The following is a 56,843-nucleotide window of genomic DNA, read 5'->3' as shown; positions in this document are numbered from 1 at the left end:
CGCGGTCGGTCCCGTGGTCGCCCTCGTCGTGCCGCGTGGCTACGGTCTGCTGCGGCCGCTCGGGCTCCTCTTCCGCGACACGTTGCCGCCGCTCGGCAGCCTGCGGGCCGCCTGCCGAGTGCCCCACCCGGCCGCGGGCTGCGTGCGGGACATCGCGTTCGCGCGACTGAACGGACCGGGCGCCGTGCTGCTCACCGTGCTCCCTCTGGTGGTGCTGCTCATGGCGTCGTTCGCGATGTGGCGGGGCAGGCGGATCGCCGCTCTCGTCGCCGTCGGCGTCAACGGGCTGCTCGCCGTGCTCGCGGGCATCTACTTCGGATTCCTGCCCGCGGTGCTCGACCCGGACGAGCTCATCTCGCGAAGCGGTGCCGCGGGGCCGAACCTGCAGACGATCCTCGCCGTCGGGGTGCCCGCGGGCGTCGCGATCGCCGTGCTCACGATGCTCCGGCACTTCGACGTGAGGCCGTCGCGGCGCGCGGCCATCGGGTTCGCCGTCGCCGTCACGGGCGGCCTGCTCGCGACGGCAGTGCTCTACGTGGGGATCGGCCTGCTGCTGCGGCAGCAGTTCACCCCGCACGTCGGCCTGCCCGACCTGCTCGGCGATCTCCCGGAGCGATACGTGCCGGTGGGCTTCCTGCGGTTCCGGCGCCTCGACTTCGTGCCGGCGACCGACGCCGCCGAGCGCGTCTTCGACCTGCCGGGACCTCTCGCCTGGCTCGTGCTCCTCGGCGCGCTGGCGGTGGCGGCGCTGTCCCGCCGGTCGGCGCCCGCCGCCGGTGAGCTCGACCGGCTTCGGGCGATCCTTCGGCGAGGATCCGCCGGGTCCCTCGGGCACATGGCGCTGTGGCGGGGCAACCGCCTGTGGTTCGCCGCCGACGGCACCCACGCGGTCGCCTATCGGGAGGTGAACGGTGTCGCGATCACCGTCGGTGAGCCGGTGGGACCCGAGGACGGCCGCGGACGGGCGGCCGGCGAGTTCGCCCTGTTCTGCGACGACGCCGGTCTCACCCCCGTCTTCTACGCCGTACGACCCGAGTTCGCCGCTGACCTGGGCGGCGGCCCGTCGTGGCCGTGGATCCGTATCGGCGAGGACACGGTCATCGATCCGCAGGCCTTCTCGATGAAGGGCAAGCGCTGGCAGGACGTGCGCTCCTCGATCAACCGGGCCGAGCGCGCCGGTGTCAGGGCGATGCGGATGAGCTGGGACCAGTGCTCCCTGGGGCTCCGGTCGCAGATCACGGCCATCTCGGAGGAGTGGGTCGCCGACCGCAGGCTGCCCGAGCTCGAGTTCACGCTCGGCGGCATCGACGAGCTGAAGGATCCGGAGGTCCGACTGCTCCTCGCGGTCGGGCCCGGTGAGCGCGTCGAGGGCGTCACCAGCTGGCTGCCGACGTACCACGAAAGCGCGCTGATCGGCTGGACGCTCGACTTCATGCGACGCCGCACCGACGGCATGAACGGCGTCATGGAGTTCCTCATCGCGTCGATGGCGCTGCAGGCGAGGGAGGAGGGCGTGGAGTTCCTCAGCCTTTCGGTCGCGCCCCTCGCCGCGTCGAGCGAGGGGGAGGACGAGCTGCCGCGGGCGCTCGAGGCCCTCGCCCGAGTCCTCGAGCCCGCCTACGGGTTCCGGTCCCTCGCCGCATTCAAGGAGAAGTTCCAGCCGGCGGTGCGACCGGTGGTGCTCGCGTTCCCCGACCCCCTTGCGCTCCCCGGGATCGGGATCGCGATCGCCCGCGCCTACCTCCCCGACATGTCCTTGCCCGACGTCGCCCGGCTGGCGGGCTCCCTGCGCTGATCCGGACCGCGTGTGCTCCTGCGCTGCTCGCGCTCCACGGAGTTCCTCGGACGGGTCGGTCAGCGGCCGACGGCGTGGAGCGTCCAGGTGCCTGCGTGCGCGAGCACACGACCGGCCCGGACGAGGCGACTCGAGTCGGGGTCGAGGTCGGTCGCCGCGCGATGCACGACGACCGCATCTCCGGAGAGCAGGTAGCGGGTGACGTCCTGCTGCCACACCTCGTCCTCACGTCGCGGCAGGGGCGTGCCGCGCACACGGACCGCGTCGCGGTCCATGGTGTAGCCCGTGACATCGGGCCAGAGTCGGCAGCCGCGGGCGAGGTCGCGGCTCAGCACGTCCAGCGCGGCGAGGATCTGCTGGTCGTCGGCCATCACGCAGCCCGGCACCCGCAGCGCCGCGGGCCGGAGCACCGAGACGGGGATGGGCGCGCTCGGCTGCGCGATGCCGACGGCGCGCAGGTTCAGCGCTGCGACGGCGACGAGCAGCAGCCCGGCGAGCAGCCCGCGCAGGGGTACCGAGCGCAGGCGGGCGAGGATCCGCGCGGACCCGATCGCGACCGTGAGGACGATCCAGGGTGCGGTGAGCGCGCCGTAGTGCAGGAAGTAGGAGGGGCTCGCGAGCAGCACGGCGATCCCGGCGAGTGCTGCGAGGGGGTGGAGGCGAGCGCCGCGGACGCCGAGCGTGACGATGCAGCACGCGAGCAGGCCGATCAGCAGCAGGGGGCCGACCTTGGTCGGGCTGAGCAGCGCCGACCACGGTTGGGACAGGTGCAGCGGCATCGCGCCGAGCAGCGTCGAGAGCCGTTCCTGCACCGGAACGGTCGTCGTCCGCTGCCGCCCCAGCTGGTCGAGGACGACCTGCTGCAGAAGGGCCGCCGGGCTCACGAGCAGGAACGGGCCGTAGATCGCGGCTGCGGCGGTTCCCGCGCCGATCACGAACCGGGCGGCGGATCGCCAGTGGACCGCGGCGATCAACGCAGCCGGGACGACGTACCAGATCCGCATGCCGATGGCCGCGCCCGCGGCGGCGCCCGCGAGCAGCATGCCGGTGCGCGGGTGGCGCGCCGCCCGGTCGGCGAGCAGCACCGCGAGCAGCAGTCCGCAGGTGCCGAGCGGTTCGAGCAGGGTGCTGCGTTCGCTGTAGGCCGCGGGGAAGAAGACCGCGTAGCCGACGCCGGCGGTGAGGGCCGCGACGACGCCGAACCGGTGCGCGATGCGCATGATGAGCGCCGCGTTCACCCCTCCGACGGCGATGAAGGCGAGCCTGGCGGCGATGACGCCGTAGGGGTCGTGCGTGAGCGAGCCGAACCAGGCGAACGGAGCGAGCGCGAGGATCGTTCCCGGCGGCTGGAGCAGCAGGACGTCGCGGTAGGGGAGGCGGCCGTGCACGAGCGCGTCCGCCGCCGCGTAGTAGACGCCGTCGTCGTAGCCGTCCGAGCCGTCGAATCCACCGGACTGGACGAGGAGGCGCACACGAACGACGACCGCCAGCAGGCCGATCGCGAGCAGCACGAGGCCCCACACCCACCCGGGCGGGGACGTCGCCGCCCGGTCCGCGGCACGCGCCGGGCGAACGGTGGCACGGTCGGCGGACAGCGTGGTCACGCTCTCAACGTCCGCGGCCGGGACTGAGACGGCCCTGATGCCACGCCGATCGGGTCACCCGCCGCCGAGACGGTCATGTTCTGCGCAGCCCGGCGCCGCTCCCCGGCGGATTCTCCGTGCCGGCTCAGTGCCGGGAGGGGTAGCCAGGACGGATGCATCACCTGCTCGCGCTCGGTCCTGCCGTCCTGGTGCCGGCATGCGGTCTGCTGTGGCTCGGTGGCGCCGGGGCCGTCGCCATGGCGGTGGGGCGCACCATCCGGCTGGCCGACCGCCGATCGACGCGTCCGGCATCGCGATCACGGGAGTCGCGCGGCCGGCCCATCGGGTTCGACTGACCGACTGCGGCGCCGCATCGAGGCGCCGCGCCGGGGACGGGTAGGGTCGAGGCGCGCTCCTGCGCGCGTGTCGTCGGGTTCGACCTGGTCCCGTCCGGCGCACGGGCTCGGCGCATGACCGGTGCAGGAGAAGTCAGGTGCGTTACGCCCAGTCCGTCGTCGAACTGATCGGCGACACCCCGCTCGTCCGGCTCAACCGTGTCGCGGCAGGCACCGCGGCCACCGTGCTCGCGAAGGTCGAGTACCTGAACCCGGGCGGATCCGTGAAGGACCGCATCGCTGTTCGGATCATCGACGAGGCCGAGCGCGCCGGCCTGCTGCGGCCCGGCGGCACGATCGTCGAGCCCACGAGCGGCAACACCGGCGTGGGTCTGGCGCTCGTCGCCCAGCAGCGGGGCTACCGCTGCCTGTTCGTGCTGCCCGACAAGGTCGGCGAGGACAAGCGGGCGGTGCTCACCGCCTACGGCGCCGAGATCGTCGTCACGCCGACCGCGGTGGCACCCGACGACCCGGAGTCGTACTACAGCGTGTCGGACCGCCTCGCGAGGGAGATCCCCGGCGCCTACAAGCCGAACCAGTACGCCAACCCCAACGGCCCGCTGAGCCACTACGCCACGACGGGGCCCGAGATCTGGCGCGACACCGACGGCCGCCTGACGCACTTCGTGACGGGCGTGGGCACCGGCGGCACGATCAGCGGCACCGGCCGGTACCTGAAGGACGCCTCGTCCGGCCGGGTCCGGGTCATCGGCGCCGACCCGGAGGGATCCGTCTACTCGGGCGGTACCGGGCGGCCCTATCTGCTCGAGGGGGTCGGCGAGGACTTCTGGCCCGCCGCGTACGACCAGGAGGTCGCCGACGAGGTCATCGCCGTGTCCGACGCGGACGCCTTCCGGATGACGCTGCGTCTCGCCAGGGAGGAGGGCCTGCTCGTGGGCGGCTCCAGCGGCATGGCGGTGGTCGCCGCGCTCCGCGTCGCGGAGGGGCTCGGGCCGGAGGACGTGGTCGTCGTGCTGCTGCCCGACGGCGGTCGTGGCTACCTCGGCAAGATCTTCAACGACGGGTGGATGCGCTCCTACGGGTTCGAGGAGCCCAGCGAGGGCACCACCGTCGAGCAGGTGCTCCGCTCGAAGCACGACGGCCTGCCCGACCTCCTCGCCGTCCGGCCCACCGACACGGTGCGCGACGCGATCGTCACGATGCGCCGCTACGACGTCTCGCAGCTCCTCGTCCTCACGGCCGACCCGCCCCTGGCGATGGGCGAGGTCGTCGGCGCGGTCGACGAGCGCCGGCTGCTCGACCACATCTACTCCGAGACGGGCGACCTCCGCGACCCGATCGAGTCCCTCGTCGGGCCGCCGCCGCCCCTGATCGGCGCGCACGACTCCATCGCCGCCGCCCGGGCGTCGCTCGTCCACGCGGATGCCCTCCTCGTGACCGCCGGCGGCCGCCCCATGGGCCTGCTCACCCGATCCGACCTGCTCGCGTTCGTCAGCGAGTGACCAGAAGGAGCCCGATGCCCGACCAGCGCCTCCCCGGCTTCGCCACCCGCGCCGTGCATGCCGGCCAGGAGCCCGACCGCACCACCGGATCCATCACCCCGGCGATCCATCAGACGTCGACCTTCGTCCAGGACGGCATCGGCGGACTCCGGGAGGGCTACGAGTACGGCCGAAGCGGCAACCCCACCCGCACCGCGTTCGAGCAGCAGGTCGCCGCGCTCGAGCAGGGGACGAACGCCGTCGCGTTCGCGTCCGGGCTCGCCGCCGAGGACGGGCTGCTGCGGGCGGTGCTCGCTGCGGGGGATCGTGTGCTGCTCGGCGACGACGCGTACGGCGGCACGTACCGCCTGCTGAAGCGGATCCATGAGCCGGCCGGGGTGCGGCTCGAGACGGTCGACCTCACCGATGCGGCTGCCGTCGAGGCCGCGTTCGCGGAGCCCGTCCGGGTGCTCTGGATCGAGACGCCGACCAATCCGCTGATGAAGGTGGTCGACATCGTCGCGCTCGCGGCGGCGGGGCACGCCAACGGGGCGCTCGTGGTCGTCGACAACACCTTCGCGTCGCCCGCGCTCCAGCAGCCCCTCGCGCTCGGCGCCGACGTCGTCGTGCACTCCGCCACGAAGTACCTCGGCGGCCACTCCGACGCCCTCGGCGGCGTGGTCGTCACCTCCGACGAGGCCCTCGCCGAGCGGGTGCGCTTCCTGCAGTTCGCGGCAGGGGCCGTGCTCGCGCCGTTCGAGGCGTGGCTGCTCACCCGCGGGATCAAGACCCTCGACCTCCGCATGCGGCGCCACACGGAGAGCGCCGGCGCGATCGCGGCGCAGCTCGCGGCGCACCCGGCGGTCGAGCGGGTCTACTACCCGGGCCTCCCGGATCATCCGGGTCACGACATCGCGGCGCGGCAGATGAGCGGATCCGGCGGGATGCTCTCGGTGGCGCTCGCCGGCGGTGAGGCGGCCGCGCGGAGTCTCGCGGAGCGCACCCGCCTCTTCGCGCTCGCCGAGTCGCTCGGCGGCGTGGAGTCCCTCATCGGATACCCGAGCCTGATGACGCACGCGTCAGTTCGCGGGACCCCGCTCGCGGTGCCGGAGAACGTCGTGCGGCTCTCGGTCGGCGTCGAGGACCTGGCCGACCTGCAGCAGGACCTCGAGGACGCGCTCCGCACCCACTGATCCCCGCGGCTCCGACGGGAGCCGCCAGGCGGCGCCTCCCGGAGCTGCGGCGGTCCCGGCGGGAGGCCCCTCCCGAAGCGGGATCACCGAGCGCTGGACGCGGATCGAGCCCTCGCCGGGGGCGGTCCCGTTGACAGGATGGCGCGCTGTCCAGTAGTTTCCCCTTGTGGCAATTGCGACAGCAGGAAAGTCCGACGGCATGGACGCCGTCTTCCTCGCGCTCGCCGACGGCACCCGCCGGCGCCTCGTGGACGAGCTGCTGGCCGGGGACGCGACCGTCGGCCAGCTCGCGGAACGCCTCGGCGTCGCCACCCCGTCGGTCTCGAAGCACCTCACCGTGCTCGAGCGGGCCGGCCTGGTCTCGCGGCAGCGCGAGGCGCAGTGGCGCCGCTGCCGGCTCGAGGGCGCCGCGTTCGCCCGGCTGCGCGACTGGGTCGACCACTACGAGTCGCTCTGGACCGGGAGCCTCGACCGCCTCGAGGCCCGCCTGCGGGACGAGCGGCCGTGAGCGCCGCCCAGGTCACGCGCCTCCGCCACGGGCTGGACGTCGTGCGGACGCTGCCCGCACCGGTGCCGCGGGTCTTCCGCGCCCTCTCCGAGCCCGAGGAGCTCGCCCTCTGGTGGGGGCCGCCCGACTACCCGGTCGCCTGGTGCACCGTCGACTTCCGCCCCGGCGGCGTGTGGCACTACCTCCTCCGCGGCGTCCGCACGGGCGAGGAGTTCTGGGCCAGGGCCGTGTACGGCGAGATCACGCCGCCCACCGCGCTCACCTACCTCGAGACCTCGTCGGATGCGACCGGCGCGGTCACCGAGGCGCGACCGGCCGCCAACGTCCGCATCGAGCTGCTCCCGGCCGGCGAGGCCGATGCGACCGAGCTCGTGATCCGCATCCGCCACCAGTCCACCCTCGACCGGGACCGTGCCATCGGCTTCGGGATCGAGTCCGGTCTCGGCCGCGCCCTCGACACCCTCGAGGCCCTGCTGCGCCGCGACCTCCACCAGAAGGAGCACCAGTGACCGAGTTCGTCCAGTCCGCCGACGGCACCGCGATCGCCTACGAGGTGCACGGCACCGGGCCGACCGTCGTGCTCGTCGACGGCGCCATGTGCTTCCGCGGCAGCGGCCCCATGCGCGGCATCGCGGATGCGATCGGCGACGCGCTGCGGGTCGTGCTGTACGACCGCCGGGGGCGTGGAGCCTCGGGCGACACCGCGCCCTTCGCGGTCGAGCGCGAGGTCGAGGACCTCGCCGCGATCGCGGCCGCGGCCGGCGGACCGGTGGCGCTCTTCGGCATGTCCTCCGGGGGAGCACTCGCTCTCCGGGCCGCTGCCGCCCTGGACGCGGTGAACCGCGTCGCCGTCTACGAGCCGCCGTTCATGCCTGAGCCGGCGCTCCCGGGCGCCCTCGCCTACACCGCCGAGCTGGGTGAGACGCTCGACCGGGGCGACAGGGGTGCGGCCGTCGAGGCGTTCCTGCGCCGCGTCGGCATGCCGCCCGAGGCCGTCGCGGGCATGCGCCACTCGCCCGGCTGGGCAGGCATGGAGGCGCTCGCGCCGACCCTCGCCTACGACGACGCGGCCATGGGCGACAGCAGGGTGCCGGCGCTCGACGGGCTCGACGCCGAGGTGCTCGCCCTCGCGGGCGGCGCGTCGCCCGGCTTCCTGCAGTACGGTGCCCGGGCGGTGGCGGAGGCGTCGGGCGGTCGCTTCGAGCAGCTCGCGGGCCAGACCCACGACATCGCGCCGGGTCCCGCTGCCGAGGCCCTCGTCGCGTTCGTGCGCTGAGGGTCGGGCGCCCGGCACCGAGCGGAGCGCCTGGTGGCTGATCATCCGCGCAGGAACAGCCACCCGGCGAGGACGACGCCGCACGCTGCGATGAGCCACCGCATGGCGCGCGCGGGCACGCGCCTCGCGACGGAGGGCCCGATCAGGCCACCGATCGCCGCGCCGGCGCCCAAGGGGACCGCCGCCGACCACACGACGGTGCCGACGGCGGCGAACAGCACGGCGGGCAGGAGATCGGATGCGATCAGGATCACGTTCTTCATGGCGTTCGCGCGGTGCAGCACCGGCTCCCTGGTGAGCAGCAGCAGGGCGATCAGCAGGATCCCCGAGCCGGCGCCGAAGTAGCCGTTGTAGAGCGTGATGCCTCCGAGGCCCGCGGCGATCGCGGTGCGGCTCCAGCGGCGCTGCCTGCGGTGCTGCCACCGGGTGATCGCGGGCTGCAGGAGGAGGATCGCCGCTCCCGCGAGCACCAGGAACGGCACGACCCGGTCGAACACCCGCCCGGGCGTGACGACGAGCAGGACCGCGCCGGCCGACGAGCACAGCGCGCCGACCGCAGCCCATCGGCGGATCGTCGCCCCGTGCCCGGCGACGTCGGGCGCCGCTCTGCTCGCGGAACCGATCCCGCTGCCCAGCAGTGCGACCGAGTTGGTGATGTTCGCGGCGAGCGGGGGGATGCCGGTGGCGAGCAGTGCCGGATAGGCGACGAGGCTCGTGATGCCGCCCGCGGTGCCGACGATGCCGGCAGCGACGCCTGCGAGGAGCAGGACCGACGCGATCAGGACGGCGTGGGGCACAGCCCGATGATCGCAGCGACGGGGCGGACGCGGATCCGGGTGACCCGGAGGATCCCGGCGCCGTCGCGGAGTCGGCCGGCGGTGTCAGGATGCGGGCATGCGCATGCTGCTCACGTCCAACGGGGTGCGACCCGGTCCGGTTCACGACGCGTTGGTCGACCTGCTGGACAAGCCGCTGTCGGAAGCGCGGATGGTCGTCGTGCTCGATGCGATGCTCCCCTTCCCGGGCGACAAGTCGAAGATGCTCGAGCACCTGCAGCAGCATCGCTCGCTCGGGTGGGCGGAGTTCGACGTCATGTCCCTGTTCTCCGGACCGCCCTCACTGGTCGAGTCCCGGCTCCGGTCGGCCGATGCCGTCTTCGGCTACGGCGGCAGCAACCACTGGCTCGCGCACGCCTGGACGGCGACGGGGCTCGCGCCGGTGCTTCGAGACCTGCTCGACGAGAAGGTCTATGTCGGGCAGAGCGCCGGCTCGATGATCTTCTCCCGGCTGCAGGCTGCCGCGGTCGAGGCGTTCGACGATCAGGAGGAGGTCGAGCTGTTCCAGCTCGGGTCCGTCGCCCCGGCGGTGCCGCTCTTCGACTGGTTCCTGCTGCCGCACCTCGGCGCCCCGTTCTTCCCGCACACGACGGACGAATGGGCGGCGGGGAGCGCGGCCCGGCTCGGCGGCCCGATCTGGTTCCTCGACGACGCGTCCGCGCTGATCGTGCGCGACCCTGCGGCCGATCCGGAGGTCGTCTCGAGCGGCCACTGGCTCCGCTTCGACGGCAGCGCACGGCTCGTCGACTCGCGGTGATCCGAGGGGCCGCGCGGATCGATCGGAGCCGCGGCGAGGGCTCCGCTGCGCTCGGCACCGGAAACCGGCTGAGCGCAGCGGAGCGCCTGCGAGGGCCTCTCCGTGACGGGGTCAGCGGTAGACGGTCGTGATCGCGCCCGTCGAGACGCCACGGAACTCGGCCTCGAGCGACTCGAGGGAGCGCTTGTTGGTCTCCGGCACCGCCCGGGACACGAACAGGATCGAGACGAGGTTGATCAGCACGAAGATCGCGAACGTGCCGGTGGATCCGAGCGCTCCGTTCACGATCGGGAACAGGAACGAGATCAGCGCGTTCACGAGCCACAGCACGAACACCGAGACGCCCATCGCGAAGCCGCGGATCGCCAGCGGGAAGATCTCCGACAGCAGCAGCCAGACGCCCGTGCCGATGAAGCACTGCACGAACGCGACGAAGAGCAGCATCGCCGCGAGGATCAGCACGACCCGGAACCCCGACTCGGGGAGCAGGAACGCCAGTGCGAGCACCGCCTGGGACGATGCGACCCCGGTGAACCCGATGACCATCATCTTCTTGCGGCCGACGAAGCCGAGCAGCCAGATGCCGAGGAGGGTCATCGTGACGCTCGTCACGCCGACGGCGATGGTGTCGACCAGGGCCGCGTTGGTGCCGAGGCCCGCGCTCTCGAGGATGGTCGGTGCGTAGTAGTTGACGGTGTTGATGCCGGTCGCCTGCTGCACGGCGGCGAGACCCATGCCGATGAACAGGAGTCGACGCATCCACGGGTTGTCGACGAGGTCCCGGATCGTGTGACCCTTCTCACGGCTGGCGATCTCCGCGGTGTACGAGATCTCGTTCAGCTCGGCCTCCACCTCCGACTGGGGGCGGCCCAGTGCGAGCACCGCCCTCGCCTTGTCGACGTCGCCGCGGACGGCGTGCCAGCGCGGCGACTCGGGGAGCAGGAAGAGACCGATGAGCAGGGCGACCGCCGGGACTGCGGCGACGCCGAGCATGACGCGCCAGACCTCGTCCGAATGGATGGTCGCGGACAGGATCGCGTTGATGACGAAGGCGAGCAGCTGGCCGGACACGATCATGAGCTCGTTGATCGTGACCATGCGGCCGCGGCGGCCGGCGGGTGCCATCTCCGCGAGATAGACGGGGCAGATGACCGACGCGGCGCCGACGCCCAGGCCGAGCAGCACACGCGCGACGACCATGAAGGCGAACGTGGGGGCGAGGGCGCTACCCGCTGCACCGACCAGGAACAGCACGGCGCAGACGAACAGCGCCGCCCTGCGACCGAGCCGGTCGGCGACGGGCCCCCCGCCGAGCGCGCCGAGCGCGGCGCCGGGGAAGAGCAGCACGCTGACGACCGTTCCCTGCTCCGCCGCGGTGAGGTGCAGCGAGGACTGGTGCAGGTAGAGCAGCGCGCCCGAGATGACGCCCGTGTCGTACCCGAAGAGCAGGCCGCCCAGGGTGGCGATGACGGTCAGCAGCGCGAAGAAGCCGCTGCGGGGAACCGGCGCGACCCCGGCGCCGGGGCGGGTCGGTGCGGGCGAATTGGACATCGATGTCTCCCTCGGTTCTGCGCGGGCCGCGCTCGGCTCTTCCTCAAGCCGGATACGGCGCCCCTCTCGCTCGTGGGACGTCGATCGGCGCGGTGAGCGTATCGCAGGTGGTCCGAATGTCCTAACAAAGTTCGGGGCGGGGTTGTCGGGTTGCCTGGGCGTGGGGCAGTCGTCCTACGACGACCTCCACGGTCCTGCGCCGCGGCCGTGTCGGCCACGATCCGGGTCGACCGGAACTCTCGGGTGACTCGCTCAGACGGCCGGCAGCAGGATGTCCCGGACGAGGGCGTCGAGCTGCGCGTCGGCCTCGAGGAACTGCCGCAGCGTGCGCACCGTTGCGCCGAATCGCTCGAACTCGTCGATGCGCATGCCGCCCTCGTCGTACGCGCGGACGAACTCCGGGACCTTCGACCGAAGGGTGGCGATGATCTCCGGGTCGACCGGCTCGTCGATCGCGTGCGGCCGGACCGGGATGCGGTTCTCATTGATCCGTGCCTGCCAGTCGAACGGCGGTGACACGACGAGGTCGCCCCCGATCAGCTCGCTCCACTGCATGGAGTTCCGGAAGGCCGCCGAGAGGATGCGGACGCGATAGCCGCGGTCCTTGTAGAGCCGGTACGCCTTCTTCAAGGCTGCGACGCCCGCCCACTCGAGGTGGCCGGGATCGACCAGGACCCGGTGCTGCGCGGTCCAGGCCCTCAACCAGTCGTCGAGCCGGCCGCCCATGATGGTGCAGACGGAGCCGAAGTGCTCCGTGGGCAGCCCCTCCGCCTCCCGGCGGCTGAATCCCCGCTCGATCGCCTCCGCGACCGCGATCGCCTGAGGGACCGTGAACGACACCGTCGCGTTGATGCTGACGCCTCGATAGGTCGCGTCCTCGATCGCCTCGATTCCGGTCCTCGTCGCCGGGATCTTCACGATGATGTTCCGGGCGAGCTGCGAGAACTCGACCGCCTGGTCGGCGAGCGCCTTCGCGTCGCGATGCAGGCGCGGGTCGGTCTGGATCGACAGTCGCCCGTTGACGCCGTCGGACGCGTCGAACGCCGGCTCGAGCAGCTTCGCTGCGTCGACGGACAGCTCCTTGACGACCATCCACCCCAGCTCGGATTCGCCGGCGGTCGGGTGCTCCTCCGCCATCGCCGTGATCCTCGGAGCCCATTCTGCGAGGTGCGACTTGATGACCGTGTACGCGATCACCGGGTTGCAGGTGGCGCCGACCGCGCCGAACTCGATCGAGCGGGCGAGCTCGATCGGGTCCGCCGAGTCGTTCCAGAGGGCGGTGGGCGTCGTGTCCGCCGCCAGGCGGAGCGGGAGCGGTGATCCCGCTCCCGCCGGCTGTGGCGTCTGAGCAGTGATCGTCATGATTCCTCCGGTCGATCGGCGCGCGAGCCGTGGCGGTGAGCGGCCCGGCCCAGGGTAATCACCCCCGCTGACAATGTCAGTACAAAGTTTGCGGCGCGAGGCATCCCGGGCGTACGCTTCCGGATATGTCAGGACAAATGGGCGGGTGGCGTCGCGGCCTCCCGGCTCGTCCCGCTCCGACGGCAGTCCACGACCGGAAGCGCATCGCCGCATGACCGGACGCGCCGGCTCGCGGTTCGACCTGGTCACCATCGGCCGGGTCGGCGTCGACATGTATCCCCTCCAGGCCGGCGTGGGCCTGGAGGACGTCGAGACGTTCGGGAAGTACCTCGGCGGCAGCGCGACCAACGTCGCGATCGCCGGCGCTCGACACGGCCTGCGGACCGCGGTCATCACGCGCACCGGCGCCGACCCGTTCGGCCGGTTCGTGCACAAGGAGCTCCAGCGCCTGGGGGTGGACGACCGCTTCGTCAGCGCGGTCGACCGCTTGCACACGCCCGTCACGTTCTGCGAGATCTTCCCGCCGGACGACTTCCCGCTGTACTTCTACCGCGACCCGATCGCGCCCGACCTGGCGATCAGCGCGTCGGAGCTCGACCTCGACGCCATCACCCGAGCCCGCATCTACTGGTCGACCGTCACCGGGCTCAGCCACGAACCGAGCCGCACCGCGCACCACACCGCTTGGGAGGCCCGGGGGCGCAGCCCGCTGACGATCCTGGACCTCGACTACCGGCCGATGTTCTGGCGCAGCCCCGACCATGCCCGGCGCGCGGTCGGCGCCGCCCTCGACCATGTGACCGTCGCCGTCGGCAACCGGGAGGAGTGCGCGATCGCCGTCGGCGAGACCGATCCCGACCGCGCGGCCGACGCGCTGCTCGAACGGGGAGTGGAGCTGGCCGTGGTCAAGCAGGGACCGCGTGGCGTGCTCGCGAAGACGCGGACCGAACGCGTGGAGGTGGCGGCCTACCTGATCGATGTCGTCAACGGCCTCGGGGCCGGCGACGGATTCGGCGGGGCGCTCTGCTACGGGCTGCTGCAGGACTGGCCGCTTGAGCGCGTGCTCCGGTTCGCCAACATCGCCGGTGCCATCGTCGCCGGTCGCCTCGAATGCTCGACCGCCATGCCGACCACGGACGAGGTCGAAGCGGTGCTGCAGGAGCCGGTCGATGTCCTCTGACGCGATCGACTTCGACCGGCTGCGCCGGCTCCGCGCCGAGCAGCCCGCCCTCGTCGGCGAGCTGCTCCGGGCACGACCCCGCCGAGACCTGCTGACGGGCGACGGCCGGCTCTTCATCGTCGCCGCCGACCACCCGGCCCGCGGTGCACTGGCCGCCGGCGGTCGGGAGACCGCGATGGCGGATCGCTACGACCTCCTGGTGCGACTCGTGACCGCGCTCCGCCGACCGGGCGTCGACGGCGTCCTCGGCACGCCCGACATCATCGAGGATCTCGCGATCCTGGGCGCGCTCGACGGGCGCGTGGTCGTCGGCTCCATGAACCGAGGCGGCCTGCGCGGTGCGGCCTTCGAGATGGACGACCGCTTCACCGGGTACGACGTGCCGACCATGGTCCGCGACGGGATCGACTTCGCGAAGCTGCTGATCCGCATCAACCTCGAGGACCTGGGCACCGCCGCCACCCTCGAAGCGACCGCTCGTGCCGTGACGGCCGCAGCCGAGGCGCACCTGCCGATCATGCTCGAACCGTTCCTCACCGGATGGCACGACGGCCGTATCGTGAACGACCTGTCGACGGACGCCGTCGTGCGATCCGTCGCGATCGCCTCCGGCCTCGGGGCCAGCTCGGCCTACTCCTGGCTGAAGCTGCCGGTGGTCGACAGGATGGAGGAGGTCATGGCCGCGACGACCCTGCCCACCCTCCTGCTCGGCGGCGACTCCGCGACGGAGCAGGAACAGCTCTTCGGGGCGTGGGCCGACGCCCTCGCCCTTCCCGGCGTCCGCGGCATCGTCGCGGGCCGCACCCTGCTCTACCCGGACGACGACGACGTGGCCGCCGCCGTCGACACGGCCGCGTCGCTCGTCCACTCGACCTCGCCCGTCCGCTGACCGGACGGCATCCCTCCACCACATCGATCGAGGACCCGCATGACCACCACCGCCCCCACCACCGATCGCGCCGAGTCCGACACCGTGCCGGTCGTCCCGCACTGGATCGCCGGCGCCGAGGTGCCCGGCACCGGCACCCGCAGGGCGCCGGTGTTCGATCCCGCACTCGGCATCGCCACGAAGCAGGTCGCCCTCGCCGACGAGGCGGACGTGGACGCGGCCGTCGCCGCGGCGAAGGCCGCCTATCCGGCGTGGCGGGACCTCTCCCTCGCCCGGAAGCAGGCCATCCTCTTCGCCTTCCGCGAGCTGCTCAACGCCCGCAAGGGCGAGCTCGCCGAGATCATCACGAGCGAGCACGGCAAGGTGCTGTCCGACGCGCTCGGCGAGATCAGCCGCGGGCAGGAGGTCGTGGAGTTCGCGACCGGGATGGCGCACCACCTGAAGGGTGAGTTCTCGGAGCAGGTCTCCACGGGCGTCGACGTCTACTCCCTGCGGCAGCCGCTGGGCGTCGTCGGGATCATCTCCCCGTTCAACTTCCCGGCCATGGTCCCGATGTGGTTCTTCCCCATCGCGATCGCGGCGGGGAACACGGTGGTGATCAAGCCGAGCGAGAAGGACCCGTCCGCGTCGCTGTGGATCGCGAAGCTGTGGCAGGAGGCCGGGCTGCCCGACGGGGTCTACAACGTGCTGAACGGGGACAAGGTCGCGGTCGACGGCCTTCTCACCCACGACGACGTGCGGTCGATCTCGTTCGTGGGTTCGACGCCGATCGCCCAGTACGTGTACGAGACCGGCACGAAGCACGGCAAGCGGGTGCAGGCCCTCGGCGGGGCGAAGAACCACATGCTCGTGCTGCCCGACGCGGATCTCGACCTCGTCGCCGATTCGGCGATCAACGCGGGCTTCGGTTCCGCGGGGGAGCGGTGCATGGCCATCTCCGTCGTCGTCGCGGTGGAGCCGGTGGCGGACGACCTCATCTCGAAGATCACCGACCGGATGTCCGGCCTGAAGATCGGCGACGGCCGCCGCAACTGCGACATGGGCCCGCTCGTCACCGAGGCGCATCGTGACAAGGTCGCGTCCTACATCGACATCGCGGCCGAGGACGGCGCGGAGGTCGTCGTCGACGGCCGCGGCGTCCAGGTCGACGGCGACAGCAACGGGTTCTGGCTGGGACCGACCCTGCTCGACAAGGTGCCGACGACGTCGAAGGCCTACACGGAGGAGATCTTCGGCCCGGTGCTCTCGGTCGTCCGCGTCGCCACCTACGAGGACGGCGTCGAGCTCATCAACTCGGGGGCGTTCGGCAACGGCACCGCGATCTTCACCAACGACGGGGGAGCCGCTCGCCGGTTCCAGAACGAGATCGAGGTCGGCATGATCGGCATCAACGTGCCGATCCCCGTCCCCGTCGCCACGTTCTCGTTCGGCGGCTGGAAGCAATCCCTGTTCGGCGACACCAAGGCGCACGGCGTCGAAGGCGTGAAGTTCTTCACCCAGCAGAAGGCGGTGACGTCCCGCTGGCTGGACCCGAGCCACGGCGGGGTCGACCTGGGCTTCCCGCAGAACTGACCGCCCCGGCGTCCCGCACCCGTCCGGGCCTGCGGGACGCCCCTGCATGAGGAACACGACGACGTGACGATGAACGACTGGTTCTTCCCGAGGCACCGCCTCGCCCAGGAGGACTGGGAGACGGTGGTGGGGCCGGATCTCGACGGCTGGCAGCACACGGGTCTCCGCGTGGCGAGCCTCGACGGCGGGACGGTCGAGCTGCCGGCCGATGAGGTCGAGCGGATGGTCGTGCCGCTCAGCGGCGCCTTCCGGGTCGCCACCCCGCTGCGCGTCTTCGAGCTCACCGGCAGGGCCGGGGTGTTCGACGGCCCCACGGACGTCGTCTACCTCGGAGCCGGCTCCGCCGCGACGATCTCCGGCTCCGGCCGGGTCGCCGTCGCCGAGGCGCCGACCGACCAGGTGCTGCCGGACGCCCACCTGCCCGCGGCCGAGGTGCCGCTCGAGATCCGCGGCGCCGGCCGCTCCACCCGGCAGGTCCACAACTTCGGCACGCCCGACGGGCTCGACGCGGCGAAGCTCATCGTGTGCGAGGTGATCACGCCCGCGGAGAACTGGTCCTCGTATCCGCCCCACAAGCACGACGAGGCGGGACCGACGGAGAGCCGGCTCGAGGAGATCTACTACTTCGAGGCCGCCCCTACCCGCGGCTCCACCGCGCCGGAGGGAGGCGATCCGTTCGGCTTCTTCGCCACCTACTCCTCGCCGGCGGGCGCGATCGACACCGCCGCGATGGTGCGGACGGGGGACGTCGCACTGGTGCCGTACGGCTACCACGGGCCGGCCGCCGCGGCTCCCGGCTACGACCTCTACTACCTGAACGTCATGGCGGGTCCCGGGCCCGACCGGGCCTGGCGCATCAGCGACGACCCCGCGCACGCTTGGATCCGCTCGACCTGGGACGGCCGGTTCCCTGATCCCCGACTGCCCTACGCCCCATGAGGAGGGACCACCGATGAGCATCGACGTCGAGCCCGAGACCCGCACCGTCCACACGCCTCGGCGCTCCCGCACCATGACGGTCGCGCAGGCGCTCGTGGAGTTCCTCGCGAACCAGTGGACGGTCGACGGCGACGTGCGCGAGCGCACGATCGCCGGCACCTTCGGCATCTTCGGCCACGGCAACGTGGCCGGGATCGGCCAGGCCCTCCAGCAGCTGCACCACGACCGCCCGGGGCTCATGCCCTACCACCAGGCCCGCAACGAGCAGGCGATGGTGCACCAGGCGGTGGGCTACGCCCGCATGCGCCGGCGCCGCGCCACCTATGCAGCGGCGGCCTCCGTGGGTCCGGGCGCCGCGAACATGCTGACCGGCGCGGCGCTCGCGACCGCGAACCGGCTGCCCGCCCTGCTGCTGCCGAGCGACACGTTCGCGACCCGCGTCTCGGACCCCGTGCTGCAGCAGCTCGAGCACCCGCACGACCCCGGCATCCAGGTCACCGACGCCTTCCGGCCCGTGTCTCGGTTCTTCGACCGGGTGCAGCGGCCCGAGCAGCTCTTCTCGATCGCCCTCGCCGCACTCCGCGTGCTGACGGACCCCGCCGAGACCGGTGCGGTGACGATCGCGCTCCCGGAGGACGTCCAGGCGGAGACCATCGAGGTGCCGGTCGAGTTCCTCGCGCCCCGCGACTGGCACATCCGGCGACCGCTGCCCGAGCGGGGCCCGCTGGACCGTGCCGCGGCCGCGATCCGTCGTGCCGACCGGCCGATGATCATCGCGGGCGGGGGCGTGCTCTACTCCGAGGCGGAAGCAGCGCTCGCCGCATTCGTCGAGGCGACCGGCATCCCCGTCGGCACTTCGCAGGCCGGCGGCGGAGCGCTGCCCTGGGACTCCGCCCAGTACCTCGGCGGGGTGGGCGCGACAGGAACCGCGGCCGCGAACCGCGTCGCCGAGACCGCCGACGTGGTGATCGGCATCGGCACCCGGTACAGCGACTTCACCACCGCGAGCCGGACCGTGTTCCAGCGCGACGGCGTGATCTTCGTGAACATCAACATCGCGGGGTTCGACGCCTACAAGCACGGCACCCAGCTCCCGGTGATCGCCGACGCCCGGGAGGCCGTCACCGCGCTCGCAGCAGCACTCGACGGCCACCGGGTCGCTCCGGCGTACGCGGAGGAGATCGCGGCCGGCAAGGCGGAGTGGGATCGGCTGGTCGATGCGGCTTTCGAGCCGTCCGGTCGCACCCTGCCCGGCCAGCCGGAGATCATCGGTGCGGTGCAGTCCGTCTCCGATCCGCGCGACGTCGTCGTGCAGGCCGCCGGGTCGCTGCCCGGCGACCTGCACAAGTTGTGGCGGGTGCGGGATCCGCTCGGGTACCACGTCGAGTACGCCTTCTCCTGCATGGGGTACGAGATCGCGGGCGGCCTGGGGGTGCGCAGGGCCGCGCCGGACCGGGACGTGCTCGTGATGGTCGGCGACGGCTCGTACCTGATGCTGCACACCGAGCTCGTCACCGCCGTCGCGGAAGGCCTCAAGATCATCGTCGTCCTGATCCAGAACCACGGCTACGCCTCGATCGGGCACCTGTCCGAGACGGTCGGGTCCGAGCGCTACGGAACGCAGTACCGGTTCCAGGATCCCGACTCGCTCGACTTCCAGGGGGAGCAGCGGCTGCCCGTCGACCTCGCCGCCAACGCGCGCAGCTACGGCGTCGACGTGATCGAGGTCGAGCCGGGCCCCGACGCGATCGACGACCTGAAGACGGCGGTGCTCGCGGCCAAGGCCTCGGCCCGCACGACCGTCGTGCACATCAACAGCGATCCGCTGCTCTACGCCCCCGACGGCGGCGGCTGGTGGGACGTGCCCGTGGCCGGCGTCTCCACGCTCGACACGACCATCCGCGCGAGGGCCGAGTACGAGGAGCAGCGGGCCGCCCAGAAGCCGCTGCTCGGCTGAGAAGAACCGGGCCGACCATGAGGGGAACGACGCTGTGACCGATCCGACCGCGACCGAACGAGCCGCGGAGCCCGCGCTCCGCATCGGCACCGCTCCCGACTCCTGGGGTGTCTGGTTCCCGAGCGACCCGCGCCAGATCCCGTGGGCCCGCTTCCTCGACGAGGTGCAGGCCGCCGGATACACCTGGATCGAGCTCGGCCCGTACGGCTACCTGCCGACGGACCCCCACCACCTGGAGGACGAGCTCGGCGCGCGAGGACTCCGGCTCTCGGCCGGAACCGTCTTCACCGGGTTCCACAAGGGGGACGACCAGTGGCAGCGGGCATGGGACCAGGCGCTCGACGTCGCCGGTCTCGCCTCGAAGCTCGGCGCCGACCACCTCGTGGTCATCCCCGACCTGTGGCGCAGCGACGCGACCGCGGAGGTCCTGGAGTCCCGCACCCTGACCGACGAGCAGTGGAGCCGCCTCGCGGCCGGTCACGACCGGCTCGGCAAGGCCCTCCTCGACGAGTTCGGCGTCCGTCAGCAGTTCCACTCCCACGCGGACAGCCACGTCGGCACCTACCGGGAGGTGACGCGCCTCCTCGACGAGACGGACGTGCGGTACACGAACCTCTGCCTCGACACCGGACACTTCGCCTACTACGGCGGCGACAACCTGCGCCTCATCCGGGAGCGGCCGGATCGGATCGGGTACCTGCACCTCAAGCAGGTGGACCCGGAGCTGCTGTTCGAGGTGCTGAAGAACGACGTCCCGTTCGCCGAGGCCGTCCCGCAGGGGATCATGGTCGAGCCCCCCGCCGGCGTGCCCGCGCTCGGCCCGATCATCGACGCGGTCAGCGCGATCGATCCGGAGATCTTCGCGATCGTCGAGCAGGACATGTACCCGGTCGCACGTCTCGATCAGCCGCTACCGATCGCGACCCGTACCCGGGAGCACATCTTCTCGTGCACCCGTCACGCGCGGATCGCGTGACCGACACCTCCCCGACGAACACGAGGACCTCGACATGAGCAGCACCACCGTGACGCCCGCCGGCGCCGCCCGCCGTGACGCGGACGCCCGCGACCTCCGGGTCGCCGTCGTCGGCGCCGGGATGATGGGCGCCGACCACATCAACCGGATCACGAACCGCATCCGGGGCGCAGCGGTCGTCGCGGTCGTCGAGCCCGACGAGGGCCGAGCGGCTGCCGGGGTCGCCGCCGCGCCCGGATCCGTCGCGCGGACGCGGATCGAGGAGGCCATCGACCGGGACGACCTCGATGCCGTGCTGATCGCCACACCGGGCTTCCTGCACGAGCCGGTCCTGCTCCCCGCACTCGAGGCGGGCCTCGAGATCCTCTGCGAGAAGCCCCTGACGCAGGACAGCGACTCGTCCGCCCGCATCCTCGAGGTGGAGCAGCGGCTCGATCGGCCGCACATCCAGGTGGGCTTCATGCGCCGCTTCGACCCGCAGTACCGGGAGCTCCGGAACCTCGTCGAGACGTCCGATCTCGGCGCGCTCCTCGGGCTGCACTGCGTCCACCGCAACCCGTCGGTCGCGTCGTCGTACACGGAGGCCATGCTGATCACCGACTCGGTGGTGCACGAGTTCGACGTCGTCCCCTGGCTCGCCGGGTCGGACATCGCGTCCGTCGAGGTGAAGCCGCTGCGTCGCAACTCGGTGTCGGCCTTCGCCGATCCGGCGCTCGTGCTGCTGCAGCTCGAGAACGGGGTGCTCGCCGACGTCGAGATCAACGTGAACGTGGGGTTCGGCTACCAGGTGAAGACCGAGGCGGTGTTCGAACACGGCATCGCCGAGATCGGCCGCACGGCCGGCTTGACCGCCTGGCGCGACGGCCATGTCGTCACCGCCGAGCACATGTCCTTCACGACGCGATTCGCCCCCGCGTACGACGAGCAGATCCAGCGCTGGGTCGACGCGGCCGCGCGGGGCACGATCGACGGGCCCTCGGCCTGGGACGGCTACCGCGTCGCGCTCGCCTGCGAGGCGGGCGTCGCGGCTCAGCACACCACCGGCCCGGTCGACGTCGCCACCGCCGCCAAGCCCGACTTCTACGCCTGAGGCACGCATGGTCAGGATCGCGCTCGACCCCACCCCGTACCACGCGACCCACGGGCTGCTCGACTTCGCGGACAAGGCGGCGGAGCTCGGGTACGAGTGGTACCAGCTCACACCGCACGTGGACTTCCTGCCGTTCTTCCGCCATCCGCGCGTCGACGACGAGCTCCTCGCGGCGGTGAAGAAGCGGGCGAAGGACGCCGGGATCGGCATCTCCTCCCTGCTGCCGGTGCAGCGCTGGTCATGGCCCGACGAGGAGCCGCGGCTCGCCGCCGTGCGGAACTGGACGCGCATCATCGAGATCGCCGTGGAGCTCGAGGTGCCGGTGATCAACACGGAGTTCTCCGGCCGGCCGGAGCGATCGGAGGAGTCCGAGCGGGCCTTCTACCGCTCGATGGAGGAGCTGCTGCCGATCTTCGAGCGCGAGGGCATCCGCGTGAACGTCGACCCGCATCCCGACGACTTCGTCGAGGACGGTCTCGAGGCGGTCCGAATCATCCGGGGACTGAACTCGTCGGCGGTCGGATTCGTCTACGTGGGGTCCCACACGTTCCACTACGGCGGCGACGCGGCCGGGATCATGTCGTCCGCCGGCGCCCGGCTCGGCGCGGCGTACGTCGCCGACAGCTTCGACCACCACCGCAGTCACGGCCTGCGCTACATCTCGAACCCGCCGGGGAACGCGGCCCGGGTCCACCAGCACCTCCCGCTCGGTGACGGCGACGTCGACTGGGACGTGTTCTTCGCCGCTCTGGGCGCGAACGGCTTCTACGACCGCGACGACTCGATGATCGTCTCGAACGTCTTCGCGGAGGACGAGCGCGCCGACGAGGTCTCCCGGTTCCAGCTCGAGCAGATCACGCAACGGATCCGTCGAGCGGGCGGAGCGGCATGACGGGCGTCAGGCCTGCAGGGCGCGTGCCGCGGCACACCGCGCGTGCGCTTTCAGGTCCACTCAGGGATGCGGACAAAGTCGCGACTTTGCTAGCCTGTTAAGACATAAAGCTGAGGAGTGCGGTGCCGAACACGGAGATCACGATGCTCCCGGACTCGGTCCTGCTCACGGACCGGTCGGGCCCGGTACCCCTGTACTTCCAGATCGCCACCGGCATCGAGCAGGCCATCCGTTCCGGAGATCTGCCCGCCGGAGCCCGGCTCGAGAACGAGATCGCCCTGAGCGAGCGGCTCGGGCTCTCGAGGCCCACCATCCGGCGCGCGATCCAGGAGCTCGTGGACAAGGGCCTGATCGTGCGGCGCAGGGGCATCGGCACCCAGGTCGTGCACGGATCCGTGACCCGGCAGGTCGAGCTGACGAGCCTCTGGGAGGACCTCGAGCGCACCGGGCAGCATCCCACCACCACGCTGCTGCGGCGCGAGGTGATCGAGGCGGACCAGCGCATGGTGGACGCGCTCGGCGTCGAGCTCGGCAGCCCCGTGCTGCACCTCCGGCGGCTGCGTGGAGCGGACGGCGTTCCCGTCTCGATCCTGGAGAACTACCTGCCGGAGGACTTCACGGATCTGACCGAGGAGCAGCTCCGCCAGCACGGTCTCTATCAGCTGCTGCGGATGCGGGGCGTGACCATGCGGGTCGCACGCCAGCGGATCGGCGCCCGTCGTGCGACGCCGGCCGAGAGCAAGCTGCTCGAGATCGATCGCAACGGCCCGCTGCTCACGATGGACCGCACGGCGTACGACGCGAGCGGCAAGGCGGCGGAGTTCGGTCACCACTGCTACCGGCCCGATCTCTACTCGTTCGAGATCACGCTCGTCGGTCACTGATCGCGGCCGCCGCGTGCGGCCGCGGGTCCATCCCGTTCCTCTCGACGACTGGCGGTGTCCCGGTGAAGTTCGGCCTCTACAACGCGATCCTGCGCGACCGTCCGCTGCCCGAGGCCCTCGAGGTCATCGGCGGGCTGGGCCTCACCGGCATCGAGCTCAACTCCGGCGGCTTCCTGCCGGCCGTGCATCTCCCGACCTTCGACGACATCCTGGAGTCGGACGCCGCCGGGGACGACTTCCTCGGGCTCTTCGACGGCACCGGCGTCGAGATCGCCGGGCTCAACTGCAACGGCAACCCGCTCCACCCCGATCAGGCGATCGGCGACCGGCACGCGGAGGACGTGCGACGGTCGATCCGCCTCGCGAACCGGCTCGGCCAGCAGCGCGTCGTGACCATGTCGGGCCTGCCGGGCGGGGAGCCCGGGGCGAGCCGGCCGAACTGGATCGTGAACGCCTGGAACTCGGCCGCACTGGATGTCCTGGACTACCAGTGGCACGTCGCGGAGTCGCTCTGGCGCGAGATCGACCGTGAGGCGGCCGATCTCGGCGTCAAGGTCGCCCTCGAGCTGCACCCCCAGAACCTCGTGTTCAACCCGGCCGGCATCCGCGAGCTGCTCGAGCGCACCGACGCGACCAGCATCGGGGTCGAGCTCGACGCATCACACCTGTTCTGGCAGCAGATGGACCCGGCCGTCGTGCAGGACCTCGGTCAGCTCGTGTTCCATGCGGCCGCGAAAGACGTCCGCGTGAATCCCGCCGCGGCCGTCCACGGCGTCCTCGACAACCGCTTCCGGCGGATGCGGCCGGACGAAGCCAGGACCAACCTCGGCGGCGACGAGTGGGTGAACGAGTGGCCCACGGACGCGGCGTGGGACTTCGTCGCCCTCGGCCGCGGCCACGACGTCGCGTACTGGTCGACCTGGCTCGCAGCGCTGCACGCGGTGGATCCCGACATGCTGGTGAACATCGAGCACGAGGACGTCTCGCTCGGGCGCATCGAGGGAATCGAGGTCGCCGCCGCCGTGCTCCTGGATGCGGCTCGACGGGCGGGGATCGACACCTGACCGAACGTCCGTGCCGGGCTACGCCGATGCGGTGCGGATCCTGACCTCGCGCTCCATGCGCTTCTCGTGCCGCTGCCGGCCCTTGATCGCCTCGACCTCGCGGGTCCTGGGCGGCGCGTTCGTGACCAGCTGGTCGAGCATCCGGCGGGTGGCCTGAGCGATCTCCTCGATCGCCTGGTCGAACGCCGGGGTGTTCGCGCGGGACGGGTGCGTCGACCCGCTGACCTTGCGGACGAACTGGAGAGCGGCCTCGCGCACCTCGTCGTCCGTCGTCGCCGGTTCGAAGTTGTGGAGGCAGCGGATGTTCCTGCACATGAGGGCGACGATAAGCCGTGACGTCGAAGCGCGGTAGCCGGGCGCCTGGATGCGACGCCCCAGCGCGGGGACGTCGCCCCGGCTCGGGGTCGCGTCCTCAGTCGATCCTTGTCCGCCTCCCGAGATCCTGCTCATCCGGCAGGGCACCATCGCTCGGTGGGCCCCGCCCGCGATAGTCGTCCGTCGGAACGGGCAGGCGGATCCGGGCGGCGGCCGTCTCGCCGAACCCGGCCCCGGCCGCCGACCGGCCGCAGAACGGATCCGGGGAACGACGTGGAGAGGAGCGGCCCGATGTCCACGGTCCGTGCCGACGTCGCCCCCGGTCGGCGGAACGCCGCGAGTCCGCTCGCCGAGCGCCGCCGCAGAGCCCGTCGCCGGCGGCGCGGAACGCGCGCGATCGCCGGCCTGGTGCTGTGCGTCGTGGTCATCGCCGCCCTGGCCTGGGCCGGCCTCGAGCTCGTGGTGCCGAGCGCGGCGGACGCGGAGGCACGAACCGCGCAGCTCGCCGCGAGCCGTGGTGTCGTGCAGTTCAGCGACCCCACTCCGCCGAAGGTCGCCGACGCCCTGATCGCCACCGAGGATGCGCAGTTCCGCACGAACATCGGCATCGACCCGGCCGGAGTGCTGCGGTGGGCCCGGGGGACCGTCACGGGTGCCTCCGGGGACACCGGTGGTGCCACGATCGAGCAGCAGCTGGCGAAGATGCTCTACACGGGCGGCCGGCGGCAGCCGGTCGATCAGCTCGAGCAGGTGGGGCTCGCGCTGAAGCTGGACACCGACTTCTCGAAGGCGCAGATCCTCCGGATGTACCTCGACACCGCCTACTTCGGGCACGGCTACTACGGCCTGGCCGCGGCGTCGGAGGGCTACTTCGGCACGTCGCCCGAACACCTCGACTGGCAGCAAGCGGCACTCCTCGCCGGCCTGGTGCAGGCGCCGAGCGCGTACGACCCCACGGCGCATCCGGCGCTCGCCCTCAGCCGGCGCGCACACGTGCTGTCCCGCCTCGCTGCGACCGGGTCGCTCACGCCCGAGCAGGCGTCGAGGCTGGCCGCGACGCCGCTGGGGCTCCGTTAGGACGTGGGCCGGCTCCGGCAACGGAGGGTCGGAAGAAGTGAGACCTCGAATGAACGCGGGGCGCCTCATCGGAGGCTCATCGCATCGGCACCGGGGCCGCATCGAGAGGTCTTCGACCATGGGAGACAACACCGACCGACGTCTGGAGCAGACATGCCCGCCCCGACCGCCGATCTGATGGCCCCACAGTCGCAGCCTGTCAGACCCTTCACCCAGCCGCCTTCCTGGCACTCGCTCGCGCAGGAGGAGCGCACCGTTCGCCGACGTCGTCGGATGCGCTCCGCCGACCTGCTCGTCGCCGCCGCGTGGACCTCGGTCGCGGCCGCGATCGCCCTCTTCTTCGCTTCAGGCGGCGCTGCGACCAGCACCGGCCCCTCCGGGATCGTGACCGCGGCGGGCATCGTCGCGGGCCTCGCCGCGACCGACCTGCTGCTCGTCATGCTCGTGCTCGTCGCGCGGGTGCCGCTCATCGACCGCACCTTCGGGCATGACAAGGCGCTCGCCGCGCATCGGCGGATCGGCAAGCCGGCGCTCTCCCTGCTCCTCGCGCACGCCGTGCTCCTCACCCTCGGCTACGGCCTCTCGGATGGGGCGAACCCGCTCCGTGAGACGTGGCAGCTGCTCACCGCGAACCTCGACATGACCCTCGCCTACCTCGGCCTCGTGCTGCTGATCGCGGTGGTCGTGACGTCACTCGTCGCGGTGCGGAAGCGGCTGCAGTACGAGATCTGGCATCTCGTGCATCTGGTCAGCTATGCGGGCGTGCTCGTGGCCGTGCCGCACGAGCTGTCCGCGGGCGCCGTGCTCGCGTCCGGGACGCCCGAGCGCGTGTTCTGGATCGCGCTCTACGTGCTCGCCTTCGGGGCGGTGCTCATCCACCGGTTCGTGACGCCGCTGCTGACGAGCGCGGAGCACGCGTTCCGGGTCGAGGGGGTCGAGGTGATCGCAGCGGACGTCGTCTCCATCCACCTGCGCGGGAAGCACCTCGAGCGGTTCGGGGCGCGCGGCGGCCAGTTCGCGGTGTTCCGGTTCTGGACCGCCCGCACCTGGTGGCACGCCCACCCGATCTCCTTCTCGAGCGCCCCCTCACGGAACCGGCTGCGGCTCACGGTCCGGGTCCTCGGCGGCGGCACGGATCGTCTGACCCGACTGCCGACGGGCGCCTTCGTGAGCGTCGAGGGACCGTACGGCGTCTTCTCCGACCGGACCCGCACCGCGCCGTACCTCACGGCGATCACCGCGGGCATCGGGGTCACTCCCGTTCGGGCGCTCCTCGAGGACTCGGCTCTGGAACCCGGCGAGGCGACGGTCCTGCTCCGGGCCGGGGACGACGGGGCGACCTACCTCTGGGACGAGGTGACCGGCCTGGTCCAGGCCGGCGGGGGCAAGGCGTGGTCGATGACGGGCCACCGTCCGCGTGGCGTGAAGACGTGGATGTCGGCGGCTGCCGTCGAGCACCAGGTCACCCTGCGCCGCATCTTCCCCCACCTGCTCGACTCCGACGTCTACATCTGCGGCCCGCAGTCCTGGGCCGATCTCGTCGCCGCCGACTGCCGCAAGGCGGGCGTTCCGGCCTACCGCATCCACCTCGAGAGGTTCGATTCATGAGACCGCGCGCTCTCGCCCTGTCCCTCGCCGGCTGCGCCGCCGTCCTCGTCGGCGGCGGCGAGATCGGGCAGTCGATTCTCCAGCCCGCGGCCCAGGCCGCTGCTGCAGCGGCGGACCCGACATCGTCCTCCTCCTCGTCCGCCGCATCGTCGGCCACCACGTCGTCGGCGAGCGCCTCGGCCTCGGCCACCCCGTCGGCGACACCGACCGCCACCGCCAGCGGCGTCAGCGGCACGTTCGTGGGAACGACGGAGCAGACCCGGTACGGGCCGATGCAGGTCGAGATCGTCGTGAGGCGCAGCAGGATCACCGACGTCAAGGCCCTGCAGCTGACGAACCAGGACCCCCGATCGGTGCAGATCAGCGAGTCCGCCGCGCCGGTCCTCCGGCAGGAGGCGCTCTCCGCGCAGTCCGCGAAGATCGACACCGTCAGCGGCGCCACGTACACCTGCGAGGGCTATCTCAGCTCGCTCCAGTCGGCCATCGACAAGGCGAACCTCTGAGCTCGCTCCCGCGCGTCCCTCCAGCCGACGTGGTTCCGCCTTCGAGTGCTGCGCCGATCCGGTGGTGGTCCAGCGCCGGCTAGGGCGCCGCGGCTGCAGGAGCGGCCGCGTCGAGTCGAGGCGTCTTGCCCGCTGCGCTCGCACCGAGGTACAGCCGTCCCACCTCGGGGTCTTCCAGAAGGGCTGATCCGGCCCCGGTCAGGGCGACCCGTCCGGCTTCGAGGACCGCTCCCCGATGCGCGACCGCCAGGCCGGATCGGGCGTTCTGCTCCACGAGCAGAACGGTCCTGCCGTCTTCGGTGAGCTGCGCGATGCTCGCGAACACGGCGGTGCGGGATTTCGGGTCGAGACCGATCGACGGTTCGTCGAGCAGGATCAGGGCGGGGTCCAGCATGAGCGACCGAGCCAGCTCGACCTGCTTCTGCTCGCCGCCGGACAGGGACCCGGCCAGCGAGGTGCGCCGCCGACCGACGATGGGGAAGCGTTCGGTGACCTCCTCGAGCCGCCGGCGCACGAGTGCGCGGTCGTTCAGGACGAACGCGCCCATCTCGACGTTCTCCCACACCGTCATGCCGGGGAAGAGGCTCCGGTCCTGCGGAACGTGCACGATGCCGAGACCGAGTCGCTCCCGCGGCGAGAGGCGGTTCAGGTCGTTGCCGGCGAAGCGGACGAAGCCGTCCTTCGCGGTGAGCAGACCGCTCACCGTCTTCAGCACGGTCGACTTCCCGGCGCCGTTCGGGCCGATGAGGCAGACGATCTCACCGCGGTTGACGGTCAGGTCGACACCCCGGAGGATCAGGCCTGCACCGTATCCGGCCGTGACCCCGCCGAGCTCCAGCAGCGCTTCACCCTGCGCGGGCAGGGCGACGGTCGTCGTGATCTCAGCCACCGAGGTACGCCTCCAGGACTCGTTCATCCGTCTGGATCGCTGCGGGCGGCCCGAACGCGATCGGGGCGCCCTGGTCGAGCACGATGACGGGATCGCACAGCCTCATCACGAGCTGCATGTCGTGCTCGACGATCAGGAAGGTGACGCCCGCCGCGTTGCGCTCACGGATGTGTCGCTCCATCGCGTCGATCATCACCGGGTTCACGCCGGCGGTCGGCTCGTCGAGGAGGACGAGCTTCGGCGAGCTCATCAGCACGGCGGCGAACTCGAGCAGCTTGCGCTGGCCGTAGGACAGGTCTCCCGCAGGCAGGTCGGCGAGGTGGCTGAGCCGGAACTCGTCGAGCATCCGGCGTGCCCGTTCCTCGTCCCGCTTCGAGACCCGGCGTCCGAAGAGGTCTCGCCAGCTGAAGCCCGCTGCAACCACGAGGTTCTCGATGGCGGTGAGCTCCGGGAAGATCCGCGCCTGCTGGAACGTCCTCGACAAGCCGCGTCGGTAGAGCTGGGCGGGACGCGCGCGCTCGACCGCGCCGCCGTCGAACCGGACCGTTCCGGAGTCCTGCTTCAGGTATCCGGTGATCATGTTGAAGGCGGTCGTCTTGCCGGATCCGTTCGGTCCGATCAGGGCGGTGATGGTGCCGGCCTCGACGCTGAAGCTGCAGTCGTCGACGGCGGCCACGCCGCCGAACCGCTTGGTCAGCCCTTCGACCTCGAGCAGTGCAGTCATCGGGCCGCCTCCATCCGCACGGCCGGATCGACAGGTCGGGCCGCGTCGGTGCCGGGCGACTCGCCGGGGCCGCGTGCCGCCAGACGTCGGCGGGCCAGCCTCTCGGACACGGAGGGCAGGATGCCGCGGGGAAGGAACAGCATGATCACGATGAACACGGCCGCGTAGGCGAGCAGGTAGAGCTCGCTGGCGCCGAACGTCTGGGCGAAGTACTCCTGCGCAGGAACGAGGATGAAGGCTCCGAGCACGGGACCCCAGAGCGTTCCGCGTCCGCCGAGGAACGCCATCAGCACCATCCCGATGGTGATCAGCGGATCGACCGCGAACTGCGGATAGATGAAGCCGACGTAGTAGGCCCACACGCCGCCGATCATCGCCACCAGGCCGCAGCTGACCGCGAATGCCAGCAGCTTGACCGCGGTGACCCGGACGCCGATGCCGTGCGCCTTGTCCTCGTCGGCGCGGACGGTCGCGAGCGACAGACCGATCTTGCTCCGCCGGAAGTAGAGCGAGATCGCCATGGCGATCGCCAGCATGACGACCATCGCGTAGTAGAACGGCCAGTCGAAGGTCTCGACCGGGAAGGGCGGGGGAGCGACGCTCTTCCCCTGCGCACCACCGGTGAGGTCCTTGAGGTTGAAGGCCAGGGTCTGGGTGATGAACAGCAGCGTGATCGTGACGATCGCGAACACGTCCGCACGGGTGCGCATCGCGATCCAGCCGACGGGGATGCTGAGCAGGCCGACCGCGACGCCGATCACCGGCAGCAGGAGGAACGGCTCGAAACCGCTCCCGACGCTGTTCGTGAACACGAGTCCGATCGCATAGGCACCGATGCCGAAGAACGCCACGTGGCCGAGCGACGGGTAGCCGGCGTAGCCGCCGACGAGGTTCCAGGAGCTCGCGAGGCCCGCGTACATGACCGTGAAGATCAGGGTCGTCAGCAGCCATCCGGGGGCCCCGAGCACGGGGATCAGGGCGAGCAGGAGGAAGAAGATCCCGGCGCGGAGGAGGCCAGCTCGGCCGACGGGCTTCACAGCGCTCCCCGGACCCGGGCGCCGAACAGGCCGCGAGGGCGCAGCAGCAGCACGAGCAGCAGCACCACGAAGAACGTGAAGTCGCCCCAGATGGGCGCCGCTTCGGCCGAGACGATGGAGGAGGCGACGCCCATCACCAGGGCTGCGATGACCGATCCGCCGATGCTGCCGAGGCCGCCGAGCACGACGACCGTGAGGAGGCGGCTGATGAGGTCGTAGTGGCTGCCCGGGTTGAAGGCGTTCAGCATGCCGAACACCGAACCGGCGGCCGCGGCGGTCGCGGCCCCCAGTCCGAACCCGATGGCGGACACCCGTGACGCGTTCACGCCGAGCAGCTCCGCGGAGGCGGGGTTCTGCACCGTCGCCCGGACCGACCGGCCGAACTTCGTGCGCTGCAGGATGAAGTACAGGGCCGCCAGCAGGACGAGCGACAGCACGAACGCGACGAACCGCACGACGCTGACCTGGAAGCCGAGCACCGTCCAGCTCGAGTTGGCGTACGCCGGCTGCACGTTGGTCAGGGTGGAGCCGTACGCGAACGACAGGGCTCCCTCGATCGCCAACGCCACCGCGAACGTGACGAGCAGCGACAGCTCCGCGACGTCGCTGCCGCGCAGCGGGCGGATGAGCACCCGCTGCACGACGACGCCCACCAGGAACAGCAGCGGCGTGGTGATGACGATCGAGAGGAACGGATCGAGTCCGAACGTCGTGAAGAGCGTGTACGTCAGATACGCGCCCAGAACGACGAGCGCACCCTGAGCGAGGTTGACGATCTTCATGATTCCGAAGATCAGCGTCTGGCCGCTCGCCATCAACGCGTAGACGCCGCCGGTGAGGATGCCGAGGATGATCGCCTGGATCAGTGCGTGCACGTCCCGGTCACCCGGCCCAGGCAGGCTTCGGGGCGAGCGGCGTGTGCTGCGCGCCGTTGGCCGGGAACACCGTCTGCAGCTTGCCGTCGATCCACTGCACGAGCACGTAGTCGCCCTGCGGCTCGCCGTACTGGTTCCACTTCAGGTTCCCGACGAGGGTCGGCCAGGTGCCGGAGTGGAGCGTGCTGATGATCGTCGCGTTGTCGACCTTGCCGGTCTTCTTCGCCACCTCCTGCAGCAGCATCCCGGCCGAGTACGCCTCCGCGGAGGTCGGGTCGATCTTGTTGGCCGTTCCGCCGTACTTCGCGATGTAGTCGGCGATGAACTGCTTGCTGCCCGCGATCGTGGAATCGGCGTACCAGTCGGCGCTGGAGAACACGCCGTTCGTGTTCGGCAGCCCTACGGCGGCCGGGAAGTCGCCAGGGGAGTTCGCCCCGTTCGACTCGAACAGGTACTTCGGGTCGAACTTCAGCTGGATCATCGCCTTGATCTGCGCGAAGGCGTCACCCTCCTGCGAGCCACCGACGACCACGTCCGGGTTCTTCGCCGCGATGCCGGAGATGATCGGCGTCATGTCCGCGGTCTCCGACGGATAGGTCTGGTCGTAGACGGTCTTGATGCCCGCCGCTTCGAAGCGCTTGCGGATGTTGTCGGCGATCGGCGCGGAGAAGGGGTCGTCGAGCTTCGCGTACGCGGCGGTCTTCGGCCGCTGCGAGGCGGGCAGGGACAGGATGTAGTTCGCGAAGACGTCACCGCCCTTCGTCGTCGCGGCCGGCTGCACGAAGAACAGGTTCGTCAGCTTCTGCGCGAACACCGAGGGGCCGCCGCCGGCCGGCTCGATGAAGCTGTAGTGGTACCGGCTGGCCACGCGGGACGCCGGAACGGTGAGCAGGCTCGAGTACGGGCCGAAGACGAGGTCGACCTTCTGCTGGGTGATCAGGTTGGTGTAGTTCGTCACCACCTGGTCGGGGTTCGACGCGTCATCGACGATCGAGAGCTGCACCTTCCGGCCGAGTACGCCTCCCGCCTTGTTCGCGACGCTCTGCCAGAGCTCGTAGCCGCGCTGTGCAGCCTTTCCCGAGTCGGAGAAGTCGCCTGTGAGGGAGAGCGAGATCCCGATCTTCAGCGGCGTCTTGGTGCCGCTGCTCGAGCCGCCGCCTCCGCCGCCCCCGGAGCTGCACGCGGACAACGCCAACGCACCGATGGTGATCGCGGCGGCCGCGCCGAAGCGTGCCCGTCGACCTCTGCCGAACCGAAGTTGCATCATTGCTCCTCTTCGCGGGGCGATCCAGGCTCGATGCCCGCGTCCCGAAGGAGTGCGAAGAGCATCGCTGCAATCGTTTGCGACACGATGGCACCCAGGTGCGTCCGTGTCAATCGACCGAGGCCGGCATGGCGTGTCGCGGCGGTCGAGCCTCACGGAGAAGGGACCTGGATCTGTGCACTCCTCCGGCATTCTGGGCACCAGACGGCGCGGGACGTCCCTCGTGGGGCGGGTCGCTTGACGGTCGATGGAGAAGCATCGATACTGGCAAACGTTTGCATTCACAATGCAGTGAGAGGGGTCTCCGTGCCCGAGAATCCTGGACGTGTCGGCTGGATCGGTACCGGACGCATGGGCTTCCAGCTCTGTCGTCGGCTGCTCGACGCCGGCTACGAGGTGACGGTCTACAACCGCACGAGGAGCAAGGCCGAACCCCTCGCCGAGTACGGCGCGACCGTCGTCGACCGACCGGTCGAGCTCGCCGCCTGCGACATCGTCTTCTCGATGGTGTCCGCGTCGAGTGATCTGCACGCCGTGATGACCGGCGACGACGGACTGCTCACCGACCCGGGCCGACGGCCCCGGATCATCGTCGACTCGTCCACCGTGTCGGTCGACGCCTCCGAGGAGGTGCGGCGACGGGCGGCGGAGCTCGGAACCGTGCTCCTGGCCGCTCCGGTGAGCGGCAATCCCAAGGTGATCAAGGCCGGGAAGCTGACGGTCGCCGTCTCCGGGCCGAGGGAGGCCTTCGACGAGGTCGAGCCGATGCTGGCGCACTTCGGTCGTGGCGTCACCTACGTCGGCGACGGCGAGGTGGCGAGGCTGGTGAAGATCTGCCACAACGTGTTCCTCGGCGTGGTCACCCAGTCGCTCGCCGAGATCACCGTGCTGGCCGAGCGCGGCGGTGTCAGCCGGGCGGCGTTCCTCGAGTTCCTCAACGACTCCGTGATGGGCTCGACCTTCACCCGCTACAAGTCGCCGGCGCTCGTGAACCTCGACTTCTCCCCGACGTTCACGATGCCTCTGCTTCGGAAGGACTTCGACCTCGGCCTCGCGGCGGCGCACGACCTCGATGTGCCGATGCCCGTGGCCAGCGCTACAGCGCAGCTCGTGGCCGCCGCGGTCGGAGCAGGCCACCGGGACGAGGACTTCGCCACGTTGATCGTCGAGGTCGCGCGGGGTGCCGGACTCGCGCTCGAATCGGAGCACGCGGTGGTCGATGACGGACTGCCGGAGCAGGCCCGTGAGGCGCGCGCGGTGAGCGAGGTCGTTCGATGACGCCGCTGTGGCGCGAGCAGAGCACGGCGACCGAGAAGCCGCCGATGGCCCTCGGTCAGATGGCGGTCGACTACGAGATGCGGGTCGACTTCCCCCGGCTCCGCGACTACCGGATCGGCCGCGCGAAAGCGGCCCTCGAGTCCAGCGAGTGCGGCGCCTTCCTGCTCTTCGACTTCTACAACATCCGGTACACCACGCAGTCCTGGGTAGGAGGGGCGCTCGGGGACAAGATGACGCGGTACTCGCTGCTCACGAAGGGCGGTGAGCCGATGCTCTGGGACTTCGGCTCCGCGGTTCGCCACCACAAGCTGTACTCGCCCTGGCTCGAGGAGGGGAACAACCGGCCGGGCATGCTCGGGATGCGCGGGGCGATCGCGCCGTCGGCCGGCCTGATGGAGTCCGCCGTTCGCGAGATCAAAGGCCTCCTCGAGGACGCGGGCGTCGCGAACCTTCCGGTCGGGCTGGACATCGTCGAGCCGGCGTTCCTCTTCGAGATGCAGCGCCAAGGCCTGACGGTCGTCGACTGCCAGCAGCTGATGCTGGACGCCCGGCAGATCAAGTCGGCGGACGAGATCATGCTGCTGAACCAGGCGGCGGCGATGGTCGACGGGGTGTACCAGGACATCGTCGAGGCGTTGAAGCCCGGCGTGCGCGAGAACCAGATCGTCGCACTCGCGAGCAAGCGGCTCTACGAGATGGGGTCGGACCAGGTCGAGGCCATCAACTCCATCTCCGGGGAGCGGTGCAACCCCCACCCCCACAACTTCACCGATCGCATCATCCGGCCAGGAGACCAGGCCTTCTTCGACATCATCCACTCGTTCAACGGCTACCGGACCTGCTACTACCGCACCTTCGCCGTCGGTGCCAGCACCTCGAGTCAGCGCGACGCGTACGCGAAGGCCCGCGAGTGGATGGACGCGGCGATCGCGACCGTGAAGGCGGGCGTCGGCACGGACGACATCGCACGTCGGTGGCCCAAGGCCGAGGAGTTCGGCTTCGCGAACGAGCTCGCCGCGTTCGGCCTGCAGTTCGGCCACGGCCTCGGGCTCGGCCTGCACGAGCGGCCGATCATCTCGCGGCTGAACAGCCTGGACAACCCGATCGAGGTGCAGTCCGGGATGGTCTTCGCGTTGGAGACCTATTGCCCTGCATCCGACGGCTACTCGGGCGCCCGGATCGAGGAGGAGGTCGTCGTCACCCCCTCCGGCGCCCACGTCCTCACGAAGTTCCCCTCCCAGGAGCTGTTCGTCACCCACGAGTACTGACGTCCGTCATGCAGCCGTCCCGCATGGCTAGGGTGGCGCCGTGACGACCCGGGCGACCATCGCGGACGTCGCCCGGCTCGCGGGCGTCCACGCGGGAACCGTCTCCCGTGCCCTCAATCCCAAGACCGAGGGGCGCGTGAACCGCGCCACCGTGGCCCGGGTGCGCAGGGCGGCGAAACAACTCGGCTACACGCCGAACTCGATCGCCCGGGGCCTCAGGACGAGTTCATCCCTCACGGTGGGCGTGGTGGTCCCCGACCTCACCAATCCCATCTTCCCGCCGATGGTGCGCGGCATCGAGAGCGCGTTGGCGCCGCGCGGATACTCGGCGGTGATCGTGAACACCGACGGGAGGGACGACCTCGAGCGCCTCCTCGTCGACTCGCTCCTGCAACGGCAGGTCGACGGGTTGATCTTCGCGACCGGTCACAGCGAGCACGCCGCCGCCGCCGAGGTGTTCGAGCGCGGCATCAAGGCGGTGATGGTGAACAGGGACGCACGCGGCATACCGTTCCCGGCCGTGGTCGGCGACGACGCGGCCGGCATCCGCGACGTGCTGGATCACCTCGCCGCGTTGGGTCATCGCCGTGTGGTCCACCTCGCCGGCCCCGCCAGCTTCTCCACCGGAACGATCCGTGCCGCCGCGTTCGTCACCCGCTGCGCGGAGCTCGGGCTCGAGGGCCGGGTCGTGGCGGCTGCCGCCTACTCCGTCGACGAGGGGACGCGCCTCACCCGTGGCGTACTCGGCGATCCGGCCGACCGGCCGACCGCGATCGTCGCCGGGAACGACCTGCTGGCGCTCGGTGCGTATCACGCGCTGCGGGCGGAGGGCCTGCGCTGTCCCGACGACGTCTCGGTGGTGGGATTCAACGACATGCCGTTCGCCGGCGACTTCCAACCGCCGATGACGACCGTGCGTGTGCCCCACTTCGATCTCGGTGCAGAGGCGGCCCGGCTCCTGCTCGGCCAGCTGGAAGCGGAAGCCACCGGCGTCTCACCCGTGCGGATCGTGCTCCCGGTGCACCTGGTCGTTCGGGGATCGACCGCCCCACCCGACCAGGTGCACGCCGCCCCCGGCTGAAGCTCACGCCGTGACGGCGATGTACTTCTCCTCGAGGAACTCGAGGATGCCCTCGGAGCTGCCCTCTCGGCCGAGTCCGCTCTGCTTCGTGCCGCCGAAGGGGGCGGCCGGGTCGCTGACCACTCCACGGTTGACGGCGACCATGCCCGCGTCGAGACGTTGCGCGACCTGCATCGCGGCCCGCTCCTCCCCGAAGACGTAGGCCATGAGGCCGAAGATCGTGTCGTTGGCCTGCCGCACCGCGTCGTCGACGTCGTCGAAGCGGACGACCGCCGTGACCGGCCCGAAGATCTCGGTGCGGTTGATCGTGCTGCCGTGCGCGACACCGGTCAGCAGGGTGGGCTCGTAGAAGGCTCCGACCTCGGAGGGCTTCCCTCCGACGGCCACCTCCGCCCCTTCGTCCACGGCGGTCGCGACGAGATCCGCGACCTTGTCGCGCTCCGCGAAGGAGACGAGTGCGCCGAGGTCGTTGGTGCGCTCCAGCCCCTTCCCCATCCGCAGTGCCGACAGGCGCTCGCCGAACCGCTGCACGAACCGATCGTGCAGGGAGGAGTGGACGTAGAACCGGTTCGCCGCGGTGCACGCCGAGCCGCCGTTGCGCATCTTCGCGAGCAGGGCTCCGTCGATGGCGACGTCGAGGTCCGCACCGGGCAGCACGATGAGCGGAGCGTTGCCGCCGAGCTCCATCGAGGCGGAGACGACCGTGTCGGCGCATTGGTGCAGCAGCTCCCGGCCGACCTCCGTGCTTCCCGTGAAGGAGAGCTTGCGGACCGCCGGGTGCTGCAGCATCCGGGCGATCGCCGGTCCTGTCGGAACGGGCGTGATGAGGTTCACGACGCCGCGCGGCACGCCGGCGCGCTCCAGCACGTCGACCATGTACGCGGCGGTGAGCGGCGTCTCGCGCGCGGGCTTCAGGATCATGGTGCAGCCGGCGGCGAGTGCCGGGGCCAGCTTGCGTGTCGCCATGGCCGCCGGGAAGTTCCAGGGGGTGATCAGCAGGGAGACGCCGATCGGCTGCCGGGTGACGACGATGCGCTTGTCACCGGCGGGTGAGAGGCGGTAGTCGCCCGGGATCCGGACGGCCTCCTCCGCGAACCAGCGGAAGAACTCCTTCGCGTACGCGGCCTCGCCCATCGCGTCCGGCCACGCCTTCCCGTTCTCGCGCACCATGATCTCCGCGAAGATCTCGACCTCGTCGGTCAGGATCTCGTAGGCGCGACGCAGGATCTCTGAGCGCTCCCGCGGCGCGGTCGCGGCCCACGCCGGGAACGCGGCCTCGGCGGCCGCGATGGCCGCATCGCAATCCGAGTCCGAGGCGATGGCGAACTCGGTGATGGTGGAGCCGTCCGAGGGGTCGACGACCGGGAAGCGGCGTCCGTCCGATCCGGCGCGCCAGGCGCCGTCGATGTAGAGGTCGGCGAAGAGCGACTGGTCGCTCCGGCGAGGGGCCGTTGCGCCGGGGGCGAGGGTGGTCATAGGAGGTCCTTCCGGTTCTGGCTCGCGGGCGTCCGCCCCGTTCCGAGATCGTCGAAGAGCTCGGGATGGAGCTCGAGTTGCAGGCGGGTGCGACGGATGTGCCCGATCAGCACCCGTTCGGCGTCCTCGCCGTCGTGGGCGGCGATCGCGGTGACGAGGAGGTGGTGCTCGTCGTGCACGATCCGGTTGCTGCCCCCGTCGAGGAGCAGGGTGTACGCGCGCCGGTAGTGCTGGGTGGTGTTCCACAGGCGGTGGACGAGATCGCCGAGCAGGGTCGTCTCGGCCCCGGAGTAGGAGAGGAGGTGGAACTCCCGATCGAGACGGAGGAACGCCTCGACGTCGGTGCCGGCCTCCATCTCCGTGGCAAGCTCCTCGAGCCGTCGGATCGTCTGGTCGCCCAGCCCCGGGATGCTCGTCGCGATCAGCAGGGGCTCGAGCTTCTCCCGTATCCGGTACATCTCCTCGCACTCCGCGAGGCTCAGCCGGGCGACCCAGGCGCCGGTGTTGGCCACGAGCGTGACGAGGCCGTCCGCCTCGAGGATCCGGAGCGCCTCGCGGACGGGGACGCGGCTGGCGCCGTAGCGGGCGGCCAGGTCCTCCTGCCGGATCCTGGCGCCCGGCGCGTACTCGCCCGTGAGGATCGCCGAGCGCAGCTCGGCGGCGATCCTGGCGCCGGTCACGCCCTCGCGCAGCACTTCTGTCGCGGACACCGCGCTCCTCCCGTTCTCAGACAGCCGGTGGGGTCAGTCGGCCGGATGGGTGGGGTGCCAGAGCAGCACCGGGGCGTCCCGCTCGTAGGCCTTCCCGTCGGGGAAGCTCACCAGCTCGAACTGCATGCCCCAGGGGGACAGGAAGTAGACCCACCGCTGCCCCTCGCTGGCGTTGCTGCTGCGCGTCGGCTCCCCGAGCACGCGGATCCCGTTCGCGTGCAGGTGCGCCACGCCCGCGTCCATGTCGTCGACGTAGAACGCGAGGTGATGGCCGCCGAGATCGCTGTTCCGCGGCTGCGGGCGCTGCCCGTCCGCTGCGTCGTAGGAGAAGACCTCGAAGTTCGAGCCGTGTCCGCAGCGGTAGAAGTGCAGACGTCGCATGACTGTTCGGGGGTGCACGCCGAGACGCTCCTGCATCCAGTCGTCGTCCGGGTGCTCGAACGGGCCGAGCGAGTAGACGCGCTCGCAGCCGATGACCTGGGTGAAGAAGTGATCGGCCTCGTCCAGATCCGGCACGGTGAAGCCGATGTGGTCGGTGCCGCGCAGGCCGGGAAGCCCCATCCGATCCTCCTTGATTGGATACAACGTGCGGCCCACTGTACCCGATTTCGCGTATTTCGGGCGAGGGGCCGTTGAGATTGTCGCCAATGAGTCCATACACTGGCCTCGCTCGCCGCGACGCGGGCCCACCGACGACGTTGGGACGACCTGGACGATGCCGAAGCATGAACGACTCGAAGCAGCCGTGCCGTGGGTGCGTCTCGAAAGCACCCCGGAGGACTGGCGGGCGGCCGATCCGGCGCTGCTCGGGGGCATGCTGGCCGAGCTGCACCTGATCCGCGCGTTCGAGGAGACCGTGCTCGAGCTCGCGGGGGAGGGCCTCGTGCACGGGCCGGCCCACTCGAGCATCGGCCAGGAGGGCGGCGCGGTCGGCTCGATCATCGGCCTGCGATCGTCCGACGGCGTCAACGGGTCGCACCGGGGGCACCATCAGTTCCTCGCGAAGGCGCTCACCCACGTGACCGGGGGAGACCTGGACCTGAGCGCCCTCGTCACCGGCGACGTCGACCGGGTGCTGCAGCGGACGCTCGCCGAGATCCTGGGGCTCGCGCAGGGGTTCTGCGCCGGACGCGGGGGATCGATGCACCTGCAGTGGCTCGAAGCGGGCGCCCTCGGCACGAACGCGATCGTCGGTGGCGGTGTGCCGATGGGCGCGGGCAACTCCTACGCCCAGCGGCAGTCCGGAACGACGGATCTCACCGTCAGCTACTTCGGTGACGGCGCGGTGAACATCGGCTCCGTCCTGGAGACGATGAACCTCGCCGCCGCGTGGACGCTCCCCTTCGTCTTCTTCATCGAGAACAACCTCTACGCCGTGTCGACCACCGTGGCGGAGGCCACCGGCGAGCACCGCCTCTCCGGGCGCGGGCCGGGATTCGGCATCCCCTCCTGGCGGGTCGACGGCATGGATCCACTGGCCGTCCACCTCGCGATGACGGAAGTCGGCGACCGCATCCGAGGCGGTGGCGGTCCGGCGGTCGTCGAGGCGGAGGTGTACCGGTTCTTCCACCAGAACGGCCCGTACCACGGCAGCGCGTTCGGGTACCGCGCCAAGACCGAGGAGGCCGAGTGGCGTGCTCGCGACCCGTTGGAGCGCGTCGGGAGCGAGATGCTCGGGCTCGGCCTGATCGGCGAGGCGGAGATCGCCTCGGTGCGCACCCAGGCGGTCGAGGCGATGCGCGAGGTCGCCGATCGCCTCACCGAGCCCGATCCCGACGCCGCGGGCAAGCGGCGCATCCGGCCGGAGCTCTGGCCGGACCCCGAGTTCGTCGACGTCGGCATCCGCGGCGACGGCAGCGAGCTCGCCGGCGGGCGCTTCCTGGAGCCGCTCGACGACGAGGGACCGAAGGACAGCGGCAGGTTCGTCGACTTCGTCGCGGGTGTGATGGACCGGCGCATGGCCGAGGATCCGAGGATCATCGTGCTCGGCGAGGACGTGCACCGGTTGAACGGCGGCACGAACGGCGCGACGAAGGGCCTGGCCAAGGCCTACCCGGGCAGGGTGCTCGGCACCCCGATCAGCGAGAACGCGTTCGCAGGCCTGGCAGGAGGGGTGGCCCTCGACGGCCGGTTCCGGCCGGTGGTCGAGTTCATGTACCCCGACTTCCTCTGGGTCGCGGCCGATCAGGTGTTCAACCAGATCGGCAAGGCGCGCCACATGTTCGGCGGTGTCAACCCGGTCCCGCTCGTCCTGCGCACGAAGGTGGCGATGGGATCGGGATACGGCTCCCAGCACCTGATGGACCCGGCCGGGATCTTCTCGACCTCACCCGGGTGGCGGATCGTCGCCCCCTCGACCGCGGCGGACTACATCGGGCTCATGAACACCGCCCTCGCCCTCGACGACCCCGTTCTCGTGATCGAGCACGTCGACCTGTACGCCCTCCCGGAGGAGGCCCCGGCCGGTGATCTCGACTACCGGCTGCCGATCGGACGGGCTGCGGTCCGACGAGAGGGCGCGGACGTCACCGTGCTCAGCTATCTCTCGATGGTGCGGCACGCGCTCGAGGCAGTGCAGCAGACGGGCGTCGACGCGGAGGTGATCGACCTCCGCTGGCTGGACCGCGCCTCGATCGATTGGGACACGATCGGCGAAAGCGTCCGGAAGACCAACGCGGTCCTCATCGTCGAGCAGGGCGCCCTCGGCACCTCGTACGGCGGGTGGCTGGCCGACGAGGTGCAGCGGCGGTTCTTCGACTGGCTGGATCAGCCGGTGCTGCGCGTCACCGGCGGCGAAGCCAGCCCCAGCATCTCCAAGGTGCTGGAACGAGCCGCCATCGCCCGGACCGAGGAGGTCGTCCGCGGCCTCGAGGAGGCCGTGCGCCGGATGGGTGGACGCTGATGGCCACCGTGGTGCGCATGCCCGAGGTGCTCGCAGGTGCGTCGGAGGCCGCGATCCAGAGCTGGCTGGTGACCCCGGGCCAGTCGATCGGGGTGGGAGAACCGCTCGCCGAGGTCGAGACCGAGAAGGCCGTGGTCGAGTACGCGGCGGAGACGGAAGGCGTCGTTCTCGAGCTGCTCGTCTCAGAAGGCCAGCCGGTGGCGGTCGGCGAACCGATCGCGATCATCGGTGCGGCGGACGAGGCCACGCGGGTGCGGGAGGAGCCGGGACCGGCCGACGGCTCGCAGCAGCGTGCGCCCGAACCGGAGACGGCACCCGATCCCGAGCCGTCCCCGCTCGCCGACGCCCCTGACCTGCTGCCGAGCGAGCGGGGCGGGCACCGGGCCGCGGAGCGGCGCTTCGCGAGCCCGATCGTGCGGCGACTCGCTCGCGAACGGGGTATCGACCTCGCGCTCCTCACCGGAACCGGGCCCGACGGTCGCATCGTCCGGCGCGACCTCGAAGCGACGGCCGCCGGGCAAGGGGCCGCCGCATCGGAGACGAGGACGCCGACAGGCTCGCCGAAGCAGCCAGCGCCTTCGCCGGCCGTCCAGGCCGGCCCCGGCGGCCCACCCGCCGCCTTCGTCGATCTGCCACTCAGCGGGATGCGCCGCGCCATCGCCCGACGGCTCACCGAGAGCAAGACGACCATCCCGCACTTCTACGTCGTCGCGGACTGCCGAGTGGACGGGCTGCTCGACCTCCGTCGTCAGCTGAACGCGTTCGACGAGGTCCACATCTCGGTGAACGACCTCGTCGTCAAAGCCGCTGCCGGCGCCCTCATGGACGTGCCGGAGGCCAACGTGGCGTGGGCCGGGACCGCGGTCCGCCGCTTCGCCACCGCCGATGTGGCCATGGCTGTCGCGGTGCCGAACGGGCTCGTGACGCCCGTGCTCCGTGGAGTGGAGAGCATGTCCCTCACCCAGGTGAGCGCCGCAGCAGCGGACCTCGTCGCGCGAGCCAAAGCGGGCCGGCTGAAGCAGCACGAGCTCGAGGGTGGGAGCTTCGCCATCTCGAACCTCGGGATGTACGGCGTGAAGGAGTTCAGCGCCATCATCAATCCACCCCAGGCCGGCATCCTGGCCGTCGGCGCCGTCGCACAGCGGCCCGTGGTCGACGACGGTGCGCTCGGCGTCGGCAGTGTGATGACGGTGACGCTCTCCGCCGATCATCGCGTGATCGACGGCGCCGTCGCGGCGCGATGGACGGCTGCCTTCGTGCAGCGGATCGAGGAGCCGCTCCGCTTGCTGCTGTGAACCCGCGAGGGGGGCTCGGTGAGCCGGCCGTCGGGACACCCGAGGCCCTTCGCCTGACCGATCAGCGGCGACCCCGGCGACGGGCAGCCGTCGATGACGCAGGCGCACCACCTGTCGCCGGAGGCCTCACCGCCCGCTCGGCCGTCCACTTCCTCAAGGGTTGATCAGTACCGCCCTTCCATCATGGAACCGGCACCGAGGTGCCACCGCTCGGGTGTCCTCTCAGCACGCGCTTGCGCGGTCGAGGGGCCGGTCCAGCGGCGATGGCGTTCACCGATCGTGAGGAAGTGGGTCGTGGCCGGACTCGGTCGGGTCGAGAGCCCGCACGGCAGGCCGAGGGGCCGCCGGGTTCACGCGCGTCGTGCATCCACGTCCTCGCCACGTCCGGCTCACACGGGCCGACCATGAGGTCGATGACCTCGACCAGGAGGGCCCGCCGGCGCCCGGCCGTCGGCCTGGCACTCGTGCTCGTGGCGGCCCTGACCGGCTGCGCACCGCAGGGACCCTCGCCTTCGGACTCGGCGGCAGCCGCGCGGGTACCACGGTTCGATCACATCGTCATCGTCGTGGAGGAGAACAAGGCGCGCAGCCAGGTCGAAGGGATGCCCTTCCTCTCCGGCTTGGCACGGGGCGGAGCCACGTTCAGCGACTTCCGCGCCGAGACCCACCCGAGTCAACCGAACTACCTCGCCCTCTGGTCGGGGTCGTTGCAGGGCGTCGATTCCGACAGGTGCCCGGTGGACCTGGGCGACCAGCCGTCGCTCGGATCTCAGCTGCTCGCCGCGGGACGCTCCGTGAGCATCTACTCCGAGGGCCTTCCCCGCCCGGGATACACCGGGTGCGCCTCCGGCCGGTACGTGCGCAAGCACAATCCCCTCGCGGACTTCAGAGCGACGAGTGGCGCGAAGCACAATCTGCCGTTCCGTGCCTTCCCGACGAACTTCGCCGATCTTCCGTCGGTCTCGATGGTGGTCCCGAACCTCGATCACGACATGCACGACGGTTCCGTGTCTGCCGGCGACACGTGGCTGGCCGCCCATCTCTCCGCATACAGGGACTGGGCGCCGGCGCACAACTCGCTCCTGATCGTCACCTTCGACGAAGACGACGGGACGTCCCCCAATCGGATCCTCACGACGATCTACGGGGCGAACGTGAGGCCCGGCGTGTACGGGGAGACGGTGGATCACTATCGCCTGTTGCACACGGTGGAGGCCGCCTCCCGCCTCGGCCTGATCGGTGCCGCCGGCGCTCCGATCACCGACGTCTGGAAGTAGGGAGGCTCGGATCGGCTCGATCCGAGCCTCGACCGGTCGGCGCGCCGGTCCCACCGTCCGTCGTCGAGCAGATCGTGGGCCTGCCCTGCGCGGGCGCTACTCCACGGCCAGAGCGGTCACCGGCGAGACCGCGGTGGCGCGCCGAGCGGGCACGAGTGAGGCGAGAACCGCCAGGACGGCTGCAGCGACCAGCACGACCACGACGAGGACGAGCGGGATCGTCGGAAGGAAGTAGCCGCCGATGTGGTGATCCGACGACAGAGCGGTGAGCGCGGCCGCCCAGCCGTAGACGACGCCGAGCACGAGACCGACGGCGCCGCCGGCGATGGTGAGCTGCAGGCTCTCGACCAGCACCATCACCCGGATCTGGCGCCGGTCGAGTCCGAGGGCGCGCAGCAGACCGATCTCGCGACGCCGCTGGAGCACGCTCAGCGACAGGCTGTTGACCAGTCCCACGGCGGCGATCGCGAGCGAGAACCCGATCAGCACGCCGAGGATGCCGAGGACGAGCGCGACGAAGTTGTTGTCGCTCGCCGCCTCCTGCGGCGGCGCGGAGGCCGCGACGGCGCCCGCTTCTGTGTTGAAGCAGGCCGCCGCGACAGCGAACATCGTGACCAGCGTCACGCCGATCACGAGCCCGACGGTGGACCGTGCGCTGCGTGCCGGATGACGCAACGCGTTCGCTCTGGCCAGTGCGACCGGAGCGGAGCGCCCGAAGAGGCCGCCGACGATGCGGAGCACGGGTGGGAGGAAGCTCGACGAGCCGAGGACGAAGCCGAGGAAGCTCAACGCCCCGCCCGGGGCGGCGACGAACAGTCCGAACGGCGTCCTCGACCCGATCGCCACTCCCGCGAGCAGGATCAGCAGCCCTCCACCGAGGCAGGTGTAGCCGATCCATGGGTGGGACCGGCGGCGCAGGTCGGCTTGCGAGGCCTCCTGGCTGGTTCCCGTCGCCTCCAGCGGGGTGACCGCTGCCACACGCCGAGAACCGAACCATGCCGCGGCACCGGTCGTGACGATCGAGACGCCGACGGGCGCGAGCAGCAGGGGTGTCCACAGCGGTGACGGTGCGGGCACGAAGGTGCCGGCTGCAGTCAGGGCCGAGACGAGGATCCCGGCCACGGTGAGCCCGACGGCGGTCCCCAGCACCCCGCCGACCGCCCCGACGATGACGCCTTCCAGCGCCACGCCCCGGCGCAGCGTGCGCCCCTCGGCTCCGAGCAGACGGAGCAGAGCGATACGTCGTGCACGGGCGGTCATCACGATGCCGAAGGTGTTCGCGATGACGATGCACGAGACGAAGATCGCCACGAACAGGAACACCGAGCCGAGGACATCGAGCAGGAGCCGCACGAATCCGTGGCGCGTGAACCCGCCTGCCGACGACTGGCTGCCGAGCACCCGGTCCGTCTCGATGACGATGGTGGCCAGCACGGCTCCGATCGTCGTCACGATCACGGTCGCGACGTACTGTGCGGGGGCGACCCGCAGCTCACGCAGCGTGAGGCGGATCACCGGTGACCGGCCAGTTCGAGCACCATCTCGGACAGCGTCGACGCGTCCGTCTTCCCGACGTCGTGCACGATCGATCCGTCGGAGATGAAGACGACCCGGTCCGCATGAGCGGCGGCCGCCGCGTCATGCGTGACGAGCACGACCGCCTGCCCGTGGTCGCGGGTCGCGGCCTGGAGCATGGAGAGGACCTCGCGGCCCGTCCGTGAGTCGAGGTTGCCGGTGGGCTCGTCCGCGAAGATCAGCCGGGGCCGGATCGCCAGCGCTCTCGCGATCGCGACGCGCTGCTGCTGGCCACCGGACAACTGGTGCGGCCGCCGGGCGAGCAAGGGCGTCAATCCGAGCTCCGCCGTCCGCTCGTCGATCCAGCGGCGCCGTCCCGCGTCGAGCTTCGTGCCCGCGAGGTCGAACGGCAGGAGCACGTTCTCGAGAACGGTCAAGGTCGGCACCAGGTTGAACGCCTGGAACACGAACCCGATCTCGGTCCGACGCAGGGCGGTGAGCCGGTGGTCGTCCATCGCGGTGATGTCGAGGTCGCCGTACCAGACGGACCCGGAGGTGGGCTTGTCCAGACCGGCCAGCAGGTGCATCAGGGTCGACTTGCCCGAACCACTCGGGCCCATGATCGCCGTGAGCCGCCCCACCTCGATGTCGAGATCGACCTCCCGCAGCGCGGCGACCTCGCCCCCGCCGTCGCCGTAGACCTTCCGCAGCCCGCGTGCTCGTACCGCCGACGTTCGCTCGCTCATCCGGTGCATCAACTCCTGCTCGCTCGAGCCCCGACCGGGGCTGGGATCCCGATCGGGGCGAGAGCGACCGTACGGACGGCCTGCAGAGAATCCGGCAAGAAACGGTCCGACCGCGGTCCGGACCGCGCAGCAGCGACCGCGGAGCACCCGGACGGTGCGACTCAGCGGGTCGCGACCACCCCGCCGATCCCACACCGCCGAAGCCGTGCGACCAGGAGGCCCACGACCACCAGTTCGATCAGTGCCACGGGACCGTCACCCGACCCGAGGCCTCCTCGGCCGGTGGGCAGAGCGATCCAGTCCGAAAGCGATGCTCCGAGCGGTCGAGCGAGCACGTACGCGCACCAGAACGCCACCACGGGATCCAGGCCGAGTGCGCGGCGGGTGATCACGGGCAGCAGGAGCAGGGCCGCGAACGCGATGCCGGAATCCACGTACCCGAGCTGCAGCGCCACCGCCGTCCAGTCGGCCACCACCGTCCCGAGTGCGACCGTTGCCAGCCCCGCACCCCAGAAGTACAGCTCCCTTCGGACCGTGGAGACCTGTCCCGCCGCCACGGTGCCCTCGCTGCGACGCCAGATCAGGAGGACGACGCCGAGGACGACCGCGAGCTCCGCGCTGAGAAGGCTGTCCGAGAGCCCGAGCGACCGGCGCAGCACGCCGGCACCGGTCGCCCCGGCCACGCTCACTGCCAACGTGGCCGCCCAGTACACCCACGCGACGCGAGGACCGCGGATCCGCAGTGCCAGCATCGCGCCGGCGACGGCCACGGTGATCAGCACGAGGCCCGGTGCCGGGGCGACGCCGACGAGGAAGTCGGACGCCGTCTCACCGAATCCCATCGTCAGCACCGTGAGCACCCAGAAGGACCGCGTCGCGGATGGCACCCGACTCGGGCGGCCGTCCGTCGCGTCGTCGCGACCGAAGGCGAAGGGCTCACTCATGGCAGGACGGCCTGGAGCGCCGGACCCGGAGACTATGAGCCGAGCGCGCCCGGCCGCGGCCCCACAGCAGCGGCCGCCTTCCGGCGCCGTCTGCCGGAGAGACCACGGAACGCTCGGATGACGCCCCATACGGTGACCCGTCGCATGGCTTCGACCACGATCGAGCGGCTCATCTTGCTCGAGCCCTGTTCCCGTTCGACGAAGGTGATCGGCACCTCTCGAACCAGCAGCTCGGCATCACCTGCCCGAAGGGCGAGTTCGACCTGGAAGCAGTACCCCTCGCTGCGGACCGTGGCCAGGTCGAGCGCCTGCAACGCAGTCGATCGGTACGCGCGGAACCCGCCGGTGATGTCCCGCCAGGCGACCCGCAGCATCACCCGCGCATACAGATTGCCCGCCCGTGACAGGAGCCGGCGGGGCCAAGGCCAGTTGACGGTCTCGCCGCCCTCCATCCATCTCGTGCCGAGCACGACGTCGGCCTCCTGCAGGGCCGCGAGCAGGCGCGGAAGATCTTCGGGCCGATGCGAGCCGTCGGCGTCCATCTCGACGACGACGTCGAACCCGTGGTCGAGGCCCCAGCGGAATCCCGCCAGGTAGGCCGCACCGAGACCGCCCTTGCCCGTCCGGTGCAGCACATGCACCCGCGGGTCACGAGCAGCGAACCCATCCGCGATCGCACCCGTTCCGTCAGGACTGTTGTCGTCGATGACGAGCACCTCGACCTCCGGCGCCACGGCAGCGATCCTCGGAAGCAGGACCGGGAGCGACTCGGCTTCGTTGTAGGTCGGCACGCACACGAGCGTGCTCGTCGAGATCTCCGCATCGGAGGACATGAAGGGCCTTTCGGGTGAGGCTTCAGTGGGTGACGGCGTGAAGAGTCCAGGACCCCGACCGGGCGAGCACGCGCCCCGAGTCCACCGAGCGCGTGCTCGCTGCATCGAGCTCGGTCGCGCTCCGGTGGATGACGACCGCCTCGCCCGACAACAGGTAGTGGGTCACGTCCGCCTGCCATGCCGCGTTCTGCTTCCGCACGACCACGTGACCCGCGACGCGGACCGAATCGCGGTCGTAGGTGTACCCGGTGACATCGGGCCACACCGTGCAGTGGTGGGAGAGATCCCGCGAGAGCACGTCGAGCGCCGCCAGGATCTGCGGATCGTCGGACACGACGCAGCCGGCCACCTGCTGCGCCGCCGGCCGGAGCGCGGCGGCGGGGATCGGCGAGCTGGGCCGAGAGAGCTGCACCTCGCGCAGGTTCAACGTCACGAGTGCCGCTAGGAGCACCATCGCGAGAAGCGCCCTCACCCGACGAGATCGGACCGCCCTGAGCATGCGCGAGACACCGACGGCGACGGTGAGGACGACCCACGGCGCCGACAAGGCTGCGTAGTGCAGGAAGAACGACGGGCTGACCAGGAGCACCACCCCGGTGACGATCCCGGTGACCGGGAACAGTCGCGCCCCGCGGACCGTCAGTGCCACTGCTGCGCAGACGATGACTCCGAGGAGGAGGCCGAGGCCGACTTTGTGAACGCTCAAGAGCGCGGACCAGGGCTCGCTGAGATGCAGGTTCGTCGCGCCGAGGTACGTCGAGGCCCGCTTGAACGGCGAGTGAGCCGTGTCCCGCGGACGCCCGAGCTGGTCGAGCACGACCTGTCGGACCATGTTCGCGGGACTGCCGATGAGGAACGGCAGGTAGATGGCGGACGCGGTGATGGCGACCCCGGCGAGGAAGCGGAGCGCCGAACGCCAGTGGAAGGCGGCGATCAGGGCGACCGGCACGACGTACCAGATCCGCATCCCGATCGCCACGCCGGCGGCGGCCCCGGCGAGCATCATCCCGACCTGTGGTCTCCTCCAGGCCCGATCAGCGAGGAGCACGGCGACGAGGAGGCCGCAGGTTCCCAGCGGTTCGAGGAGGGTGCTCCGCTCCGTGAATGCGGCCGGGAAGTAGACGGCGTAGCCGATTCCTGCGAGCGCCGAGGCCACGAGACCGAACCGGCGGACGATCGCCATGGCCAGACACGCGTTCAGCGCACCGATGCCGATGAAGCACAGCCGGGCCGCGACGACGCCGTACGGATCGTGCGTGATCGAACCGAACCAGGCGAACGGTGCCAATGCGACGATCGTGCCGGGAGGTTGGAGGAGCAGGAAGTCGCGATAGGGCAGCCGGCCGTGGACGAGCGCGTCGGCCGCCGCGTAGTAGACGCCGTCGTCATACCCGTCCGCCCCGTCCAGACCGCCGGTCTGGATGAGCAGCCGCACCCGGACGAAGAATGCGATCCCGGCCACGCCGACCACAGCGACGACCCAGAACCACCGCGGCAGGGCGAGACCCGCCGCCACGGGTGCGCTGACCCGCGACATCGGCCGCCGTGCGGCGACCACGGCCGTCACGCGCGACGCCCCGCTGAGAGGAGGACGCCGGAGGTCGAGGATGAGCGCACCCCACCACGCTGCGCCCGTTCCGCTAAGACCCCTCTGACTTCCGGCTGTTAGGCGGGCGAATGAGGTTTCTGGCCAGGTTCGATTCAGGAAGGCGGCCTCAGGCGATCCCGAAGCGGGACAAGCTCCGAGACCGCTGGGCATCGAGATGTGTGCGTCGCCCGGAGGCGAGCACCTTGCTGAAGTCTCAGCGCCCGGTCGATAGCAAGGACGTCATGAACGCCTCCTACGCCTCATCCGCCTCCGGGCAAGGGCAGTCGCCGCCCTCGCCGGGCCGGCAGCTGGTCGAGGTCGGCGGCATCTCGGGGGCTCGCTCGGCCGCCCACAGCAACCCGCCGGGCGAGGTGACCGATGGATGACGCGGAGCAGTCGAAGGACGCCCGACTCACCGTACGGAGTCTCGGGGTCGCGTCCTGCCTCCGGGTCGGGGTCATCGCCGGGGCGGGTATCGGGATCGTGGTGTTCCTCGTGACGTTCCTCGGATGGCAGATGATCGTGCCGGCCGTGCTGCAAGCCGTCGACGCTGCGTTCGCGGGGTCACGGGCCTTGCTGGGCGGTGTGCTCGGCCCGGGCCAGGGCCTCGTCGTGTCCGCGCTGATCGGGCTGTCCGCCGCCGTGCTCGCGGTTCTCGCAAGTGTCCTGGTTCCGCTGTTCTACACGTTCGTCGCCCGGCGGACGGGCGGCGTCCGCGTCGTCCTCGCGCCCGGCGAATAGGCGCGCCCGCCCGCGAGGCGGGAACAGAGGGCGCGCTCCCAGACGCAGGACGCACGCGCCATGAGGTCCGGCGCACGTGAAGACCCTCCCGGGGAAGCGCGCATCGGGCTCAGCCTCGAGCTGGGAGCGCCGACGAGCCGGCGTACGGCGGACGCGGCAGTCGCTCCCGAAGGCGGAGCCACCGAGCCCAGCGAAGCCGGCGGCCGGTCCACCGCCCGGCCGGTCGGACGGCGCTGTCCCCGTGAGCGTCACGCGACGGACGCGCGGATGACCGTCGCTCCCGACGCACGGGGGAGGGGGCTGCATCGGTGCGGCGGCCCGCCGCTTCGTTGAGCGCAGGCGCAGGGGCGACGAGTGCGTGACCGGGCCGCTGCGGCGCGACGAGCGGCCAGACGACGAGTGCGAGCAGCGCGATCGTCCGTACGATCGCGACCGGCGTCGGCGAGTGCAGCGGGAGGTACTGCGGCGCGTGCACGAGCACCAGCACGATCAGCGTGGCCACCGGAACGACCGCGGTGACGTCGACGAGTACCGCGCCGAGCAGGAGGCCGGCGTCGTAGTAGCCCCTGACCCCCGGATCCAGGAGCAGGCGGAAGGCGACGACGACCAGCACCGCGCTCGGCCATCGCCCTCGACGCACAGCGAGCGCGGCGAGCGCCACCCCGCCCGCGAACTGGACCGACCGGCACCAGGCGGGGGTGAGACGGTCGGGCACGCCGAGGAGGCGAAGGGTCGATCGCGGATCGATCGGGAACCGGAAGTGCAGGACGTTCACCGTATGCGGGTCGGCGAGGAAGAACGGCGCCCAGGCGACCGCCACGGTGACGGCGAGCACGGCGGCCGCGGCGAGTCGATGGCGACGATCGGCGACCAGCAGGACGGCGGCGAACGGCAGCACCCAGGGCTTGAAGTCGACTCCGATCCCGAGCGCGAGGGCAGCCGCCTCGGGCCGGCCGTTTCGCAGAAGACGAAGCGCAGCAGCGGAGCTTGCGAGCGCGAACGCGTCGTCCACGTGACCGTTGTGGACCGCGACGACGCTCCATCCGATCAGCAGGCCGGCACTGGTGACCAACCACCGGCGCTGTCCGAGGCGGTCGCCCGGGTCGAGGAGGAGCCGGAGTTCCCGGACGGTGAACAGCCCGATGACGAGCAGCATCACCATCGCAGCCCCTTTGCCCGTGATGCCGGTCAGCAGCAGGACGAAGGGCGCCGACACCACCAGGGTGAGCGGGCCCATCTGCACCTCGGGGTGCAGCGCGTAGAAGTGCAGACCCTGGGGCGAGAACAGGACGGTCGATCCGACCCGGATGTACTGCCAGGACGCGAAGGTGGGGGCGATGAGAGCTTGGGCGAATGCGGTCGCCAGCAGAACGACGAGGAGGGCGGGCCACGGCCGGGCCGCCAACGCGTCGAGCGCCCGGGTCAGGCGGACGGGGCGCATGGGTGGCGCCAGGGTCTTGGGCATGGTCGCAGGCTCCAGCACGCCTTCTGTCGGCCGCATGACCACGTGAGCGGGCAGCGCCGCCCGCGGCGAGGCCCTTCACGAGAACGGCAACCCGGGCAGGACCGCGCTCATGGCGCCCCCGCTGGCCGCATTCCCTGACTCGGCTCCGATGATGCAGGACGCCACGGTGGCCGTGGTGTGTCGCTTCAACCGGGCGCTGATCCAGAGGATCCGCGCCCTTCGGCGTGCATTTCCGGCACGCTCCCGTCCGCTCGGCCGCGCTCGGGTGGCTCGGGAGTTCGGTGACCGGAGCGTCGACGTGCGCGACCTGGGGGCGCGATCGGGCCTCGATCCCGGACACCTCATCCGCGTCCTGCGCGCGCTCGAGGACGATGGGCTCGTTCAGGTGGGCACCAGTTCGGGACGAGTCGAACGCCCACCCGGACGAAGCTCTGTACCGCTCGGCCGGCTACCACGATGTCCCCGCCTCGAACGGATCCCGGCCCCCGGATCCATCCGATGCGGGTCTCCCGCCACGGCCGCTGCAGCGCGGATCGGGGCGGTGATCGGCTCGAGGGCGGGGTAGCCGGAGCCCTTGCCCCGACGCCCTTCAGGTCGACTCCGGCGGGACGCCCCGGTAGCGGGACTCAGGTCGAAGGCGGAGCGGCCGCTTCGAGTACTCGTCGAGAACGTGGGCTGTCCACCCGGCCGTCCTGCCGATCGCGAAGACGGCCTGGGCTGCGCCATGCGTCCCTCCCGCACCGACGCTCAGTGCCGCCAGGGCGAGATCGACGTTGGCGTCGCGGTGGAGTCGCGCTCGGACGACTCCACGCAACTGATCGACCGCCTGCATCACGTCCCGGTAGTGGGACAGCTCCCGCATCCGCTCGAACAACGCTGTGGCGCGCGGATCCTCCCCCGTGTAGACGAGGTGCCCGAACCCGGGCGTTCCTCGGCCTGCCGCGACCTGCCGCGACAGGGCGGCCGCCGGGCGCCCGGTCCGCATCGTCTCGGCGATCAGCTCCCACGCAGCGATGCTGACCGACCCGTGCAGAGTGCCGCTCAAGGCGCCGAGGGCAGCGATGACGCACCCGTACAGGTCCGCGCGGGCCGACGCGGCCACCCGCGCTGCCATGGTCGAGGCGGCGAGGTCGTGGTCGATGCAGAGCACCAGCGCCGCGTTGAGCAACGCGATGTCGCCCGGCTCTGGCGCCCGGCCGGCGATGCTCAGCCACAGGCTGTCGGCGATCGTCCCGGCCGCGGTCCGCGACGCCGGCCGGTTCAACGTCTCCGCGAAGCGTTTGAGGAGTCCCCGGGAGGCACGCAAGACGGCGTCACGCTCGAGCTCCTGGCGATGGGCGTCCTGCGTGGCCGCCAGCACCGTCGCCACGATCAGTCGATCCAGCGCGCTGCGCTCGGTGCCGAGGAGCGCGTCGGTGTCGGGCGATGCCTTGGGCCGACGTTGTGTCTCCGCCGCGCCGAGAGGCTCGGGAGGGACCCCTCCGCTCCAGAAGAAGGTCACTGCCTCCTCGAACGGACGGCGGGCCAACTCCGCCGCCGGGACGCCTCGGAAGTGGAGCGCGTCCTGGGTGAGCAGGGTGAGATCCCAATCGAGCACCATCAGCGGGCGTCCGGGCATCGCCTGGCCGGGCGCGCGGGCGCGCCTCGCGGAGCCGTTCGCTGCGAACGACTCGATCTCCAGCGGATCGAACGTCGATCCACCGGCCTCGCCACGCACGCTGGCGATGAGGCCGCGCGCCACGTAGGCGTACAGCGTCGCCCGCTTCACTCCGAGGCGCGCCGCTGCTTGAGCCGTCGTCAGCCTCGGCAGCGCATCGCTCATCGTGGCCCTCGCATGTTGATCGGATCAATATCCGGTTGCTCCTGATCAACATATCTGCTGGGCTTCGCTCCCATCGTGGAAGGAGGCTCCAATGCGGCTCGTGGACCGGATGGACAACACCCCGATCGAGGTCCCGCGCGGTCTGACCAATGTGGTCGTCACAGAGACGGAGCTCAGCGACGTCCGCGGTCAGGAGGGCTTCTTCCACTACCGCCAGTACTCCGCCACCGACCTCGCCCGGCAGTGCACGATCGAGCAGGTGTGGGGCCTGCTGCTCGACGGCGAGTTGCTCGCGCCCGGTCACATGCATCCCTTCAGCGATTCGGTGCGCTCCGCCTCCGCGTTGTCGTCCAGCCTGAGCTCCCATCTACCGGGCCTCGCCCGGTCGGCTTCAGACGGGGATCCCATCGCCCTGCTGAAGACGGCGCTCGCGCTCGACGGAGCGCAACGCAAGACGCCACCGCTGTACGACCAGGAGCCCGGCGAGCGGCGAGACGCGGTGATCGCGGTGGCCGCCGAGTTCCCGACCCTCACCGCCGCCCTCTGGCGCCTGCGGAGAGGCCTGCCGGCGGTCGCCCCGCGGGGTGATCTCGGCTACGTGGCCGACTACCTCTTCATGCTCACCGGATCCGAGGCCGCGGACGAGCATGTCGCCGCGCTCTCGGCATACCTGGTCGCAGCCATCGACCATGGGTTCAACGCCTCGACCTTCACCGCCCGCGTCATCGCGTCGACAGGAGCAGATGCGACCTCATGCTTCCTCGGCGCGCTCGGTGCGCTCTCGGGACCGCTCCACGGCGGGGCGCCGAGCCGGGCGCTCGAGACCCTGGACGCGATCGGTCACCCGGACAACATCGACGCCTGGGTCACCGCACAGATCTCGGACGGCAAGCGGATCATGGGGTTCGGCCATCCCGTGTACCGGACGGAGGACCCCCGTTCCGCCTTGATGAAGGAGGTCGCGCTCCGGTTCGACAGCCCTCGAGTCCGGTTCGCCGTCCAGGTCGAAGAGCGCGTCACCGGTCTTCTCGCCGAGCTCAAGCCCGGCCGGCACCTCCACGCCAACGTCGAGTGGTACGCCGCGATCGTCATGGAGATCTGCGGCATCCCACCCGAGCTGTTCACCTCGACGTTCGCCTGTGCCCGTGCGCTCGGCTGGGCCGCGAACATCCTCGAGCAAGCCCGCGACCCCAAGATCATCCGACCATCCGCGCGCTACGTCGGCGAACCCGCGCCCGTCCCGATCCCTGCCGGAGTGCTGTAGGTCGGCCCTCGACCCCCGATGAGATGGCCGCGATCGACGCGCTCGATGAGAACAAGCGCCTGCGGACCGGTCACCACGGCAGGGGCGAGAGATGTCGGCCATCCTGGCGACCGCGATGCATCAGGAGGAGCCACGGGTCGAGCCGGCGGCACTGCCGTCCCTGAAGGGTGGGTCGACACCAGGAGACGGCGTGTCCTCCGCCCCATGGACCGCAGGTCTAGCGTCGAGCTCAGGCGGGCCCGACGGTCCTGCCTCGCTGTGAAGGGGAGGTTCTCGTGCCCGAGCATGCAGCCGCGATCGAGACCCGGGACATCGTTCGCCCGCCCGCAGAGCTGGTCCATCGTCTGCGTGCGATCGGCAGCGCCACGATCAGCGGAGAGCTGAACCGCTTGGGTGTCCGTAGTGCGGCGATCACCGGTCCCGTGCCACGCACGCCGGGCGCGGTCGTGGCGGGTCCGGCGCTCACCCTGCAGTGCTTGCCGAAGCGGGAGGACCTCTACCCGGTGGACGAGTACGCCGACCCGGAGCGTCAGCTGCACCGGCACGTGCTGTACCACACGCGCCCCGGCGACGTCGTCGTCGTGGACGCGCGGGGGGACATGACCAGCGGCATATTCGGCGAGATGATGCTGACGTACTTCGTCGGCCGCGGCGGGATAGGAGTCGTCGTCGACGGCTGCATCCGCGACTTCGGGGCCGCGAGCAGGCTGCCGCTGGGCCTGTGGGTCCGCGGCGCCACGCCGAACTTCCATTCGCAGACGAACGTCGTCCCACACGCCGTGAACACGACGATCGCATGCGGTGGAACCACTGTCGTGCCTGGAGACATCATCGTGGCGGACGACGACGGCGCGATCGTGGTGCCCATCGGCCTCGCCCAGGCGGTCGCGAACGCGGGCGGCGAGCATGCGGACTGGGAGGAGTTCTCGCGCACCCGGTTGGCGGAGGGCGGCGACCTGCAGCGCTACTACCCGCTCTCGGACGCCGCTCGCCCCGAGTACGACGCGTGGCGTGGACAGCATGCGGAGCGGCGAAGGAGTGCCTCGTGAGGATCACTGCGGTGGTGCCCTGGCTGGTGCGCGCACCTGGCACGTTCTGGGGCGAGTACCTCTTCGTGGAGGTGCGGACCGACGAGGGCTTGTCGGGATGGGGCGAGGTCACCACGACGACGCACGCAGCCGACCGCGCGGTGGCGGCGACGTTGCGGCAGGTCGAGGACCTCGTGCTCGGCGACGACCCCCGCCGCATCGAGGACACCTGGAACAAGGTGTTCCGCGCATTCACCTACGCGGGGAGCCGCGGCGTCGCGACCCTGGTGACGAGCGCGATCGACATCGCGCTGTGGGACCTGCAGGGCAAACGTCTGGGTGTGTCGGTCGCAACGCTGCTGGGCGGCGCAGTCCGCGACGAGCTGGCGATCTACACCCACCCCGATCAGTCCCGCTTCGTCACGCGAGACGGCCTGGAGCAGGAGCTGAGAGCGATCGTGGAGTCGGGGCACGACGCCATAAAGGTGGACCCGTTTCCGCATCTGGACGGTGCGCGACCCGCGAACGATCGCTACCTGGACGGTGGCCTGAGCCGAGCGGGCGAGCGGACGGCGGTGGAGCTGACTGCTGCGATCCGGGAGGTGATCGGCCCGGACGTGGAGCTGCTGATCGACGCTCACGCCCGCTTCGACGTCCCGACCGCGGTGCGGCTCTGCAACGCGCTCCAGGAAGCGGGTTGCATCGACTGGTTCGAGGAGCCGGTGCCGCCGGAGAGCCTGGGCGCGCTGCGGCAGGTGAGGGAGCAGGTGTCGGTGCCGATCGCGGTCGGCGAGCGCATGCACACCCGATGGGACTTCGCCGAGGTGCTGCACGACGGTCTGGCTGAGTACGTCATGCCGGATGTCACCTGGACCGGCGGTATCTCGGAGATGAGGAAGATCGCATCGCTGGCCGAGACGTACTTCGTGCCGATCACGCCGCACGATGCGAGCGGGCCCGTGAACCTCATGGCGGCCGCGCAGGTGATGCTGACCGTGCCGAACTTCTACCGGATGGAGACGGCCGCCTACGATCTCAGCGCCTACGAGCGGTTCCTCACGCACCCGCTGGACAACTCCGGCGGACGCCTCCACGTCACAGGCGAGCCGGGACTGGGGATCGAGATGGACCTCGGGTACCTCCGCGGCAATGTGCTCGACGGGTTCGGCGACGTCTG

General features: G+C 70.9%; 51 protein-coding genes (1 of these 51 running past the window's edge). 31 read left to right on the top strand and 20 right to left on the bottom strand.

Features of this window, described 5'->3' with window-relative positions; translation table 11 throughout:
* Positions 1-1,795, top strand: the 3' portion of a protein-coding gene (locus JWQ92_RS06920; RefSeq protein ID WP_297343735.1) for a bifunctional lysylphosphatidylglycerol flippase/synthetase MprF. 707 nt of this gene lie to the left of the window's left edge; 1,795 of the gene's 2,502 nt are visible here — the last part of the coding sequence; its start codon lies off the left edge, out of view; the stop codon is at positions 1,793-1,795.
* A 59-nt stretch (positions 1,796-1,854) separates the two neighbouring features.
* Here JWQ92_RS06920 and JWQ92_RS06915 read toward each other — a convergent pair whose 3' ends face one another.
* Positions 1,855-3,399 (bottom strand): hypothetical protein, encoded by a 1,545-nt coding sequence (locus JWQ92_RS06915; protein ID WP_297343734.1) that lies wholly within the window; start codon positions 3,397-3,399, stop codon positions 1,855-1,857.
* Between the two features lie 152 nt (positions 3,400-3,551).
* On the opposite strand from JWQ92_RS06915, the gene JWQ92_RS06910 reads away from it, so the two are divergent.
* From JWQ92_RS06910 to JWQ92_RS06885, 6 genes are all read left to right on the top strand, one after another.
* Positions 3,552-3,734, top strand: a complete 183-nt coding sequence (locus tag JWQ92_RS06910; protein ID WP_297343733.1) for a hypothetical protein — start codon at positions 3,552-3,554, stop codon at positions 3,732-3,734.
* A gap of 137 nt (positions 3,735-3,871) precedes the next feature.
* Positions 3,872-5,236, top strand: coding sequence for a cystathionine beta-synthase (locus tag JWQ92_RS06905; protein WP_297343732.1), 1,365 nt, complete (start codon positions 3,872-3,874; stop codon positions 5,234-5,236).
* 14 nt (positions 5,237-5,250) lie between these two features.
* The gene (locus JWQ92_RS06900) at positions 5,251-6,408 is read left to right on the top strand and encodes a cystathionine gamma-synthase (protein ID WP_297343731.1); all 1,158 of its coding nucleotides are present in this window, start codon (positions 5,251-5,253) and stop codon (positions 6,406-6,408) included.
* 199 nt (positions 6,409-6,607) lie between these two features.
* A complete protein-coding gene (locus tag JWQ92_RS06895) occupies positions 6,608-6,916 on the top strand; it encodes a helix-turn-helix transcriptional regulator (protein WP_297343730.1) in 309 nt (102 codons plus the stop codon).
* Complete coding sequence (locus JWQ92_RS06890) at positions 6,913-7,425, top strand: SRPBCC domain-containing protein (protein WP_297343729.1); 513 nt, start codon at positions 6,913-6,915, stop codon at positions 7,423-7,425. Before JWQ92_RS06895 ends, JWQ92_RS06890 begins: the two co-directional genes overlap by 4 nt.
* Positions 7,422-8,192 carry an alpha/beta fold hydrolase gene (locus tag JWQ92_RS06885; protein ID WP_297343728.1) on the top strand — a complete coding sequence of 257 codons (771 nt, stop codon included), beginning with the start codon at positions 7,422-7,424 and terminating at the stop codon, positions 8,190-8,192. Before JWQ92_RS06890 ends, JWQ92_RS06885 begins: the two co-directional genes overlap by 4 nt.
* A 41-nt stretch (positions 8,193-8,233) precedes the next feature.
* Here JWQ92_RS06885 and JWQ92_RS06880 read toward each other — a convergent pair whose 3' ends face one another.
* Positions 8,234-8,989: a sulfite exporter TauE/SafE family protein gene (locus JWQ92_RS06880; protein ID WP_297343727.1), complete on the bottom strand. Its 756-nt coding sequence runs from the start codon at positions 8,987-8,989 to the stop codon at positions 8,234-8,236.
* Between the two features lie 97 nt (positions 8,990-9,086).
* Between JWQ92_RS06880 and JWQ92_RS06875 the strand changes: the two genes are divergently transcribed.
* On the top strand, positions 9,087-9,785 hold the full coding sequence (locus JWQ92_RS06875) for a Type 1 glutamine amidotransferase-like domain-containing protein (protein WP_297343726.1): 699 nt from the start codon (positions 9,087-9,089) through the stop codon (positions 9,783-9,785).
* A 111-nt stretch (positions 9,786-9,896) separates the two neighbouring features.
* On the opposite strand, the gene JWQ92_RS06870 is transcribed toward JWQ92_RS06875, so the two are convergent.
* Together JWQ92_RS06870 and JWQ92_RS06865 are read right to left on the bottom strand one after the other, a co-directional pair.
* Positions 9,897-11,336 carry a sugar porter family MFS transporter gene (locus JWQ92_RS06870; RefSeq protein ID WP_297343725.1) on the bottom strand — a complete coding sequence of 480 codons (1,440 nt, stop codon included), beginning with the start codon at positions 11,334-11,336 and terminating at the stop codon, positions 9,897-9,899.
* Positions 11,337-11,588: 252 nt separating this feature from the next.
* Positions 11,589-12,698 carry a transaldolase family protein gene (locus JWQ92_RS06865; RefSeq protein ID WP_297343724.1) on the bottom strand — a complete coding sequence of 370 codons (1,110 nt, stop codon included), beginning with the start codon at positions 12,696-12,698 and terminating at the stop codon, positions 11,589-11,591.
* A 211-nt stretch (positions 12,699-12,909) separates the two neighbouring features.
* Here JWQ92_RS06865 and iolC point away from each other — a divergent pair, with 211 nt between their 5' ends.
* The 10 genes from iolC (at position 12,910) to JWQ92_RS06815 (ending at position 24,141) form a co-directional block, all read left to right on the top strand.
* Positions 12,910-13,878, top strand: a complete 969-nt coding sequence (gene iolC, locus JWQ92_RS06860) for a 5-dehydro-2-deoxygluconokinase (RefSeq protein WP_297343723.1) — start codon at positions 12,910-12,912, stop codon at positions 13,876-13,878.
* Positions 13,868-14,767 (top strand): deoxyribose-phosphate aldolase, encoded by a 900-nt coding sequence (locus JWQ92_RS06855; RefSeq protein WP_297343722.1) that lies wholly within the window; start codon positions 13,868-13,870, stop codon positions 14,765-14,767. The genes iolC and JWQ92_RS06855 overlap by 11 nt, the downstream gene beginning before the upstream one ends.
* 39 nt (positions 14,768-14,806) lie before the next feature.
* Positions 14,807-16,339 (top strand): CoA-acylating methylmalonate-semialdehyde dehydrogenase, encoded by a 1,533-nt coding sequence (locus tag JWQ92_RS06850; protein WP_297343721.1) that lies wholly within the window; start codon positions 14,807-14,809, stop codon positions 16,337-16,339.
* A gap of 69 nt (positions 16,340-16,408) precedes the next feature.
* Positions 16,409-17,278: a 5-deoxy-glucuronate isomerase gene (gene iolB / locus JWQ92_RS06845; RefSeq protein WP_297343756.1), complete on the top strand. Its 870-nt coding sequence runs from the start codon at positions 16,409-16,411 to the stop codon at positions 17,276-17,278.
* A 13-nt stretch (positions 17,279-17,291) separates the two neighbouring features.
* Positions 17,292-19,235: a 3D-(3,5/4)-trihydroxycyclohexane-1,2-dione acylhydrolase (decyclizing) gene (gene iolD / locus JWQ92_RS06840; protein ID WP_297343720.1), complete on the top strand. Its 1,944-nt coding sequence runs from the start codon at positions 17,292-17,294 to the stop codon at positions 19,233-19,235.
* A gap of 34 nt (positions 19,236-19,269) precedes the next feature.
* Positions 19,270-20,211: a sugar phosphate isomerase/epimerase gene (locus tag JWQ92_RS06835; RefSeq protein ID WP_297343719.1), complete on the top strand. Its 942-nt coding sequence runs from the start codon at positions 19,270-19,272 to the stop codon at positions 20,209-20,211.
* 34 nt (positions 20,212-20,245) lie between these two features.
* A complete protein-coding gene (locus JWQ92_RS06830) occupies positions 20,246-21,301 on the top strand; it encodes a Gfo/Idh/MocA family oxidoreductase (protein ID WP_297343718.1) in 1,056 nt (351 codons plus the stop codon).
* Positions 21,302-21,308: 7 nt separating this feature from the next.
* The gene (locus JWQ92_RS06825; RefSeq protein ID WP_297343717.1) at positions 21,309-22,193 is read left to right on the top strand and encodes a sugar phosphate isomerase/epimerase family protein; all 885 of its coding nucleotides are present in this window, start codon (positions 21,309-21,311) and stop codon (positions 22,191-22,193) included.
* A 143-nt stretch (positions 22,194-22,336) separates the two neighbouring features.
* Complete coding sequence (locus JWQ92_RS06820; RefSeq protein ID WP_297343755.1) at positions 22,337-23,077, top strand: GntR family transcriptional regulator; 741 nt, start codon at positions 22,337-22,339, stop codon at positions 23,075-23,077.
* Between the two features lie 62 nt (positions 23,078-23,139).
* Positions 23,140-24,141 carry a sugar phosphate isomerase/epimerase gene (locus JWQ92_RS06815; protein ID WP_297343716.1) on the top strand — a complete coding sequence of 334 codons (1,002 nt, stop codon included), beginning with the start codon at positions 23,140-23,142 and terminating at the stop codon, positions 24,139-24,141.
* Positions 24,142-24,159: 18 nt separating this feature from the next.
* Here JWQ92_RS06815 and JWQ92_RS06810 read toward each other — a convergent pair whose 3' ends face one another.
* Positions 24,160-24,456 (bottom strand): DUF2277 domain-containing protein, encoded by a 297-nt coding sequence (locus JWQ92_RS06810; RefSeq protein ID WP_297343715.1) that lies wholly within the window; start codon positions 24,454-24,456, stop codon positions 24,160-24,162.
* A 291-nt stretch (positions 24,457-24,747) separates the two neighbouring features.
* On the opposite strand from JWQ92_RS06810, the gene JWQ92_RS06805 reads away from it, so the two are divergent.
* From JWQ92_RS06805 to JWQ92_RS06795, 3 genes are all read left to right on the top strand, one after another.
* Positions 24,748-25,533 (top strand): biosynthetic peptidoglycan transglycosylase, encoded by a 786-nt coding sequence (locus JWQ92_RS06805; RefSeq protein ID WP_297343714.1) that lies wholly within the window; start codon positions 24,748-24,750, stop codon positions 25,531-25,533.
* 273 nt (positions 25,534-25,806) lie between these two features.
* Entirely contained in the window at positions 25,807-27,141 is a 1,335-nt protein-coding gene (locus JWQ92_RS06800) for a ferredoxin reductase family protein (RefSeq protein WP_297343713.1), read from the top strand.
* A complete protein-coding gene (locus tag JWQ92_RS06795; RefSeq protein ID WP_297343712.1) occupies positions 27,138-27,644 on the top strand; it encodes an FMN-binding protein in 507 nt (168 codons plus the stop codon). Before JWQ92_RS06800 ends, JWQ92_RS06795 begins: the two co-directional genes overlap by 4 nt.
* Positions 27,645-27,723: 79 nt before the next feature.
* Here JWQ92_RS06795 and JWQ92_RS06790 read toward each other — a convergent pair whose 3' ends face one another.
* The 5 genes from JWQ92_RS06790 to JWQ92_RS06770 are packed head-to-tail and all read right to left on the bottom strand — an operon-like array spanning position 27,724 to position 32,364.
* Positions 27,724-28,533 (bottom strand): ABC transporter ATP-binding protein, encoded by an 810-nt coding sequence (locus JWQ92_RS06790; RefSeq protein WP_297343711.1) that lies wholly within the window; start codon positions 28,531-28,533, stop codon positions 27,724-27,726.
* Entirely contained in the window at positions 28,526-29,257 is a 732-nt protein-coding gene (locus JWQ92_RS06785) for an ABC transporter ATP-binding protein (protein WP_297343710.1), read from the bottom strand. The genes JWQ92_RS06790 and JWQ92_RS06785 overlap by 8 nt, the downstream gene beginning before the upstream one ends.
* On the bottom strand, positions 29,254-30,294 hold the full coding sequence (locus JWQ92_RS06780) for a branched-chain amino acid ABC transporter permease (RefSeq protein WP_297343709.1): 1,041 nt from the start codon (positions 30,292-30,294) through the stop codon (positions 29,254-29,256). The genes JWQ92_RS06785 and JWQ92_RS06780 overlap by 4 nt, the downstream gene beginning before the upstream one ends.
* Positions 30,291-31,169, bottom strand: a complete 879-nt coding sequence (locus JWQ92_RS06775; RefSeq protein ID WP_297343708.1) for a branched-chain amino acid ABC transporter permease — start codon at positions 31,167-31,169, stop codon at positions 30,291-30,293. Before JWQ92_RS06775 ends, JWQ92_RS06780 begins: the two co-directional genes overlap by 4 nt.
* Before the next feature lie 7 nt (positions 31,170-31,176).
* Entirely contained in the window at positions 31,177-32,364 is a 1,188-nt protein-coding gene (locus JWQ92_RS06770; protein WP_297343707.1) for an amino acid ABC transporter substrate-binding protein, read from the bottom strand.
* 375 nt (positions 32,365-32,739) lie between these two features.
* On the opposite strand from JWQ92_RS06770, the gene JWQ92_RS06765 reads away from it, so the two are divergent.
* From JWQ92_RS06765 to JWQ92_RS06755, 3 genes are read left to right on the top strand one after another with little or no spacing between them, the layout of a single operon-like run.
* The gene (locus JWQ92_RS06765; protein ID WP_297343706.1) at positions 32,740-33,711 is read left to right on the top strand and encodes an NAD(P)-dependent oxidoreductase; all 972 of its coding nucleotides are present in this window, start codon (positions 32,740-32,742) and stop codon (positions 33,709-33,711) included.
* Positions 33,708-34,979, top strand: a complete 1,272-nt coding sequence (locus tag JWQ92_RS06760; RefSeq protein WP_297343705.1) for a Xaa-Pro peptidase family protein — start codon at positions 33,708-33,710, stop codon at positions 34,977-34,979. The genes JWQ92_RS06765 and JWQ92_RS06760 overlap by 4 nt, the downstream gene beginning before the upstream one ends.
* 40 nt (positions 34,980-35,019) lie before the next feature.
* Complete coding sequence (locus tag JWQ92_RS06755) at positions 35,020-36,060, top strand: LacI family DNA-binding transcriptional regulator (RefSeq protein WP_297343704.1); 1,041 nt, start codon at positions 35,020-35,022, stop codon at positions 36,058-36,060.
* Positions 36,061-36,063: 3 nt separating this feature from the next.
* On the opposite strand, the gene JWQ92_RS06750 is transcribed toward JWQ92_RS06755, so the two are convergent.
* The 3 genes from JWQ92_RS06750 to JWQ92_RS06740 are packed head-to-tail and all read right to left on the bottom strand — an operon-like array spanning position 36,064 to position 38,807.
* Positions 36,064-37,536, bottom strand: coding sequence for an NAD-dependent succinate-semialdehyde dehydrogenase (locus tag JWQ92_RS06750; protein WP_297343703.1), 1,473 nt, complete (start codon positions 37,534-37,536; stop codon positions 36,064-36,066).
* Positions 37,533-38,246: a GntR family transcriptional regulator gene (locus tag JWQ92_RS06745; protein WP_297343702.1), complete on the bottom strand. Its 714-nt coding sequence runs from the start codon at positions 38,244-38,246 to the stop codon at positions 37,533-37,535. The genes JWQ92_RS06750 and JWQ92_RS06745 overlap by 4 nt, the downstream gene beginning before the upstream one ends.
* A 33-nt stretch (positions 38,247-38,279) precedes the next feature.
* A complete protein-coding gene (locus JWQ92_RS06740) occupies positions 38,280-38,807 on the bottom strand; it encodes a VOC family protein (protein ID WP_297343701.1) in 528 nt (175 codons plus the stop codon).
* A 154-nt stretch (positions 38,808-38,961) separates the two neighbouring features.
* Between JWQ92_RS06740 and JWQ92_RS06735 the strand changes: the two genes are divergently transcribed.
* The 3 genes from JWQ92_RS06735 to JWQ92_RS06725 all read left to right on the top strand — a co-directional run bounded on the left by JWQ92_RS06735 (position 38,962) and on the right by JWQ92_RS06725 (position 43,720).
* Positions 38,962-41,148, top strand: a complete 2,187-nt coding sequence (locus tag JWQ92_RS06735) for a thiamine pyrophosphate-dependent enzyme (RefSeq protein ID WP_297343700.1) — start codon at positions 38,962-38,964, stop codon at positions 41,146-41,148.
* Entirely contained in the window at positions 41,148-42,443 is a 1,296-nt protein-coding gene (locus tag JWQ92_RS06730) for a dihydrolipoamide acetyltransferase family protein (RefSeq protein WP_297343699.1), read from the top strand. The genes JWQ92_RS06735 and JWQ92_RS06730 overlap by 1 nt, the downstream gene beginning before the upstream one ends.
* A gap of 413 nt (positions 42,444-42,856) precedes the next feature.
* Positions 42,857-43,720, top strand: a complete 864-nt coding sequence (locus JWQ92_RS06725; RefSeq protein WP_297343698.1) for an alkaline phosphatase family protein — start codon at positions 42,857-42,859, stop codon at positions 43,718-43,720.
* A 96-nt stretch (positions 43,721-43,816) separates the two neighbouring features.
* Here the strand turns inward: JWQ92_RS06725 and JWQ92_RS06720 are convergent, their stop codons facing one another.
* The 5 genes from JWQ92_RS06720 to JWQ92_RS06700 all read right to left on the bottom strand — a co-directional run bounded on the left by JWQ92_RS06720 (position 43,817) and on the right by JWQ92_RS06700 (position 49,325).
* Positions 43,817-45,235, bottom strand: a complete 1,419-nt coding sequence (locus tag JWQ92_RS06720) for an ABC transporter permease (protein ID WP_297343697.1) — start codon at positions 45,233-45,235, stop codon at positions 43,817-43,819.
* Positions 45,232-45,981, bottom strand: coding sequence for an ABC transporter ATP-binding protein (locus JWQ92_RS06715; RefSeq protein ID WP_297343696.1), 750 nt, complete (start codon positions 45,979-45,981; stop codon positions 45,232-45,234). Before JWQ92_RS06715 ends, JWQ92_RS06720 begins: the two co-directional genes overlap by 4 nt.
* A 161-nt stretch (positions 45,982-46,142) precedes the next feature.
* Positions 46,143-46,925 carry a hypothetical protein gene (locus JWQ92_RS06710; protein WP_297343695.1) on the bottom strand — a complete coding sequence of 261 codons (783 nt, stop codon included), beginning with the start codon at positions 46,923-46,925 and terminating at the stop codon, positions 46,143-46,145.
* A gap of 32 nt (positions 46,926-46,957) precedes the next feature.
* Positions 46,958-47,758 (bottom strand): polyprenol monophosphomannose synthase, encoded by an 801-nt coding sequence (locus JWQ92_RS06705; protein WP_297343694.1) that lies wholly within the window; start codon positions 47,756-47,758, stop codon positions 46,958-46,960.
* A gap of 22 nt (positions 47,759-47,780) precedes the next feature.
* Positions 47,781-49,325, bottom strand: coding sequence for a hypothetical protein (locus JWQ92_RS06700; protein ID WP_297343693.1), 1,545 nt, complete (start codon positions 49,323-49,325; stop codon positions 47,781-47,783).
* 399 nt (positions 49,326-49,724) lie between these two features.
* Here JWQ92_RS06700 and JWQ92_RS06695 point away from each other — a divergent pair, with 399 nt between their 5' ends.
* The gene (locus JWQ92_RS06695) at positions 49,725-50,087 is read left to right on the top strand and encodes a DUF3566 domain-containing protein (RefSeq protein ID WP_297343692.1); all 363 of its coding nucleotides are present in this window, start codon (positions 49,725-49,727) and stop codon (positions 50,085-50,087) included.
* A gap of 109 nt (positions 50,088-50,196) precedes the next feature.
* On the opposite strand, the gene JWQ92_RS06690 is transcribed toward JWQ92_RS06695, so the two are convergent.
* Both JWQ92_RS06690 and JWQ92_RS06685 read right to left on the bottom strand, forming a co-directional pair.
* The gene (locus JWQ92_RS06690; RefSeq protein ID WP_297343691.1) at positions 50,197-51,552 is read right to left on the bottom strand and encodes a hypothetical protein; all 1,356 of its coding nucleotides are present in this window, start codon (positions 51,550-51,552) and stop codon (positions 50,197-50,199) included.
* Positions 51,553-52,141: 589 nt separating this feature from the next.
* Positions 52,142-53,374, bottom strand: coding sequence for a citrate synthase (locus JWQ92_RS06685; protein ID WP_297343690.1), 1,233 nt, complete (start codon positions 53,372-53,374; stop codon positions 52,142-52,144).
* Between the two features lie 91 nt (positions 53,375-53,465).
* Here JWQ92_RS06685 and JWQ92_RS06680 point away from each other — a divergent pair, with 91 nt between their 5' ends.
* From JWQ92_RS06680 to JWQ92_RS06670, 3 genes are all read left to right on the top strand, one after another.
* Entirely contained in the window at positions 53,466-54,638 is a 1,173-nt protein-coding gene (locus tag JWQ92_RS06680; RefSeq protein WP_297343689.1) for a citrate/2-methylcitrate synthase, read from the top strand.
* Between the two features lie 275 nt (positions 54,639-54,913).
* The gene (locus tag JWQ92_RS06675; protein WP_297343688.1) at positions 54,914-55,687 is read left to right on the top strand and encodes a ribonuclease activity regulator RraA; all 774 of its coding nucleotides are present in this window, start codon (positions 54,914-54,916) and stop codon (positions 55,685-55,687) included.
* The coding region (locus JWQ92_RS06670) for a mandelate racemase/muconate lactonizing enzyme family protein (RefSeq protein WP_297343687.1) at positions 55,684-56,843 on the top strand (1,160 nt) is incomplete at its 3' end. The genes JWQ92_RS06675 and JWQ92_RS06670, both read left to right, overlap by 4 nt.

Origin of the sequence: Amnibacterium sp., assembly GCF_025463795.1 — a bacterium.
GTDB lineage: Bacteria > Actinomycetota > Actinomycetes > Actinomycetales > Microbacteriaceae > Amnibacterium.
The sequence above is the reverse complement of the archived record's forward strand: the minus strand, read 5'-3'. Positions and strand labels throughout refer to the sequence as shown.

Bases quoted from the DNA above. Each gene is read 5' to 3' on its own strand.
- JWQ92_RS06725 (WP_297343698.1), top strand. From the start codon at position 42,857: ATGACCTCGACCAGGAGGGCCCGCCGGCGCCCGGCCGTCGGCCTGGCA.
- JWQ92_RS06795 (WP_297343712.1), top strand. From the start codon at position 27,138: ATGAGACCGCGCGCTCTCGCCCTGTCCCTCGCCGGCTGCGCCGCCGTC.
- JWQ92_RS06740 (WP_297343701.1), bottom strand. From the start codon at position 38,807: ATGGGGCTTCCCGGCCTGCGCGGCACCGACCACATCGGCTTCACCGTG.
- JWQ92_RS06810 (WP_297343715.1), bottom strand. From the start codon at position 24,456: ATGTGCAGGAACATCCGCTGCCTCCACAACTTCGAACCGGCGACGACG.
- JWQ92_RS06820 (WP_297343755.1), top strand. From the start codon at position 22,337: ATGCTCCCGGACTCGGTCCTGCTCACGGACCGGTCGGGCCCGGTACCC.
- JWQ92_RS06730 (WP_297343699.1), top strand. From the start codon at position 41,148: ATGGCCACCGTGGTGCGCATGCCCGAGGTGCTCGCAGGTGCGTCGGAG.
- JWQ92_RS06805 (WP_297343714.1), top strand. From the start codon at position 24,748: ATGTCCACGGTCCGTGCCGACGTCGCCCCCGGTCGGCGGAACGCCGCG.
- iolB (WP_297343756.1), top strand. From the start codon at position 16,409: ATGAACGACTGGTTCTTCCCGAGGCACCGCCTCGCCCAGGAGGACTGG.
- JWQ92_RS06850 (WP_297343721.1), top strand. From the start codon at position 14,807: ATGACCACCACCGCCCCCACCACCGATCGCGCCGAGTCCGACACCGTG.
- JWQ92_RS06895 (WP_297343730.1), top strand. From the start codon at position 6,608: ATGGACGCCGTCTTCCTCGCGCTCGCCGACGGCACCCGCCGGCGCCTC.
- JWQ92_RS06685 (WP_297343690.1), bottom strand. From the start codon at position 53,374: ATGAGCGATGCGCTGCCGAGGCTGACGACGGCTCAAGCAGCGGCGCGC.
- JWQ92_RS06760 (WP_297343705.1), top strand. From the start codon at position 33,708: ATGACGCCGCTGTGGCGCGAGCAGAGCACGGCGACCGAGAAGCCGCCG.
- iolC (WP_297343723.1), top strand. From the start codon at position 12,910: ATGACCGGACGCGCCGGCTCGCGGTTCGACCTGGTCACCATCGGCCGG.
- JWQ92_RS06715 (WP_297343696.1), bottom strand. From the start codon at position 45,981: ATGAGCGAGCGAACGTCGGCGGTACGAGCACGCGGGCTGCGGAAGGTC.
- JWQ92_RS06865 (WP_297343724.1), bottom strand. From the start codon at position 12,698: ATGACGATCACTGCTCAGACGCCACAGCCGGCGGGAGCGGGATCACCG.
- JWQ92_RS06710 (WP_297343695.1), bottom strand. From the start codon at position 46,925: ATGAGTGAGCCCTTCGCCTTCGGTCGCGACGACGCGACGGACGGCCGC.
- JWQ92_RS06830 (WP_297343718.1), top strand. From the start codon at position 20,246: ATGAGCAGCACCACCGTGACGCCCGCCGGCGCCGCCCGCCGTGACGCG.
- JWQ92_RS06855 (WP_297343722.1), top strand. From the start codon at position 13,868: ATGTCCTCTGACGCGATCGACTTCGACCGGCTGCGCCGGCTCCGCGCC.
- JWQ92_RS06750 (WP_297343703.1), bottom strand. From the start codon at position 37,536: ATGACCACCCTCGCCCCCGGCGCAACGGCCCCTCGCCGGAGCGACCAG.
- JWQ92_RS06825 (WP_297343717.1), top strand. From the start codon at position 21,309: ATGGTCAGGATCGCGCTCGACCCCACCCCGTACCACGCGACCCACGGG.
- JWQ92_RS06680 (WP_297343689.1), top strand. From the start codon at position 53,466: ATGCGGCTCGTGGACCGGATGGACAACACCCCGATCGAGGTCCCGCGC.
- JWQ92_RS06875 (WP_297343726.1), top strand. From the start codon at position 9,087: ATGCGCATGCTGCTCACGTCCAACGGGGTGCGACCCGGTCCGGTTCAC.
- JWQ92_RS06785 (WP_297343710.1), bottom strand. From the start codon at position 29,257: ATGACTGCACTGCTCGAGGTCGAAGGGCTGACCAAGCGGTTCGGCGGC.
- JWQ92_RS06910 (WP_297343733.1), top strand. From the start codon at position 3,552: ATGCATCACCTGCTCGCGCTCGGTCCTGCCGTCCTGGTGCCGGCATGC.
- JWQ92_RS06870 (WP_297343725.1), bottom strand. From the start codon at position 11,336: ATGTCCAATTCGCCCGCACCGACCCGCCCCGGCGCCGGGGTCGCGCCG.
- JWQ92_RS06735 (WP_297343700.1), top strand. From the start codon at position 38,962: ATGCCGAAGCATGAACGACTCGAAGCAGCCGTGCCGTGGGTGCGTCTC.
- JWQ92_RS06900 (WP_297343731.1), top strand. From the start codon at position 5,251: ATGCCCGACCAGCGCCTCCCCGGCTTCGCCACCCGCGCCGTGCATGCC.
- iolD (WP_297343720.1), top strand. From the start codon at position 17,292: ATGAGCATCGACGTCGAGCCCGAGACCCGCACCGTCCACACGCCTCGG.
- JWQ92_RS06705 (WP_297343694.1), bottom strand. From the start codon at position 47,758: ATGTCCTCCGATGCGGAGATCTCGACGAGCACGCTCGTGTGCGTGCCG.
- JWQ92_RS06800 (WP_297343713.1), top strand. From the start codon at position 25,807: ATGCGCTCCGCCGACCTGCTCGTCGCCGCCGCGTGGACCTCGGTCGCG.
- JWQ92_RS06695 (WP_297343692.1), top strand. From the start codon at position 49,725: ATGGATGACGCGGAGCAGTCGAAGGACGCCCGACTCACCGTACGGAGT.
- JWQ92_RS06690 (WP_297343691.1), bottom strand. From the start codon at position 51,552: ATGCCCAAGACCCTGGCGCCACCCATGCGCCCCGTCCGCCTGACCCGG.